This is a genomic window from Halomonas sp. HP20-15 (genome assembly GCF_033446685.1).
In the GTDB taxonomy this organism is placed as follows: domain Bacteria; phylum Pseudomonadota; class Gammaproteobacteria; order Pseudomonadales; family Halomonadaceae; genus Modicisalibacter.
In genome coordinates this window covers 57,114-113,021 of record NZ_JAWQLY010000006.1, presented here as the reverse complement: position 1 = coordinate 113,021, position 55,908 = coordinate 57,114, and the positions used below count along the sequence as shown (strand labels likewise).

The following is a 55,908-nucleotide window of genomic DNA, read 5'->3' as shown; positions in this document are numbered from 1 at the left end:
GCGCATCATTGAGCCTGCGTAGGCAGCTCAAGTCGTCGTCAAGCCGTACCATGGTTCGTGCCCGCTTCAGGGGCCGACGTCCGCCAATCTAGCCATGATGGGCGGCCGTGACTCCACTATCGGTCTGCATGCCTTTCTCGTTTCTTACTGATGTCACGTTCGGCACGGCACGGGTAAGTGAAGTGTCTTCACCTCTCGCAGCCTCGGCACCGCGAAGTCGATGAACGCGCGGACCTTCGCCGCGGCCCGGCGACCCTCGACGTGCACGAGATGAATCGGCAGTGGGGCGGGCTCGTAGTCGTCCAGCACGGTCTGCAGGTTCCCGGACTCCAGGTCGGGCCCGACCTGGTAGGAGAGCACGCGGCACAGCCCCCAACCCCGCCTGGCGATATCGATGGAAGCGGCCACGCTGCTGACCCTGAGCTGCGGATTCACCCTGACGGCCTGCGATCCATCCGAGCCGAATCGCCATTCGTTCAGTGCGGTGGTGGATCCGCTCGAGATCAGGCGATGCGCAGCGAGCTCGTCCGGCGCGTGCGGGCGGCCCCGTGTGGCGAAATAGTCCGGCGAGCCGCAGATGACGCGGCGGACCTGCCCAATGCGGACGGCCGAGAGATCGGAGGAGGGCAGGTGATCGATGCGCACGGCGATATCGAAGCCTTCCTCGACCAGATTGACGATGCGATCGAGCATCAGCACGTCGGCGCGCACCTGGGGGTACTCATCGAGGAATTCGGTGAGCAACGGCGCGACGTAGAGTCGCCCGAACTCCTGCGGGCAGGTGATGCGCAATTGCCCGACGGGTGTGTTGGCGGCCCCCGAGGCCGTGTCGTCGGCAGCCTGGAGCTGGGCGAGGATCTCCCGCACCTCCGCGAGATACGCCTGCCCCACGTCGGTGAGCCGTACTCGTCGCGTCGAGCGGGTAAACAGCCGGGCACCGAGCGTGGCCTCGAGCATATTGATGGCGCGGGTCGCGGAGGGCGAGCTGAGCCCCGTGGCGCGGGCGCCCTTGGCGAAGCTTTCCGTCTCGGCGACGGCGACGAAGACTTTCAGGGCCTGAAGGCGATCCATGGTGGCTCGCTCCGTTAGAGTTAAATAATAATTTCAAAATACAAAATAGTGACTTTCATGGTAGGCCTATTCTTCCGCGATTCGTGAGATTCTAGAGTGGCTTCTTCGATAACCCACTCATCATCGCGATGAAGGAGCATGCCATGGCGAACGCCAATGCCCTCACCGACGCCCCCGTGCAGTTGTATCGCAATCCCAAGTCTGGTCACTGCCACCGCGTCGAACTGATGCTCGCCCTGCTGGAAGTGCCCTACGAAAACGTCGATCTCGATATGGTCAACGGCGCCCACCGCGAGCCCGACTATCTGAAGTTGAGCCCGCTGGGCCAGGTGCCGGCCATCGACGACAACGGCATCACGCTGGCCGATTCGAACGCCATCATCACCTACCTGGTCGAGCGTTATGGCGAGCCTGCAACCTGGACCGGCACCGACCCGGTCGAGAAGGCCCGGGTGCAGCGCTGGCTCTCCATCGCGGCCGGCGAGATCGCCTCCGGCCCCTGCGCCGCGAGACTGGTCACCGTGTTCGGCGCAACCCTCGATCACGAGGCGGCGAAGGCCAAGGCGCACGCATTGCTCGCGATGATGAATGCCCATCTCGATAGCCGCGATTGGCTCGAGCTCGAGAGGCCGACGCTGGCCGACATCGCCGGCTACAGCTATATCGCCCATGCGCCGGAGGGCGGCGTGAGTCTCGCTACCTATCCGCACGTTCGGTCCTGGCTCGCACGCATCGAAGCGCTTCCACATTTCATTGGCATGGCGCGCTCACCGGCACTCGCCTGACACGGTGGTATCCGAGCGGAGGTCTGTTCATGTCGATCGAAACGACGCCCTTCCATGCGGGAGAACTCGAAGCGCAGCGGCGTGCCGGTGTGGAGAGCATCGCCAGTTCGGCCGGCAGCTTCATCCGTGACGCCATGCCCGAGCAGCACCGCGATTTCTTCGCCATGCTGCCGTTCGTCGTCATCGCGGCCGGCGACGAACGGGGATGCCCCTGGGTCACCCTGCTGGAGGGGGACGAAGGCTTCATCGCCGCGCCGGATCCGCGCACGCTAAGGGTCGCCGCAACGCTCGCCGCCCAGGATCCCCTGGCCTCGGCGTTTGGCTCCGGGACTGAAGTGGGCCTGCTCGGGATCGAACTGGCGACGCGTCGTCGCAACCGCGCCAATGGCGTGATTCGCTCGGCGGACGACGGCCTAGTCATCGACGTGCGACAGAGTTTCGGCAACTGCCCGCAATATATCCGCGAACGCCAGTGGCGGCGCGTCGAGCCATCGCCTGCACCTGGCGCCATCGTCTCGGAGCGACTCGATGCCCGGCAGCGCGCGCGGATTGCCGCGGCCGATACGTTTTTTATAGGTACTGGCTTTATCGGCACCGGCTTTGGATTGGGTTCTGGCACTGACTCCGCTAGGAGCGAAGAAGAGAGCCCGTCTCAGGGTTTCGACGCCTCGCATCGGGGCGGTGAGCCCGGCTTCGTTTGCGTTGCCGAGGACGGGACGCTGCAGATCCCCGATTATGCCGGCAACAATTTCTTCAATACGATCGGCAATCTGATCCGCGATCCGCGCGTGGGGCTGCTCTTCGTCGACTTCGAGACGGGCGGCATGCTGCAGATCACCGGTCGTGCCAGGATCGACTGGGCACCAACGGAGCGCCATGACCCGAACGCGAAGCGCACGATCGAAGTGACGGTGGAGCGGGTCGTGGATCGCCCGGCCGCGCTGGCGCTACGCTGGCAGCGGGAAGACGATGCGCCGCTGCGGCTCGAGGTCGTCGATAAGGTGATCGAAAGCGACTGGATCACGTCCTTTCACCTGGCCGATGCGGCAGGCGATGCGCTCCTGCCCTTCGAAGCCGGCCAGCATCTGGCGGTCGAATTGGAAATACCCAATCGACACGGCCGGGTAGGACGCAGCTATTCGCTGTCGGGATCGCCGTTCGCCGCTACTTACCGGCTCAGCATCAAGCGTGAGGAGAAGGGCGTGGCCTCGCGCTTTCTGCATGATCGGGTGGCTATCGGCGACCGGATCGAGGCACGCCCGCCCTCGGGCGACTTCGTCATGCCGTTGCAGCGAGGGCCCCTGGTTCTGGTCAGTGCAGGCGTCGGCATTACGCCGATGCTCGCGATGCTGCACGCTGCCGTAGCCGAAAGCGCCAGCCGCCCCGTCTGGTTCGTGCATGGCACGCGTAGCGGCGAGGCTCACGCCTTCAAGGCCGAGGTCGATGAGTTGATAGCCCAATCCCACGGCGTCGTACGGCGTACCTTCTACAGCGCGCCACAAGCGAACGACACGGCGGGCGTCGACTACGACGCCAAGGGGTGGATCACGGCCGGGGACCTTCTTGCCCTCGGGGCCGGTTTGGAGGCGTACTATTTACTCTGCGGGCCCACCCGGTTCCTCGCCGAACTCAGCGCCGGCCTCGAGGCGGGAGGCGTTTCCCCGGATCGGATCGTCTTCGAGACGTTCGGCCCCACGGGACGATAGCGACAGCCCCGGATCATCCCCAGACGGTATTGACACTTCATCGGCCTGGAGGATGGACTCTCGAAACTGCCGTTTCCGTTCCCCCCAAAGGTGAGCAGTTCAGTTTCTGGTCCTGGCGGCCTTGGTTATCGCCCGTGCGCACTCCATCAGCGGGGGGCCGAGTTGGTCCAATGCGTCTTCCAGCTTCCACCGACTGCTCGGCGTCGTGATATGCACCGCCGCGACCGGCTCGCCAGTGGCGTTCAGTACCGGCGCGGCGATGTTGATGTCGCCTTGGAAGAACTCCGCATTGTTCCAGGCCACGCCGCGGGCGCGGCACGCATGGATGATCTCCATCAGCGCATCGATGTCGGTCACGGTATTGGGCGTATGGGCCGACAGTTCGGAGGCTTCCAGGTAGTCCCGGACGATGGTGTCATCCAGGGCCGAGAGGAACGCCCGGCCAGACGCGGTACAGAACATCGGTACCCGGCTGCCGATCGGCATGTGGATCGGGATGTAGTGGCGGCTGGTGAAGCGCGCCACATAGACCATTTCCAGGCCGCAGGGTTCGGTGAGCGATACCGTTTCCATGCAGCGGTTACTGAGATCGGATAGGTAGGGGTTGGCACAATCGACCAGCAGGTTGGCCTCCAGATACTGCGAGGCCACGGTCATGATCTTGATCCCGATGCGGTACTTGCGCGTCTGGGGCACGCGGTTGATGTAGCCCAGTTGCTCCAGCGTATGCGTTATGCGCTGCACCGAGCCCATGCTCATCCCGCTGAGGCGCGCTATCTCCGACAGGCTGAGTTGCGTGTGCTGTGCATCGAACAGTCCCAGTACGGCGAACGCTTTCTCGATGGACTGATTGAAAAGCGACGAGCGTGAGCTCGTGGCCGTTGGGTTCTCCATGCACTTCGCCTTCTAGCGTTCCAGCCAATCACGGGCTCGATAGTAGTTAATCACTGTAGAGACGTATAGCCGCTGCAGTCCATGCAGGGGGATCGGCCGGATCGGGCCAATGGGGAAAGGCAGTGCCCTCTTTAACGCGCCGCTGCCCAAATTCTCGCCGATCAGCTTGCCCATATGGGTTCCCATGCCCACGCCGCGCCCGTTGTAGCCCAGCGCCACGGTCAGCCCGGGCGCCGGTTGGTGCACATGAGGCATGGAATCCTGCGTCAATGCCACGCGCCCACCCCAGTAATACTCGATGGCCACGTCCTTGAGCGAGGGATAGAGCCTGGTCATCCAGCTGTGAAGGTGGCTGAAGTCCACCGGGCCTCTTGGCTCATGGAAGGGGCCGCGACCCCCCATCAGGAAACGGCCGGTACGGTCGCGCCGGAAGTAGAAAAGCAGCTTGCGGGCATCCGAGGCGACTTCTCCCCGGGGAAGGATGGCCCCGCCCTCGGCCTCGGTCAGCGGCCGGGTCGCGATCTGGAAGCTGTTCGCCGCGATGAGGCTGCGTGCCAGGTTTTTCTGCAGTCGGTCGGTATAGCCATTGGTGCACAGCAGCACCTGATCGGCCACTACGGTGCCGTGATCGCCGATCTGCGCATGCCACCCGTCGGCATGGCGCTTCAATGCTGTGACGGGAGAGGACTCGAAGAGTCTTGCCCCGGCGTTTTCCGCGGCCTGGGCCAGGCCTCTCACGTAGGCGAGCGGGTTGACGCTGCCCGCGCGGGGGTCGCGCCAGGCAGCCAGGTATTCGTTCGTGCCGAGGCGCTGGGCGCACTGGGTCCCGTCCAGCCATTCGATCTCGACGCCGCGGTCCGCCCATTGCCTGGCGCGCGATTCGATACGCTCGACGCCGGCCTGGGTGGCCGCGGGTTGCAGCCATCCCTTGCGTACCGCCTCGCAATCGATCCGGTGCTGGCGAATCAGGTCGAACACCACGTCGGCATTACGGCCCGAGACATCGGCCATTCTATGGCCCTGCTTGGGGCCGTAGCGCTGGATAAGCTCTTCCGGGTCGAACTTGAGGCCGGGGATGACCTGGCCTCCGTTGCGCCCCGAAGCGCCCCAGCCGATTGCATGCGCTTCGACCAGCAGCGTGTCGATGCCGCGCTCGGCCAGGGCGAGCGCGGCGGAAGTTCCGGTGAATCCTCCGCCCACGACCAGCACGTCGGTGCGTTGATCGCCGTTCAGTGCAGGGCGCGGGGGCGCACTGGGCGCCGTATCCGCCCACAGGGAGGGCGGCATTGCAGGCGATGCACTCATGAAAGCGCTCCCGGGGCGGTCAATGGTTGAGTACGCGACGCAGGAAATCCTGGGTGCGTTCGTTCTGGGGGTTGCTCAGGACCCGCTCGGCGCTGCCTTCCTCCACGATCTGGCCGCCATACAGAAAGCACACCCGGTCGGCGACTTCCTTGGCGAAGCTCATTTCGTGAGTGACGACCACCATGGTCATGCCTTCGTCGGCAAGTGCACGCATCACGGCCAGTACGTCCCCGACCAGCTCGGGGTCCAGGGCCGAGGTGGGCTCGTCGAAGAGGATGGCTTCGGGGCGCATCGCCAGGGCGCGGGCAATGGCTACGCGCTGTTGTTGCCCGCCCGAGAGCTGTTGCGGATAAGCATCGATCTTGTCGCCCAGCCCCACCTTCTCGAGGAGCTCCACGGCATGACGATGCGCCGCGTCGCGAGGCTCGCCCTTGACGTAAACGGGGCCCTCCATGACGTTCTCCACCACGCTGCGATGCGGGAACAGGTTGAATCGCTGGAAGACCATGCCGACACGCGTGCGCAGCTCGTGAATGTCTGCGCTCTTGACGTCGACGCGGCGGCCGTTGATGGCGATCTCGCCCTCGTCGTAGCTTTCCAGGCCGTTTACGCAACGCAGCACGGTGGACTTACCCGAGCCCGAGGGGCCGATCAGACACACGACCTCGCCGGATTGCACCTCCAGACTGACGCCCTCGAGGACCTTTGTAGCGCCGAAGGACTTGTGGACATTATCGACGATGATCATTTGCCGGCTCCTTTCGACGACTTGCTGAAGTAGCGCTCCAGGCGGTTAACGCCGAAGATCAACGGCAAGCTAAGGGCCAGGTACATCAGGGCCACCATGGTGTAGACGGTGGTGTTCTGAAAGGTGGAGGCCGCGATCAGTTGCCCGGCACGGGTCATTTCCGCCACGGTGATCGTCGAGGCCAGCGAGGAGTCCTTCAGTATCATCACCGAGGTGTTGCCATAGGGGGGCAGGGCAATACGGATGGCTTGAGGAAACACGACGCGGCGCATGATCAGGCGGCCCTTCATGCCGATGGATTTGGCCGCTTCGACCTGGCCGGCATCGATGGCTTCGATACCGGCACGAAAATTTTCGGCCTGGTAGGCGCTATAGGCGATACCCAGGCCGATGATGCTTGCCTGGAAGGCGCTCAACTGGATACCCAGCTCGGGAATCACGAAATAGATGTAAAACAGCTGAACGATGATCGGCAGGCCGCGGATCACGTTGATGACGGTACTGGCGGTAGTGGAAAACAGTGTGACGGGCGAGAGCTTCATCAACGCCAGAACGAGCCCCAAGAGCGTGCTCAATATCAAGGCGCCCACCGTAATCTGCACGGTGACGATCGCCCCTTTCAAGAGTATCGGAAAGAAGTCGGCGACATCGGAAAACTCCATGGAGAGATCCTTCTTGTTGATCCACGCGCATGCCCGACGCGCGCGAAAATCGGCAACGCCAGCGACAGCGAGGATGTTTTCAGGGATTCGGTAGGGCGCCGGCGTTACCGGCGCCAGGGGAAGATATCAAAGCCCCCATTTCTCGAAGATGGCGTCGACCGTGCCATCTTCCTTGAGCTTGGCCAGGGAGGCGTTGACCTGCTCCAGCAGTTGCGTGTTTTCCTTGGTCACGGCCAACCCTATGTGGCCCACCATCTGCTGCTCGTAGTTCTCCGCCAACTTCAGGTCGGGGAAGCGGCCCTGGTTGAGTTGGTAGCCCATGATCGGGGCATCGCCGACACCGGCGACGATCCGGCCGAGTGAGACATCGCGCATCATGTCGGCCAGCGTGTCGTAATTGCGGATCTCGGGAAACAGGCCGGTCTCCTCGAGCTGCCGGACGTAGGTCGTGCCGACCTGGGCGCCGATGACTTCCCCCTCGAGATCCTGCAAGTCGTCGATCTCGCCTTCATAGTCGCTCTTCACCACGACCCCTTCGCCGTAGGGGTAGACGTCGTCGCTGAAGGCCACGACTTCGGCGCGTTGCGGCGTCTTGAGCATGGCGGCCGAAATGATGTCGATCTTGCCGGAGGTCAACGAGGGAATCAGGGTGTTGAACTGCGACTCCTGCACGGTGACCTCATAACCCATGTCCTCGCCCAGGGCACGGATTAGATCGACCATGGCGCCGGTAATTTCGTTGGTTTTGACGTCCAGGAAGGTGAAGGGGATGCCGCTGGGAGTGCCTCCGGCCACCAGGGTGTCCTGGGCCTGTGCTGCGGTAAATCCCGAGAGGCCTATCGCCACGCTGACGAGACCGGAGAGGACGTAGCGCTTTAGGTTGGGAAGGCGGAAGGAGGGCGCGGTACGAGCGGGGGAAGCGATCATGTCGTCTGCCTGCTTTGTTGGGGTTGTTATGCATGAAGCGATTTGAGCATCGATTTGAGCCTAGCCAAGGTTGTTTTTATCGGCAAGAGTTATTAATTATCGGTATTCGATAATTTCATGGACGTCACAAGAATCCCAGCTACAAGATCTCTCCGCCACGGGCTGGATTCGCCGAGCAAACCAAAAGATCCTGGCGTTCGGCCGCTGCCACCACTGCTAGAGATAGTTTGTATCCCGGGCGTTTGCCTTGATGGCATCTATGACCACGCGAACGGCTGGCGCTAGAGCCGTCCCCGCCGCATAGCAAAGGTGAAACCCCGGGTAACTTGGCGACCAATCCGCCAATACCCGGATCAATCGCCCGTCGGTGATCGCTTCCCTTGCGAGCTCCTCGACGCCATGCCACAGCCCCACACCGGCTAAAGCCGCTGACATCATCAGATCGGGATCGTCGGTCGAGAGCGGCCCGGTAACATCCATCACGACTGCCGCCGCGTCCTTCTCGAACTTCCACCGGTAAAGGCCATTGCCAGGACCGCTATGACAGCCGATACACCGGTGTTTTGCGAGATCGTGTGGGGTGACGGGCGGGGGTGTTCGGCGAAGTAACCGGGTGAGCCGACCACCGCCGTCGTGAAGCGGGGCATCAGCGGAACCGAGACCATGTCGCGCTCGATCGTCTTGCCGAGCTTGATTGCCAGATCGAAGCCGCCCCGGACGATATCGCCGGGTTGCTCGTCGGTGACGACGTCCAGCGTCACATGGGGGCTGCTCTGTATGAGGCCTTCGATGACAGGCGCCACCAATGCGCGGATAGCTAGGCGCGGAGCCACAAGGCGGACGGTTCCGGAAGGCTCGCTCTCAGGGACCAGGAAGCCTTCAATGGCATTCTCGAGTGACGAGAGGGCGGGCGATAGTCTGTTAAGCAGACGCATGCCCGCCTCGGTCGGTGCGACGGAGCGGGTCGTCCGGTGCAGCAGGCGGCTGTCGAGCCGCCTTTCCAAAGCCCTGATCGCATGGCTGAGCGTCGAGGGATCGAGCCCGAGTTCCGAGGCGGCCTGACGGAAGCTGCGGGCTTGTGCCACAGCGGCGAAAGCCTTCAGTTCTGCGAATTCTCCCGCACGCATAGCTCGCGACATTGCTGAATCCTGGCCATTAGTCTGCTGTATGTATCCCTATTAATTTTCCGAATAGGGCCGCCTAAACTGGTTCACACCGTAATGAGATCAGGGTAATTGATTTATGACCACTAATGAGGCCACCGTTCCACGCCTGGAAGGTAAGGTCGCCATCGTCACCGGTGCCGGAACCGGCATAGGCGAAGCGGCCGCGCGCACCTTTGCCAAGGAGGGCGCCAAGGTCGCTCTGGTCGGCCGGCGCGAGGGACCCTTACGGTCCAATACTGAGGCGATTGCCAAGGCAGGAGGGGATGCGGCGTTCATTTCGGCCGACGTTTCCTTGGCCGGGGACGTGGATCGGATCGTTGCAGAGACAAGCGACCGCTTCGGAAGGCTCGACATCGTCTTTAACAATGCTGGAATTCAGGGCAACGGCGGCCCAATCGTAGAGATGCAAGAAGCCGACTTCGACGAGTTAATCGCCATTAACCTCAAAGGGCCCTGGCTTCTGACAAGAGCCGCCTTGCGCGTGATGCTCAACGGTGAAGGAGGCGGCTCGATCGTCAACACCTCCTCTTTCCTGTCCTCCGCTGCCACGCCCGGTACATCGGCATACTCGGCAAGCAAGGCAGGCCTGGATGCCATGATCAGGGCAATTGCGCTTGAGGTAGGCGATCAGGGCATACGCATCAATAACGTCAACCCGGGGGTCATCGACACGCCCATGCTGCGCGCGCACGGTGAACAGGTCATTCCCCCGTTGGCGGCGCGCGCTGCCTTGAAAAGGGTGGGTACCCCGGCGGATATCGCGGACGTTGTCGTTTGGCTGTGTACGGAAGAAGCCAGGTTCATTACAGGTCAGTCAATCCTGGTCGACGGAGGTTTTACAATTCCCGGACCTCGCTGATGCCGTGGCGGGGTTGTGGCCCTTTAGCTTTCTTCGTCACTTTCTCTTTCGAGCCGTAGGCTGTTTTTTGCCCACTCGAAGAACCCGGTCGGTGCCTGCCCCACGAGCCTCGTTGCCAATTGCCGTTCCTGCGTAAAGTCGCCACCGAAATAGCCATACGCCTCGAACCAGGCGAACATCTGTGCCAGCTCATGGCCGCCGGGGACGGCCTTCGCAAAGGGCTCCGCCGGTACCTGAGAGAATGTCAGCTCTATCCCTTGTCGTTCGAACCCGCCGATGATGTCGTTAAAGCTGATCTGGCTGCCTACATGGGGCAGGTAAAGGCCCTGTCCCGTTTCTTGGGGATGACGAAACACCGCGGCCACCAGCTTTCCCAGCTCTCCAATATCCGCCATATCGATAGCCACGTCTGGACCGATGGGCAACGACCAGCCTAGCGACCCGTCCGGCTGGGGGCGTACCGCCAAATTCTGGGCGAAGTTCTGATAATAGAACGCTGGCATGACATAGCTGTAATAGCGAAAGCCGGCGGTGGCGACGTACTCGTTAACTCTGGCTTTGTTGGTGAAGTGGGGAACGTCGAAGCGGCCCCCGCTGAGCTTTTCCACGTCGGGCAAGGTCGACCACACGAAATGCTCGGCGTTCTGTGCTTTGGCGGCGGCGACCATGGCGCGACCCTGGGCGATTTCATCGGTACCCGGCTGCCAGGCGTTGGTCATGGCGAATACGCCGTAAGCGTCCCGGAAGGCTTCGTTCAGACTCTCCGGACGATCGAGGTCGGCATAAATCGCCTCGTCCGCCGGTCCACGGTAACGCTCGGGGTTGCGCGTTAAGGCACGCACCCGAAACGCACCGTCGGCTTTTAGTGCTTCGACCACGCCTTGGCCCTGCTGGCCCGAGGCGCCCACTACGGCAATTGTCTGTTTGCGATCACTCATGGTCTTGCTCCTTACCGTCAGATGAAGTGATCTGAAGCTTAGCGGGCTAGAATGTGGAACATAAGCGCTTCATTCGAGACGCAACTATTCCATTATTGAGACAATCGACTATGGATATGAATGGCATGGCGGTTTTCGTGGCGGTGGCCGAGAGCGGTTCCATGACCGCGGCCGGCAAGCGTCTGAACCTGCCGAAAGCCACCGTCAGCCGGCGCTTGAAGGCCTATGAAGATGCGCTCAATACCACCCTGTTTCGCCGTTCGACCCGGGCGCTGTCGCTTACCGATACGGGGCAACGCCATTTTCGGCGCGTCAGCGGCCTCGTTCATGAAGCGCAGGAAGCCCTGACGGAAATCCGCGAAGACCAGACCCTGCCCACAGGCCTGATCCGGATCAGCACATCGGTGATGTTTGGCGAGAACTTCCTGGCCCCGGCGATCTGGGAGCTGGCCAAATCCTACCCCGGCCTGCGTTTCGATCTGGTACTGGGCGACGAACTGGTGGACATCGTTAAGGAGGGGATCGATTTCGCGATCCGCTTGGGCGAGCCGGAGGATTCGGAGCTGATAGGCAGGACGCTGGGGAGTGCATCGCAGGTGTTGGTTGCGACGCCGCGATGCCTACAAAGGGCAACGCCGCCGAAAACCATTGCCGACCTGGATGGGTTTCCCACGATCGTTGCCGCCGCTCGCCGCAACCATTGGCACTTCGCGGACGGAACGGTTCATCGTTGCAACTGGCTGATTGCAGCGGGCAGCATCAGCGCCAGTTTGGGTGCTTGCCTGCAGAGCTTGGGCATCTGTTCGGTGCCGGAGCGGATGGCAAGGCCGTACATCGATAATGGCGAGCTGGTTCAGGTTCTCGAGCGCTCCCCCTTGCGGGAAGTGCCCATCGTTCTGCTTTATCCCCGCATCCGGCACCAATCAGCGATAACAAGGATCTTGTTGGAGGCGCTGCAGGAATCGATAACGCAAAAACTATCTGTCTCAGGGCATCCGCGGTCATCGGTTTGAAGTCGCTTTTGCTAAGAAGCACCACGGGTCGTGGCTGGCTGACCGACCTGGCAAGCTGCCAATGCCGATTACAAAGGAGGGGACGGCCTCCCGCCGATGCAGGTCGTCCCCGGGAAACCGTCACTGGATCGCGGCGCAGACAGCCCAGTTCAGGAAACGAAGTAGCGGCAAGGCGACATAGACGCCACTACACCTCCAACTTCAAGATCTCCCCGCCAGCCTGCTCGAGGCGGGCGAAATAGACAGTGGGGTCGAGTAACCGGTAGGGGAAGTAGAGCCCGGCCGGGGCTGCCGGCTTGCCATCGAGCCCGGTGAGTCGTTCGAGCACCAGAGCGACGCCGAGGCCCGTCAAAGGCATCTGCCCTTGGGGATGGACGACCGCATGACGGGTGCGAATCGGCTGGCCCACCTGGTCCTCCCCGGCGAGTTCGATGATGAGCTCGGTGGACATCGGCTCGTCGCGACGACGGCTGGAACTCACCCCTATGGCCAGATTGAACTCGACGTTCGGCGCGTCGGTCGCGGTCGCCAGGCCGACGACGTCGTGTGGCGACAGGGCGGAGGCTTCCATCGCGGTGCCGTCGGTGGCGCGGAACTCGGCCTTGGCATCGTCACCGGTGCGCCAGAACCAGGCGCCGTCGCGGCGAGCCAGCACGGCGGGAACGGCCTGCGTCTGACGCTCGAGATCGGCGAACGAAGCCGGGCCGCCTTCGTCCTGCTCATCGAGCAGGGCTCCGATGCGAATGGCCTCGACGCGACCGAACGCCTTGGCGAACTCGAGCGTGGGTAGCGTCGTGGCGCCCACCAGCCACTCGGTGCCGAGCACGACCGGGGCAACATCCGGCTTGTGCATGTACGCCGCGACCTCGGGGCCGACCTCGTGGATGGCCGGAGAAATACTGATGTACGGCACGCCGCGCGCCTGGGCGAAACGTAGCGCGGCGACCGTGATGTCCGTGAAAAAGATCGCGACGGCGCCGACGGGGCGTTCACCGAGTCCGAGGTTGGCGGCGGCCAGGTCGATCCTCGCCGCCTGCGCGTTGCCGATCTCGGATGCGGCTTCCTCGGCCTTCGCAAGATCGCGACCGCCGATCAACAGCGGTACGTCGGGATGAGCGGTGCGCAGAAAGCGTGCCGTCCAGCGGCCGACGATGCCCGAGCCGCCAATGAGTAGAATGGGATCCTGTAGCATGGCTGAAGCCCCTTGGAGTTAACCTACCGTTGGTAGGTATAAACTACTTTTGGTAGGTTTTGCAACGTCAAGCGATGAAATGACGAACGACATGAGACGAAGGGTATGAATCGAACACTATGAAAAGCGCAGCCAATGGACCGGCCTCGGGCAGGCTTTCCAAGGCGGAGCGGCGGCGTCAATTGCTCGATACGGCATTGCTGATCGTCCGCGAGGAGGGGACGGATCGCTTGACGTTAGGGCATCTGGCCGCGCGTGCCGGTGTCTCCAAGCCGGTCGCCTACGACCATTTCAGTACACGCTCGAAGCTCTTGATCGAGCTCTACAAGCTAATCGACTCGCAGCAGTCGAGTGCGCTTCGCGAAGCGCTGACCGCCGGGGAGCGGAGTCTCGAGGAAACCGCTGGACTGCTCGCTGCCGCCCACGTTCACTGTTACGCCGACACCAGCGGCGAGTGGCACGCCATCGGCGCCGCACTCACAGGGAGCGAAGAGAAGGAGGCGGTCTATCAGGAACTGCTCGACGGCTACCTCCAGCTGTTCGCCGCGGTATTGAAGCCGTACTGCGAAGTGGCCGATGCCGAGCTCGAACGACGCTGTGTCGGCCTGATCGGCGCGGGGGACGCGCTCTCTGCCGCGATGGTGCGCGGCAACTGCAGCGAGGCCGATGCTGCAAGGACGTTCGCGGCGCTGATTCAGGGTGGATTGCGCGCGCATTCGCAGTGACGCCGTTGCCTCGATGCTTCTCTCGGGGCTTGCTCCGGCGGGGCGTGGTCTATGCTTGCTCAAGCATTCCGCTTGGTTAGAGGAGGCGCAGCATGGAGCGATTCACGGGCGGTTGCCTGTGCGGCAACGTTCGAATCGTGGCGACGGGACGCCCATACCGGGTCGGCCTTTGTCACTGTCTCGACTGCCGCAAGCATCATGGAGCGCTGTTTTTCGCGGCCGCGATGTTTCCTCAGGAATCGGTGACGATCGAGGGCGAAACCCGCGACTACGCCGGGCGTTTCTTCTGCCCCAACTGCGGTTCGTCCGTCTTCGCGCGCAGCGCAGACGAGATCGAAGTGAACCTGGGGTCGCTGGACGCCCCCGACCAGCTGATGCCGACCTACGAGAGCTGGACCGTCCGGCGCGAGTCCTGGTTGCCGCCGTTTCCGCTCACCAGGCGATACGAGCGCGATCGCGACGACACGGGGCGTTTCGAGGAGTAGGCGCCACGAACGATGCGAAGTCGCCATTACACCCTGGCCGGGATGCATGAATGTTAACTATCAACGCTATTGTTATGGGCCATTAGATCTCAACCAAGCTTGAGGTTTTATAACAGGCATGTGTCTCGTTTGTTGACAGGAGAACATGCCATGAACGACATCGTCAGGCTCGCCGTGATCTATGGCAGCGTAAGAGAAGGACGTTTCTGCGATACGGTGGGTGCATGGGTCGTCGACCAGATACGGCGCCGGAAGATGTTCGAACTGGAAGTGATCGATCCCGCCGTAGAGCCCGTTTCGGCTTTCGGCGAGCGCCTCGCTGCCGCGGATGCCTTTATCGTGATCACGCCGGAATACAACCACTCCTACCCATCCGTGCTTAAAGCCCTTATCGACAGCTACAAGTCGGAATGGCTAGCCAAGCCCGTGGCCTTCGTCTCCTACGGGGGTGCCGCGGGCGGCCTGAGAGCGGTCGAGCATCTGCGTCACGTCTTTGCCGAACTGCACGCGGTGGGCATCCGTGACGGCGTGAGCTTTCCCAACGTCTGGGAGCAGTTCGATGACCAGGGGCAGCCGCTATCGGTACGGCGTGCCGAGCGGGGCTTGGTGACGATGCTGGCTCGCCTGGCCTGGTGGGCCCGCTCCTTGAGTGAGGCGCGTGCCGTGCGGGATTTCGCCGATGCAGTGTCATTGGATTGATAGAGCAGAGGGCAGGTTATGCATAATCGACATGCATCGGTCGATCTTGAAGCCTATTGCGCGCGTATCGGCTACACAGGTGATCTCGGTCCTACGCTGGAGACGCTGCGTGAGCTGCAGGCTCACCACGTGGCCGCCATCCCCTTCGAAAACCTCGATGTCCTGCTGGGCAGGGAAATCGGCCTCGCCCCGCAGGCCATCGATACCAAACTGATCGTGGAGCGGCGCGGCGGATACTGCTTCGAGCAGAGCGGCCTCTTCAAGCGGGTGCTGGAGGCGATCGGCTTCGAGGTAGTGGGACTGCTGGCCCGGGTGCAGTGGATGTCCATGCCCGAGTCGCCTCCTTCGCCACGTACCCATATGGCGCTGCGGGTGATCGTCGACGGAAGGCCCTGGCTGGCCGATGTCGGCTTTGGCGGCAACGTGCCCGCCGCACCGCTGGCGATGGATACCGACCTTCCTCAGCCGACACCGCACGGCACCTATCGGCTGGTGCCCATCGGGCAGGAATTGCAGCTACAGCTTCGCCTGGAGCAGGCTTGGGTTGCGCTTTACCAGCTCTCGCCGCAACCGCAGCTGGCGGTGGATTATGAATTGCCCAACTGGTACACCGCGACGCATCCCTCGTCCCACTTCCGCCATCAGTTGAGTGTCGCGCTAACCACGACCGAAGCGCGCTATATGCTGAAGAATGCCCGCCTCACGGTACGACTGACCAACGGCGAAGAGACGCAGCGTTGGCTCGGGCTGGACGAATTGGGAGCGACGCTGGGCAAGACCTTCGGTCTGCCGGTTTCAGCCGACTGGTCTGCCGTGCTCGAGCGTGCCGTGGCTGCCAGGCAGAGTGCCGACCCGTAAGCTTGCGTGTTGCAGGTAACCCCGCTGGTCAGGCCTGACGTGAATCGGCCAGGATGCGACGCCCGCGTAGACAATCCTGCTCGTGGGCTTCCTCACGCCACGGCTCCTGAACGCCTTGCTCGATCCATGCGTGAACCGCCGGATGCGCGAGCAAACGCTCCGCGTAGTCGCTGGCCTGGACCGGCAGGGGAAGCCCGTAGGTGCGGTAGCGAACCGCCACGGGCGCGTAGAACGCATCGACCGCACCGAACGCCTCGCCTGCGAGCCAGGGGCCTCCGAAACGGTCGAGGCCTTCCGTCCACAAGTCCGCCAGCCGAGCCAGGTCCTTCTCCAGCGCTGGGCTCGGCGTACCCAGTTCGATCCGCAGGCCGCAATTCATTGAGCATTCGTCGCGCAGGGCCATGAAGCCCGAATGCATCTCCGCGCAGGCTGAGCGTGCCCAGGCGCGTGCTCGGCTATCCGCAGGCCAGACTCCCGGGTGCGCTTCCGCCAGGTACTCGACGATCGCCAGGGAATCCCAGACCAGCACATCGTTGTCCTTGAGGCAGGGCACCTTGCCGGTGGGCGAGAACTCCCTGAAAGCGTGCTGGACCGCGGTGCCTGCGAAGGGCGTCAGTATCTCCTCGAAGGCGATGTCGCAGGCTGTCATCAGCACCCAGGGGCGCATGGACCAGGAGGAGTAGTTCTTGTTGGCGATATAGAGCTGATAATCCAAGGCTGTTCTCCTGAATCAGGACAAGGCATGTACGATCGGACGGGTACGAGAAGTACCGGTATCCAGTCAATCTCAAGCTTACTGGAAGTAATCGAGAGTTTAAGCAATCTACACCAGAATTCGCGCTCACGGTTGGCATGCCCGGCGTTCGCCTCCAAAGCGCCGGACGGTCCATTGCACGACGTCGTCCACGTAGCTGTACACCACCGGAATGACGAGCAGGCTCAGCAGCGTTGAAGTGAGCAGGCCGCCGATCACGACGATCGCCATCGGCGCGCGGAAGCTGGGATCGGCGCCCCAGCCGAGCGCGATCGGCAGCATGCCGGCACCCATGGCGATGGTCGTCATCACGATTGGGCGGGCGCGCTTGCGGCAGGCGTCGATGATCGCGTCCCGGCGCTCCAGGCCATGATCGCGGCGGGCGATGATGATGTAGTCGATCAACAGGATCGAGTTCTTGGTCGCGATGCCCATCAACATGATCAGCCCAATCATCGAGGGCATCGACAGCGCGGAGCCGGTGACGAACAGCGCCAGGAATGCGCCTGGAACCGATAGCACCAGTGCGGCCAGAATGGTCGCCGGCTGCACGAAGTCCTTCAGCAGCAGCACCAGTACCATGTAGATGCACAGTACGCCGGTCAGCATTGCCAGGCCGAAGCCGGAAGCGAGCTCGCCCATCTCTTCGGCATCACCGCTCGATGCCCGCGTTACCCCCGGCGGCAGCTTCTGCAGGCTGGGCAGCGCGAGTACCGCCTGTTCCACCTCACCCAGCTCCCGGCCGTTCAATTCGACCTCGAAGTTGATGTTGCGCATGCGGTCGTAGCGGGTGATCTGCGAAGGGCCGCTGCCGATCTCTAGGGTGGCGACGTTTTCCAGCGGTACCGCTCCACGCGCACCGGGTACCGGCAGACGCTTGAGCGTCTGCAGGTCCTCGCGGGCGGCATCGGCGAGCCTGACGACGATGGGTACCTGGCGCTCGCTCAGGTTGAGCTTGGCGAGTTCCTGATCGTAGTCGCCCAGCGTGGCGACGCGCAGCGTTTCGGCGATCGCCGCCGAGCTGACGCCCAGGTCGGCCGCGCGCGCGAAATCGGGCCGCACGAGAAGTTCGGGCTGTGCCAGGCCCGCGCTCGAGATGACCGCGCCGATGCCGGGGATCGTGCGCAATTCGCGCTCCACCCGCTGCGCATGATGCTCGAGTATTCGGCTGTCTTCGCCGGCGAGTACCAGCACATAATTCTCGCTCGAGTCGCCCTCGCCTACGCTCACGCGCACGCCGGGCAGCGTTGCAAGGCCATCGCGAAACTGCGCCTCGATCGCCTGTCTTTTCAAGCCCGGACGGTCGTCACGGTGGGTTAGGTTTATCGTCAGCACGGCGGTGCGGACATCAGCGCCGGTAGCGCCCGTCGACTCGGACGGATCGTCGCCTGAATTGCCCGCACCGATCGCCGTGTAAACCCTTTTCACGTGCTCGTGGTGCTGGAGAATGCCCCGCGCCCGCTCGGCGAGCGAGAGCATGTCGCGCAGCTTGCTGCCGGGCGGCAGCGTGAGGGTCACCTGGGTTTGAGAGTTGTCATCCGCTGGAATGAAGGCATCGGGAAGCGTCGTAGCGAGCGCCAATCCGCCGACGAAGAAAGCCGAGGAGCCGACAATCACCAGCAGGCGATGGCGCAGGCACCAGCGTGCGCCCGCCAGGTAGACACTCATCCAGCGCGGCTCGCGCTCGGCATGCGGCTTCGGCGCACGCAGCAGGTAGGCCGCCATCATCGGCGTCAGCAGGCGGGCGACGACCAGCGAGAAGAACACCGCGGTCGCCGCCGTCCAGCCGAACTGCACGAAGAACTTGCCGACGATGCCACTCATGAACGCCGTCGGCAGGAACACCGCGATCAACGCGAAGGTGGTCGCGACGACCGCCAGGCCTATCTCGGCGGCGGCTTCCATCGCCGCCTGGTAGGGCTTCTTGCCCATCAGCAGGTGGCGCTCGATGTTCTCGACCTCGACGATGGCGTCGTCGACCAGGATGCCGATCACCAGTGACAGCGACAGCAGCGTCACGATATTGATCGTGAAGCCCATCAGGTACATCGCCGCGAAGGTGGGGATCGCCGACAGCGGCAGCGCGACCGCCGCCACGAAGGTCGCCCGCCAGTCGCGCAGGAACAGGAACACCACCAGCACCGCCAGCGCCGCCCCCTCGTAGAGCAGCCACATCGAGCCCTGGTAGTTCTCGACGACGGGATCGACGAGATTGAGCGCCTCGATGACGGTGATGTCGGGATGCTCTGCCTTCAACGCATCGAGCGCGGTGCGCACCCCTTCGGCGACGTCGATCTCACCGAATCCCCGCGCACGCGCGATCTCGAAGCCGACCACCGGGTTGCCATTCAAGAGTGCGGCCGAACGTGGTTCGGCGACCGTGTCGGAGACGGCGGCTACCCGGCCGAGCTCGATGCTTCGGCCGTCGCCCAGGGTGATTTCGAGATCGGCCAGCTGTTCGGCGGTCTGCACGGTGGCGATCGTGCGCACGGCGTGTTCGGCATTGCCGAGATCGACACGCCCGCCCGACGCCTCCTGCTGCACCTGGCTTAGCTGTTGCGAGATGTCCGTCGCCGTCGTGTCCAGCGCGAACAGCCGCGCCGGATCGAGATCGACATGCACTTCGCGGGTGACGCCGCCGACCCGCGAGACGGCGCCGACGCCGGGGACCGCGAGCAGGGTCCGGCTGAGCGTGTCGTCGACGAACCACGAAAGCGCTTCGTCGTCCATGCGCGACGAGGCGACCGTATAGGTCAGGATCGGCCTGCCGGAGAATTCCACCTTCTCGATCACCGGGTCGCGCAGGTCGGCCGGAAGGTCGGCGCGTACGCGAGCGACGGCGTCGCGCACGTCGTCGAGAGCCTCCTGCAGCGGCTTCTCGAGGCGAAACTCGACCGTGACGATCGCGTTGCCGTCGCTCAGGGTGCTCGTGATGTGATCGACCCCCTGCATCGTCGCGAGCGAATCCTCGATCCTGCGCACCACATCGGTTTCGAGCTGCGCGGGCGAGGCGCCGGGTAGCGAAACCGTTACGCTGACTGCGGGTATCTCGACGTCGGGGAATTCCTGGATCTTCATCGTCCTGAAGGCCATCAAGCCCGCGAGCGTGATCACGATGAACATCAGTACGACCGGGGTGGGGTTGCGGATCGACCAGGCGGAAACGTTGAGGTTCATGGCGTTTCCTCTGCTCGGTTCATGGCATCCAACGATGATGGATCCTCGACCACACGAACCAGATCGCCATCGCCGAGGAAGGCGCCTCCGGAGGCAACCACCGGAGCCGACGCCCCGATGCCGCCGGCGATCTCGATGCGCTCTCCCACCCGCCGGCCCATCGTCACCTTGGTCTGTACGACCCGGGAGTCCGGGCCGAGACGCATCACGTAGCTGAAGCCGTCGCGCAGCAGCACCGCGCTTTGCGGCAGGGTCAGAGCCTGCCGCGTTCCTAGCTCGAATTCGCCACGCGCGAACATTCCCGCCCGAGCGACGTCGCTTGCCGGTAGGTCGACATAGACCATGCCATTGCCGGTGGAGACGTCCACAAGCGGAGCGATCGTGCGCACACGGCCCTCCAACTCGCCGCCTCCCGGCAGGGTGAGCCTGGCGACCTGATCGGGTTGCAGCTTCGCGAGATCGGACGCGGCGACCTCGGCGCGCCATTCGAGCCGGCCATCACGGATCAGCCGAAACAGTTCCTGGCCCGCGGGAAGCACCGCGCCGACCGTGGCGCTGCGGGCCGAAATTACGCCATCGTCGGGGGGGATTACCTGGGTCTGGGCCAAGCGCAGCCGCTGCGTTCTTTCGTCCGCTTGCGCCGCTTCCAGGCGTGCTTGCGCGGTACGTTCCGCCGTGAGGTATTGTTGGATCTGCTGCGCCGTCATCGCGCCGGTCACCTGCAACTTGCGGGCGCGCCGTGCGTTGCCCTTGGCTTCGGCGAGAACCGCCTCGGCCTCGGCGACGGCGGCGCGGCTGCGCGCGAGTTCGGCGCTCAGCGTGTCGGATGCGAAAGTGGCGAGCACCTGGCCGCGCCGGACGATATCGCCGACGTTGACCTCGACGCTGGCCAGACGCAGGCCGTCCGTCTCGTTGCCGATGCTGGCCTCCTGCCAGGCCATGACGTTCCCGTTGGCGGGGAGCCGGATCGGCAGCGTGGCGGGGCGTAGCGTCGTGACCGCCACGCTCAGCGCGGGCTGCGCGACCGCAATGGCCTGCTCTTCACCTGCGGCGTTGCGGGTGGCATGCAGGGTCCATGCGACAGCGACGAACAGGATCGCAGCGATCACCAAGGCGGCCGCGAATGCGCGTAGTCTTCTCATCGTTGCGCTCCCTGCTTGCCACGCAGCACTGCCGAGCATCGGCGGGACAAAAAGGCAACGGGAATGAAACCGGGGTATGAAATCATGCGGTGTCCTCGTCTCTCATGGGACGGGACTATCCGGTAACGCGTCTTTCAGAATACTTACCGGCGGCTCGCAGCGATCGAGGGACTTTCGGTAAGTTTCCAGTAAGAGGACGGCTGCGAAAGTGAGCTCTGTCCTTCAATGTCATGCGAGAAAACCCCATGTCTCTATCGTACCCGCCCGCCTCGATCTTCCATGGTTCCGCCTCGCGCAAGGCGGCCGTATCAATGCTTGTCATCGGGCTCTGCGCACCGATGACGACCTTCGCCGGGGAACCGGCCGACGACGGGTCGACATCCTGGGCGCTGGGCCTCGGCGTGATGAGCGAGCAGGAGCCTTACACCGATATCGATCGGGAAAACACCCCGCTACCATTGCTCGAGGTCGAGAATCGCTACATCCATGTGTTCGGCCCGCAGATCGAATTCAAGCTGCCGAGTGTCGATATCAATGACTCACAAGCGCTCAACTTCGGCATCGTCGCCGAGTACGATGAAAGCGGCTACGAGGAAGGCGACGCCGATATCCTCGACGGCATGAGCGATCGCGATGGTGGCTTCTGGGCGGGCGCCAAGATGGAATGGGAAAGCGAGCTGTTCGAGGTCAGCGCCGAATGGCTCGCCGACGCCTCGGGCGACAGCAACGGTCAGCGCTTCAATCTCGGCCTGGAGAGAACCTGGCAATTCGGCGAACACGTGATGCTCACCCCGCGCGTGGGCGCGACCTGGCAGGACGATAAGTACATTGACTATTATTTCGGCGTCCGCGACAGCGAGGCCCGCATTGGCCGTCCCGTCTACTCGGGAGAGTCCGGCGTCAGCACCGAGCTGGGCGTGCGTGGCGCCTATCAGTTCAATAGTCGCCATTCCGTGCTCATGGATGTCGAGGTGACGAGCCTGGCTGACGAAATCAAGGACAGCCCGCTGGTGGATCGCTCGACAGCCAACGCCGTGTTCGTGGGCTATATCTACAGTTTCTGATGAGCCGAGTACTCCTGATCGAGGACCATGACCGGCTGGCCCGGCTGGTGTGCAAGGGACTGGCGTCCGCCGGCATTGCCGTCGATGTGACCGATCGCATCGATTCTGCGTGGGCGGCCATCCAGCAGATGCCCTATCAGGGCTTGATCCTCGATCGGGGGTTGCCGGACGGTGACGGCCTCATCCTGCTGCAGAAGATGCGCCACGCCGGTCTGGGCGTGCCGTGCCTGGTGCTGACGGCACGCGATGCGCTGCATGACCGCGTGGCGGGCCTCGAAGCCGGCGCCGACGACTATCTGCCCAAGCCGTTCGCCATGGACGAGATGGTGGCGCGCGTGCGGGCCTTGCTGCGCCGCCCCGTGGCACTCCATGCGCTCGATCCCAGTCACGACGACCTGACGCTGCGTTCCGAGACCGGCGTGCTGTGCAGCGGCGAAGAGAGCGTCACCCTGGCCCCGGCGGAACTGCACATCATGCAACTGCTTTTGCACAAACACGATGAGGTCGTGCGGCGGGGCGCGCTGGAAGCGGCAGCCTGGGGGCTGAGCGAGGCGGTCACGCCCAACGCCCTGGACGTGGCCCTGCATCGACTACGTCGCAAGCTGCTCGCCATCGGCTCGCGCCAGCGGATCGTCAACGTCAGGGGGCTGGGGTATGCGCTTCGCGAAGGTGATGCCACTGAATAGTCTGCGATTCAAGGTCCTGCTGGCCTATGTGGCGGGCATGGTGCTCAGCATCACGCTGCTGGTGATCGCGGCGACGGCGTTGCTGCAGAGCAACGTGCTGGCGCGGATGGACCTGGCCGATGCGGCCGAGGGGCTGGTGGACAATGTCCAGTTCGATAGTCGTGGTCGGCCCGTCGGCTTCGACGCGAGCATGAACGACCGCGCCTGGCTGTACGAAGGCCCGCAGCGTGAAACGGCCTATCGGATTCTGGATGACGCCGGGAACGTGGCGGTGGTTTCGAGTGCCGGAGAAGCCTTCTGGCCGGCCGACGGCGATCCTCGACGATTGGCGCGTGGCAACTTCACCTTCGAGCATGAGGGAAAGACCTACTACGGCGCCACACAGCCCCTCGAGCATCAGGGGCGAAGGTGGTATCTGCAATTCGCGGTCAGTGCGAGGTTCCTGGATGTCGTCTATATCGTGGCCTTGCCGCAGGTGGTCGCTGGCGTGGCGGTGTTTGGACTCGTGCTGTTCGTCGCCTTCGGGTTGTGCGCCTATATCACCCTGCGCTATACCCTCAAGCCGTTGCGAGACGTATCGGAGTCCGCGGCGGCCATCTCGCCGCGCTCCATCAACGCCCGACTGAATACGGACGCGGTGCCCGCGGAGATCACGCCGCTCGTCGACAGCTTCAATCGCGCCCTGGAGCATCTCGAACGGGGCTATCGCGTGCAGCAGGAATTTCTTGCCAACGCGGCACACGAATTGAAGACGCCACTTGCGTTGATCCGTGCCCAGATCGAGTTGAGAGAGGATGGCGGGAACGACCGCGACTCGCTGTTGAGCGACGTCGAATACATGACGCGGCAGGTGCAGCAGCTTCTGCTCCTGGCCGAAGCGAGCGAGGCGCACAACTATAGCTTTGCCGTCGTTTCGGTGCAGGAGATCGCCCACGAGGCCGCCGCTTACCTGCAGCGCATGGCCGAAACCGCCGACGTGCACCTGACGGTGCGCGCTGTCGAGGACGTGCAGTGGAGGGCCGATCGCGCGGCCTGCTTCACACTGCTGAAGAACCTGCTGGAAAACGCCATTCAGCATGCGCCCGCGCGGACCTCGGTCAGTGTGGAGATCCAAGGCGAGACGGTAACGGTGCGGGACAGGGGACCGGGCGTCGATTTAGCACAGCTTCCCTTGTTGTTCGAGCGATTCTGGCGTGCCGCGCACCGGCGCGATCACGGGGCCGGGCTCGGCCTGGCAATCTGCCAGGAGATCGCCATGACGCATGGCTGGCGCCTCACGGCCGAGCGGGCTGAACCAGGGCTGCGGTTTCGGCTGTCGAATGGAGAGCGCTCAAACGAGACTGAAAGAGACATTTAGTTCCATTGTATCAAACGCTTAATACGAAAGCCTGCCTTTACCGACAGGCTTTTTTGTTGCAAAACGTTACCAAGCCAAGGCTGGCTTCGGTCAAGCCACTAGGACAGTGGCCGATAGGGACACAAGCAAAGCTAAGTACGTAGGGAGCCGCAGGGTAATGGCATCCCCGGACGGTAGTGTGCTGGGTGCGCAAACCCTCGGTTAGACGAGAGAGTATCACCATCCTGCGGCTATCTGGCAGTACCTCACCAGCAGCACCTCACGCGATACGTCAAATCCCACTGGGGCTGTGTAAAATATGAATTTTTAGTTATCTAACGTTAGGTGGTTCATGGACCAATCTGATCAGCTCGACGCGGGTCCGACCGAAGAAGGGCGCTACCGCTTGCTCGTTGACGCGGTAACGGACTACGCCATCTTCATGCTCGATCCCTCGGGCCGGGTCATTAGCTGGAACCCCGGTGCCCAACGCTTCAAGGGGTATCAAGAAGCCGAGATCCTCGGACAGCACTTTTCGGTTTTCTATACCGAATCCGACCGGCGGGCGGAGCTGCCGAAACATGCGCTTGCCACCGCGGAAACTGAAGGTCGGTTCGAGAACGAAGGCTGGCGGGTCCGCCAAGACGGTAGCCACTTCTGGGCCAATGTCGTCATCGACCCTATCTGGGCGTCCTCGGGGGAGTTGATAGGATTCGCCAAGGTGACCCGGGACCTTACCGAGCGCAAGCAGGCTGAAGCTGCGCTGGCCAGGAGCGAGCACCAGTTCAGGCTATTGGTGCAGAGCGTCACCGACTATGCAATCTGTATGCTCGACCCGGAAGGCCGGGTAAGCAATTGGAATCAGGGTGCCCAGCGTATCAAGGGTTACGCGCCGGAGGAGATCATCGGGCAGCACTTTTCCCGTTTCTATACCGAGGAGGATCGGGCAAGGGGCGAGCCTGAAAGGGGGCTAGCCATCGCCCGCACCACGGGGCGCTTCGAGAAGGAGGGTTGTCGCCAGCGCAAGGACGGGAGCCTTTTCATAGCGCATGTGGTCATCGATGCCATACGCAGTGAGGATGGCACGCTGCTCGGGTACGCCAAGGTCACACGGGACATTACCGAGTCGAGAGAGACGCAAAAAGCTCTGGCACGGGCACGCGAAGCCCTGTTCCAGTCGCAGAAGATGGAATCGCTCGGACAGCTTACCGGGGGAATCGCCCACGATTTCAATAACCTGTTGATGGTGATATTGGGTAGCCTGAATGTCGCCGCGGGGCATCTCCAGAACGACCCAAAGGCGACGCGCCTGCTGAACAATGCCATCAAGGGGGCCCAGCGCGGCGTCTCGCTGACCCAGCGCATGTTGACCTTCGCGCGGAGCCAGGACCTGCGTCCCGAGGCGCTTGAGGTGCCGGCGCTGGTCCATGGCATGGCGGATATGCTGCAACGGTCACTGGGTCCGCAGATTCATATCGAGACCCGCTTCTCCATGAAGCTGGACGCCGTTATGGCGGACCCCAATCAACTGGAACTCGCCCTGCTCAATCTGATGGTGAATGCGCGTGACGCCATGCCCGAGGGGGGGAATATTATCCTCTCGGCGAATAATGAGATCGTTACGCCGGGCCACGCCATGGCCTTGGAACCGGGACCGTATGTGCGCCTTGCCGTGACGGATACGGGGCAAGGCATGGATGAGACGACGAAAGCCAAGGCCATGGATCCGTTTTTTACCACTAAGGACCTGGGCGAGGGGACTGGGCTGGGCTTGTCCATGGTGCACGGTATGGCCGAGCAATTGGCGGGGCGCCTACACATCGATAGCCACAAGGGTCAGGGCACTACGGTTGAACTCTGGTTGCCGGCCAAGAAGCACGAAAGCAGCGAAGGCCAGGCCGATCTCCAATCACAGCAGCAGCCCGAACCGAGAGAACGGGTTGAACAATCGCTCAAGATACTGGCCGTCGATGATGACAGCCTGGTTCTGTTCAGCATGACTGCAATGCTGGAAGACCTGGGGCATCAGGTCATCGAGGCAAGCGACGCGAGCGAGGCGATCGAGATCCTCAAGCAGGACGACTCCGTCGATCTGGTCATCACTGACCATGCCATGCCCAAGATGACCGGGTCCGAGCTGGCGGAAGCCATCCAGCAACGCTGGCCGCATCTCCCGCTTATCCTGACATCGGGCTATACCGAGCGGCTGCAGTTACCTGCCTACCTGCCGAAGCTGACCAAGCCGTTTAGCCAGGATGCGCTTAAGCAGGCCCTCCAGAATCTACTGACCACCTAATGGGGATGGCACTATTGCGGTAGCCTTGGCCGTTAGCTGAACCACCCGCTCGCTGAGCCACTTGCCTCACAAGCTGCTGAAGCCCTCTCAACTGAACCTCCGTATGTTACCGCCTCGTGAAAAGGGCCGGCATTGTGTAAGTGCCGGCCCTTTTTTGTTAGGCGAGTAATGCTCGACGCCCTGCCGCTGGCCACCAAAAGCTGGACGAGGCAATATCCGGTGCGCTGTACTGCGATCAGCCACTGACCCGGGTAGCTAGGCGCCAGGCGCAGGCCCGGCCGGATCGGGACCGATCCGGTGCCAGGTGGACTACACGGATGACCCACTGAATCGGTAAGGGACGTATGAAGAAGAATGGCCCATGGCTACTGTGGCTAGTCGCTACGGTAGCGCTCACTTTTGCCAGTCTGTGCGTGGCGCAAACGCAGGGCGAGGGGAGCGAGGAGACGCGCTGGTTCTCCGTAGAGTCGCTGAACACGGGGCTGGGCGAAGCCCCCGGGGGAGTCAAGCGAATAACGCCGCGCGACGCGATACGGAGCTTTCTGGCCCTGACCAAGAACGGTAAGTTCGAGGCGGCGGCGCACATCCTAAATCTTTCCGAATTGTCCCCGGCGGATCAGCGCGAGCGAGGGGGTGAGTTAGCCAGAAAGCTGTCCGAGGTGCTCAAGCGTGGCGAGTGGCTCGATGTTTCCAATCTTCCCGGGCGCCAGGATGCCGCCATCGAGGACCCGTCGGGCCAGCATCCCCAGGCGGGGGAACCGCGCCGCAATCTCAAGCTGGCATCGCTCAAGGCCAAGGGCGAAATCTACGACATCCGCCTGGGCCGATACCGGGTGGGCAACGAGGAGCCGATCTGGCTGATCATGCCGGATAGCGTTTCGTCGGTCCCTTTGCTGTATGAGGACTACGGGCCCTCCTTATTGGAGCAATATATCCCCGAGCGCTTCAAGGCCTCGTTCGGGGTGCTCAAGATCTGGGAATGGATAGCCATCCCGGTCTTCCTGCTGGTGGTTGGCCTGGTGGGGTGGGCGACCTACCACCTGCTCGGGTTGATGGCACGCTGGCTGCCTTCCGGCGCACCCAGCATCTTCGCCGGCCGGGTCAAGGTGCCCGCGGCGCTCATCGTCATGTCGTTGGTTAGCCAGATGCTGCTCGACTATGTGGTGTCTTTCTCGGCCGTGGTAACCACGTCCTTTCGAGTGCTGTTGATAGCCATTCTGGCCTGGGGGGCCGGCACGGTAGCGCTTCGCCTCGTCGATACCCTCATGCTGAGAATGACGCGGCGCCTCATGGGTCAGATCGACGACACCAAGCCCAGGGACGAGCGTAAGCTGCTGACGACGCTTTACGCATTGCGCCGGATCATCATCCTGATCACGGTGACCGCCGTTTCGATTTACGTGCTGAGTCAGATCCAGCTCTTCGAGTCGCTGGGGATATCCCTTTTGGCCTCGGCCAGTGTCCTGACGGTACTGGTGGGTATTGCCGGCCAGGCCGTCCTTGGCAACATTCTCTCTTCGTTTCAGTTGTCGTTGGCGAAGCCCATACGCATCGGCGATCTGGTGATGTTCGAAGACCAGTGGTGCTACGTGGAGGGCATCTTCTATACCTTCATCCGTCTGAGGTGCTGGAACGAGCGGCGCGTGATCGTGCCGGTCACGTACTTCGTTTCCAAGCCCTTCGAGAATCTTTCGGTCAAGAGCACCAAGGAGTGCAGAAGCCTGGAGTTGATCCTGCACTTGAGCGCCGATATCGAGTGCCTCAGGGAAAAATTCCTGGAGTACGCGCAGGAGGAGGACAGCGTCATCGAGCACCATAAGCTTTGTTGTTACGTGACGGGGCAGACCGAGCGGGCCCAGACGGTGGTCTGCTATCTGATGACGTCGGACCCCTTCGCCGGCTGGATCGCCGAAATGAACGTCCGTGAGCGGTTGATGACCTTCATCCGCGACAACCACCCCGAGTGGTGGCCGAGAGAGGTGACGGTCATCAGCGAACACGATGTCGCTCGCGTCGAGAGTCCCGAAGGTTCGTCCCGCCACGGCGCGGGCTAGCCTTCGGATAGCCAACGAAGGCCACCCGCGATGGCCGAATGGAACGCAGCGTTTGTCGCGAGGTAAAGTAGAGGGAAATCGGAGCCCGCCAACCGGCGGGTTCTGCGTATCTGACAGGCGAGGATTCCAGCGACGATCATGAGCATTACCCCTTTTCAGGCGCTGGCCTGCCCGCTGGACGGCGAGCCCCTGCAGCAAAGCGTCAACGCGTGGCGCTGTGCCAGTGGCCACAGTTTCGATATCGCGCGCCAGGGCTACGTGCACCTGCTGCCGGTGCAGAACAAGCGCTCGCGCGACCCGGGCGACAGCAAGGAGATGGTGGCAGCGCGTCAGCGCTTCCTCGCCGCCGGCCATTACCGGCCGATCGCCGAGGCGCTCGGCCGGGCCGCGCTGGCGGGGCTGTCGGCCGACGCCGCGGCCAGCTGCCTGGATGCCGGCTGCGGGGAGGGTTACTACCTGCGCGAGCTGGCCGATGCCGCCGCCGATGACGGGCAACCCTTGGCGCTGCTGGGGCTGGATATCTCCAAGTGGGCGGTACTTACTGCTGCTAAGCAGGACAGGCGCGCCAACTGGGTGGTGGGCAGCAACGCCAGGCTGCCCGTGCAGCCGGGCACGTTGGACCGGCTGTTATGCCTGTTCGGTTTCCCCGTGTATGGCGAGTTCGCCCGGGCGCTGAAGCCGGGCGGCGAGCTGTTGCAGGTCGATGCCGGGCCGGATCACCTGCTCGAGCTGCGCGAGATCATCTACCCGACCCTGAAGCCGGAACGCTCGGGCGATGCCACAGTGCCGGAGGGCTTCACGCCGCTTGGTATCGAGACGATTCGCTACCCGCTGACGCTCGCCGGTGCGGAGCAAATCGCCGATCTGCTGGCGATGACGCCGCACCTGTATCGCGCCAATGCCGAGGGCCGGGCGAGGGCGGCCGCGCTCGAGTCACTAACGGTGACCGTGGACGTGCGCTTGAAGCGCTTTGCGCGTGACGAGATGGGTTGAGCGACGGCGTCATGCCCCACGAATTCCGGCGGGCTCAATCGAGGTCACTGTTGCCGCGATGTCGGCATGCTAATCTGCCCCTTCAGTTTCCAAAGGCACGTCCCCTTGAGAACCGATAGCCGCCTTTCCCGCATGCTTCATGTGCTGCTGCACATGGCCCGCCAGGACCGCCCCATCAGCTCCGAGCAGATCGGGACGATGCTGGGCACCAACGCCGCCGTGGTGCGGCGGACCATGGCGGGGCTGCGCAAGGCCGGCTACGTACGCGCCGAGAAGGGCCGTAACGGCGGCTGGCTGATCGGCTGCGACCTGAACCGCGTCACGCTACTGGACGTGCATAACGCCGTTGGCGGGCCGCGAATCTTCGCCATCGGCACCGACCGCGAAAACCCCGATTGCGCGGTCGAGAAGGTGGTCAACGCGGCGATCTTCGACGCCATGCGCGAAGCGGAAGCGCTGCTGATCGCGCGCCTGGGCTCGGTCACGCTGGCCGAACTGGCGACTCAGTTCGACGAGATCGCCACTCGGAATGGCTATCGGTTTCCCGCTCACTGATTCCTCCGCCTTACTCAGACCGTCCCTCCTGCACCGCCCTGAAACGGCGCATTGACGTTTGCGCCTTTTAATGTATCAATAAAAGATACATATTGTGATTTGAACGGATCGAGGGCAAGGCCATGACCATGACGTTCGATGCAGTGATTATCGGTGGCAGCTATGCGGGGATGACGGCGGGGTTGCAGCTGGCGCGGGCGCGGCGGCGGGTGCTTGTCGTCGATGCAGGCGAGCCGCGCAATCGCTTCGCCACCCACTCGCACGGTTTTCTGACCCAGGACGGCACGCCGCCGGCGGAAATTGCCGCCGAGGGTCGCAGTCAGTTGATGGAGTACGCGACGGTCGAGTGGCGCTCGGGGCGGGTGGAGTCCGTCACCGGCGCGGCGGACGACTTCTCGCTGGCGCTGGCCGATGGCCGCACGGTCAAGGCGCGGCGCGTCATCCTGGCGACGGGGGTGAGCGATGAGTTGCCGGACGTTCCCGGCCTGGCCGAGCAGTGGGGCAGGAACGTCTTCCACTGCCCGTACTGCCACGGCTACGAGCTCGGTGGGACCGGCATCGGCGTGCTGGCCTCCTCAGAGCTTTCGCTGCATCACGGCCTGATGCTGCCGGATTGGGGCGAGACCACGCTGTTTCTCAACGACGTCTTCGAGCCCGACGCCGATCAACTGGCCCAGCTCGAGGCACGCGCCACGCGGGTCGAGCGGGGCGCGGTGGAATGCCTCGCCGGGCGGGAAGGTTCGAGCGCGGGGGTCGAGATCGTGATGCGCGACGGTCGGGTCTTTGCGCTTTCCGGCCTGTTCGTGGCGCCGCGCATCCGGCTCGGCCCGCTGGCAACCCGGATCGGCTGCGCGCTGGAGGAGACGCCGATGGGCGAAGTGGTCAAGACCGATGCGATGCAGGCGAGCTCGATTCCCGGCATCTTCGCCTGCGGCGACGTAGCCCGCGCGGCGGGCTCGGTCACCTTCGCCGTGGCGGATGGCGCGATGGCCGGAGTGGCGGCGCATCGCTCGCTGATGTTCGGGCTGTGAGCATGTGAAGACGCGCGAGTGTCGTGTCGTCCCCCTGCACCGAGATGCCCCGGCGCAGGAGGGTGACGTACCCAAGCGAGCCTGGCCGGTTGCCCCGCCCATGAAGAGTCACTACCGTTACTAGCTTCGTTGGTTGGGGTAGCTCTCGTGACCGTTCGCGCCATTTTGTATCTATGTATCGTCGTCCTGCTGTTCGCCGGCAACCTGCTGGTGGGTAAGCTGGCCACGGCGAGCCTGCCGCCGCTGACGCTCAGCCTGGCGCGAATGCTGGTGGCCTTCATCGCCGTGCTGGCGCTTTTCGGCCGCGCGGCCTGGCGGCAGCGCGACGTTCTGCGGCGGCAGGCCAAGGCGTTGACGGCGATGGCTATCACCGGGATGGCGCTGTTCAACGCCACCCTCTATTCCGCGCTGCAAACGAGCGAGTCCACCAACGTGGCGGTGCTGGAGAGCATGATCCCGGCCGTGACGGCGCTGGTCATGGCGCTGTTTTTCCGCGAGCGGCTCGGCGGTGTGAAATGGGCGGGCATCGTCATGTCCGCGTTCGGCGCCGCCTGGGTGGTCACGGACGGCGAGCCGCTGGGCATCTTGCACCACCTGCGGGTGGGCGATGCCTTCGTGGGCGGCGCCGTCGCTTCCTGGGTGCTCTACATGCTGGCGGTTCGTCAATGGCTGGGGCGGATTCCGTTCTACGCCTCGCTGGTGCCCATGACCGGCATCGCGGTGGCGTTTCTCGTCCCGCTGGCGCTGCTGGAGAACTGGCTCTTGGATACCGTCTGGCACCTCGACGGCGCGTCGTTGGCGACGGTGCTGTATCTGGGGATCGGCCCCTCGCTGGTTGCGCTGGTCTGCTACAACCGCGCCTTGCTGCTGGTCGGCCCGAGCCGCACGGCTACCTCGCTCAACCTGCTGCCGGTGGCGACCATGCTGCTGGGTTACTGGCTGCTGGGCACGCCCATCACGCTCAGCCAGATGGTCGGCGCCGCGGTGGTGATCGTGGGGGTCTCGCTGGTCACGCTCAACCTGCCTCGCGGTCGCTAAGGCACTCGCCAGCCACGTTCGCCAACCGGTGCGCCAGGACACGCTTTACGCATTGCCCCGCGGGCGACTGTCGCCGAAGCGTTCTGCATAGACCGCGACCAGCCAGTCGAGAAAGACCCGGACCCGCGGCGAGAGCTGCCTGCGGTGGGGATAGACCAGATGAATCGGCAGCCTGGGTTTCTCCCATTCGGCGAGCACTTCAACCAGGTCCCCTCTGTCCAACGCTTGCTCGAGATGGAAGCGGGGCACCTGAATCAGCCCGCAGCCCTTGAGCGCGCTGACGACGTAGTTCTCGGCGTCGTTGACGGTCAGCCAGCCACCGGCGGCGAAGGCACGGACCTGCCCTCCGATCATCAGCTCCAGCTCGGCGTCCGGCGCCCTGTCTCCCGATACGAAGCGGACGGCGTGATGATCGCGTAGCGCTTCCGGCGTCTGTGGCGTGCCCATCCTTGCGAGGTAAGCGGGGCTGGCGCAGATCACCTGGGGAAAGTCGGCCAGGCGTCGCGTGACCAGCGTGGAGTCGCGGGGGGTACCACCACGTATGGCGCAGTCGACGCCTTCGCCGACCAGATCGACGAGCCGGTCGCCGCTGGTGATCACCAGTTCGAGCCGGGGATAGCGGGCATGGAACTCATCGATGCGAGGCAGCACGATCTGGCTGGCGTGGGTGCCGTGCATCTCGACGCGCAGGACGCCGGCCGGATTGCTGGCTACCGGCTGGAGGGTGGCTTCGGCGTCCTCGAGTTCCGCCAACAGCTGTATGCAGCGTGCGTAGAAGGTCTGGCCCTCGGGCGTGGGGCGTACCTGCCGGGTGGTGCGCTCCAGCAGGCGTACGCCCAGTCGGCGCTCCAGTTGCTGGATGGCCAGGGTGGCGGTCGCGCGCGGGATGTCCAGCGCATTGGCCGCTCGGGTGAAATTGCCGCTTTCGACGATGCGCACGAAGAGCGTCATCGCAGCGAATCGGTCCATTGGAATTGTTTAACTCGGCTGAATAGTGTTCGCAGATTAGCTGATTTATCTGCCTGATTGGAACGCCAATACTGAGCGCGTCCACTTGCAGAGGTATCGACTCATGACGAACACGACACACAAGGTCGCCCTGGTGACCGGCGCTTCCCGCGGGATCGGCCGCGACATCGCTTTCAAGCTGGCCGCCGACGGCTTCGCGGTGGTGGTCAACTACGCCGGCAATACCGCGCTCGCCGAACAGGTGGTCGCCGATATCGAAGCCCAGGGCGGCCGCGGGCTGGCGGTGCAGGCCGACATCGCCGATTCGGACGCCGTCACCCGGCTGTTCGAACAGACATTGGCGACGTTCGGCCGGCTCGACGCGGTGATCAACAATGCCGGGATCATGCAGATGGCCCGGATCACCACCGACAATGTCGGGATCCTCGACAAGACGCTGGCGACCAACCTGCGCGGCAGCTGGCTGGTGATGGCCAAGGCCGCCGAAACCGTGAGCGAAGACGGTCGTATCATCGCGTTCTCCTCGTCGGTGCTGGGCAAGTCATTCCCCGGTTACGGCGCCTATATCGCCAGCAAGGCCGGGGTCGAGGGGCTGGTCAAGGTGCTAGCCAACGAGCTGCGCGGCCGCAAAATCACGGTCAATGCCGTGGCGCCGGGCCCGGTAGCCACCGAGCTGTTCTTCGAGGGCAAGAGCGAGGAGCAGGTCCAGGCGATCGCCAATCTGGCGCCGTTCGAACGCCTGGGACAGCCCCACGAGATCGCCGACGTCGTCGCGTTTCTGGCCGGACCGCAGGGCGGCTGGATCAATGGCCAGGTCCTGCGCGTCAACGGCGGCATGGTGTAAGCGCGCCCGCCATTCAGCCGCTTCGCCCGAGCATTTCGTTCCAAGGAGATAGCCATGCCATTCGCCAACTACAAGTTTCCCGAGGGCATCCTCGATCATGCCCGCAAGGAGGAGATCATCCATCGCACCACCGCACTGTTCGTCGAGTATTTCGGTGAAGAGGTGCGCCCCTACACCATGGTGCTGGTGGAGGAGGTCGCCGATGGCGGCTGGGGACGCGCCGATGAAACGCTGACGCTGGAAAAGATGGGATTGCCGCCCGGCCGGGCGTGACCCGACCGCGAGTGAGTCCACGCCGCCGGTCGCGACCGGCGGCGTTTTCCTGGGCTCGCACGACCTCGCTGCATCTCCAGCCGCTCGAGATCGGTGCGCCGCAACACCCGACGGATCTCGGCATGATCGTCTATGACCCGGTCACGGCAGCGGATGCCGAAAGGATTCGCTCCCTCATGCGGGAGCGCGAACGCCAGGCGCGCTAGAATCTCGAATATCACGATCTCCGCTTCCTCGACCACGGGTGATGGCATGACCGAACAAGAGCTTCCCGGCCTCTACCGAGGCTATATCGCGTGTCTCAACGAACAGGATTGGCCGAATCTAGGTGCATTCGTCGATGACGACGTGCGCCACAATGGCCGGCGAATCGGGCTCTCGGGTTACCGCGAGATGCTGGAGACGGACTTTTCGGAGATCCCCGACCTGCGTTTCGAGATCCAGTTGCTGATCGCTGACGCGCAAGGCGTCGCGAGCCGGCTGGGCTTTCACTGTACGCCCAAGGGGCGCTTCCTCGGCCTGCCGGTGAACGGCAAGAAAGTGCGCTTCAGCGAGAATGTCTTCTACGCCTTCAAGAACGGCAAGATCACAGAGGTCTGGTCGATAATCGACAAACTGGCGATCGAGGCCCAGCTTTGAGAGTGGGCGAACATCCCAGCGCTACGCCCAGGTTGGGCTATCTCGAACTCCCATAGGCAAATGAGGGGGCGCAGTGGAACACGCTTTCTGGCAGTCCCGGTGGCAGAACGATCAATTGGGCTTTCATCTGCCCTTCGTGCATCCGGTTCTCAAGCGCAACCTGCCCGGCTTCGGCCTGGCCGCGGATGCGCGAGTCTTCCTGCCGCTGTGCGGCAAGACACTGGATATCGGCTGGCTGCTGGGGCAGGGCTACCGGGTCGTCGGCGCCGAACTGAGCGAGATTGCCGTGGCGCAGCTATTCGCGGAGCTCGGCGCCGACCCGCAACCGAGCGAGTGGGCCGGCGGCCGGTGCTGGCGTCACGGCGGGCTGACGGTGTTTCAGGGCGATATTTTCGCCCTGACGGCGGCGGAGCTCGGCTCGGTGGATCTGGTTTACGACCGGGCGGCGCTGGTGGCGCTGCCGCCGGCGATGCGGCCCCGCTATACCGAACATGTCCTGGCGCTGAGCGCTGGCGCGCCGCAGCTATTGATCACCTTCGAGTACGATCCGGCCGAGAAAGACGGCCCGCCGTTTCCGGTGCCGCAGGGGGAACTGAGGCGCCATTACGGTCAGCGCTATGCAATCACCGAGCTGTCGCGCAAGGACGTGCTCCAGGATTCACTCAACTTCCGCGAGGCCGGTGTGACGCGGTTCGTCGAAGTGGCCTGGCGATTGGATGAGCGCCGCTCCTAGCCATCCCTCGTCTTAGCCACCTGCCGACAGCCGCCCGCGTTGCGATCGGTCGCTATGCACGACGGCGCTGATTTCCAACCGCTGGCGATGTCTCAAAACGGCGGCTCTTCATGCTCCCGCTGGCGCTTGGCGGCTTGCGTCCACCAGGCGAGGTCGTCGGCGAAGCGCGCGAAGGATCTTTCCAGCGACTTGCCGGCATCGCCGGTGGGGTTGCCGTCGGCGTCCAGGGTCTGAGCGATCGGGCCGACGGTGACCTGGCTGGAGATGACCACCATGCCCATCTCGGCGAGCGTGCCGTGCCATAGCAGGCCGGCGCGCGCCCCCCCGAGGCGCCCGGCGGAATAGCTGAAGATGCCGGCCGGGCGCCAGAACCATTCCTCGAGGAAGTGATCGGTCAGGTTCTTGAGACCGGGCTGCATGCCCCAGTTGTATTCGCCGGTGACGAAGACGAAGCCGTCCGCCTGGCGAATCTTGCCCGCCAGGGTTTCCATTGTCGCCGGCGCTTCGCCCGGCGGATACTCCTTGTACATGCGGTCGAGCATCGGCAAGTCGAGCTTTCTGGCGTCGATCAGCTCGGCATCGCAACCGCGGGCCTGCAGGGTGCGCACGGCGTAGTCGGCCAGGCGAATGCCGGCGCGATCGGAGCGGTAAGAACCGTAGAACACGAGGATGCGATCGGGCATGAAGGGCTCCTTGCGCGGCGAGCGGGTGGTCCGGCGATTGGGCAAAAGCATCAGCATATAGTAGCTCCAAAATCCGCCGATGAGCGCCTATTCCCGCAGGACCGTGCAGCCACTTTTCTTACTATTCAGGGGGTGACGATATGGAACAGCGCATGAGTCTGGTTACGTTGGGTGTGGCGGATCTGACGCGGGCACGAGGTTTCTACGAGCGCGGGCTGGGCTGGCGGGTCGGGCAGGCGGTGGAAGACGAAGTGGTCTTCTTTCAACTCAACGGGATGATCCTGTCACTCTATCACCGCGAAGCGATGGCCAGGGATGCCGGCATCAGCGACTCGGGAGCCGAGTTCGGCGGCATCACCCTGGCCTACAACGCCCGCAGCCCGCAAGATGTGGACGCGGTGCTGGCCGAGTCGGAGCGCGCAGGCGCTACCTTGATCAAGCCTGGCCAGGCGACGAGTTGGGGCGGCTACTCCGGCTATTTCGCCGATCCCGACGGCCACCTTTGGGAAGTGGCCCACAACCCCTACTTTCCCATCGATGCCGAGGGCGGGATAACGTTGGGTGCCTGACCCGCGCACCGTTCATGCAGTAGCATCTGTCGCCATACACACTTCAACCGCTATGACGGCGGCTATTTCGAACCCGCTGCGAACCCGGCCCCCGCCGGCGGGTTCGTAGCGTTTTGCATAGGCGGAGGCCTGAAATGACATCCTTTGTGACGCCCCTGTGGCGCGGCTATCGCGACAGCTCGCTGATCCTGCGGGTGACCGTTGCCCTGGTACTCGGGGTGGTGGTCGGCCTGATCGGCGGGCCGGGGGTCGCCGAGCTGCTGTCGCCGCTCGGCGATCTGCTGATGCGGCTGTTGAAGTTCATCATCCTGCCCATCGTGCTGTTCACCCTGATGGTGGGCGTCAACCAGGGCCAGGCCGGCAGCCTCGGGCGGCTCGGCCGCAAGGTGTTCCTCTATTACCTGGCGACATCGGCGCTGGCCATCGTCGTGGGACTGCTGGTCGCCACGCTCCTGTCGCCGGGAGAGGGCATGACGCTGGATAGCGAGGCCTCGGTGTCGGTGCCCGACAATCCCGGCATCCTCAAGGTGGTGCTGGGTATCGTGCCGGACAACATCGTCGCCGCCTTCGCCGGGCAGGATCTGCTGGGCATCCTCTTCACCGCGCTGGTGTTCGGCCTCGCCCTGGCGCGGCTGCGCCGGTCCGCGTCGCAGGGCGAACTGGGCGAGCGCCTCTATGGCGTGCTCGCGGCGCTCAATGCGGTGACCCTCAAGGTGATGGGCGGCATCCTGCACTACGTGCCGATCGGGGTGTTCGCCATCGTCGCCGGTACCGTGGCCAATCAGGGCGTCGATACCCTGTTGTCACTCGGCGATATGGTCGTGGTGCTCTACGTGGCCCTGGGGGTGCAGCTGCTGGTGTATGTCGGCTTGATGCGGGCCTTCGGCGTGCCGCTGGCGGCTTTCTTTCGTGAGGCGCGCACGCCCATGGCCACCGCCTTCGCCACCCAGAGCAGCTCGGGCACGCTGCCGCTGACACTCGATGCCGCGCAACGCCTGGGACTGCCGCGCAACCTCTACGGCTTCAGTCTGCCGCTGGGCGCGACGCTGAACATGGATGGCGCGGCGATCCGCATCGCCATCTCGGCGGTGTTCGCCGCCAACGTGGCGGGCATGCCGCTGGACTGGACGAGCATGCTGCAGATCGTCGCTGTGGGCACCCTGATCTCGGTGGGTACCGCCGGCGTGCCCGGCGCGGGTATCGTGATGATCGCCACGGTGTTTTCTCAGGTCGGATTGCCGATCGAGGCGGTGGCGCTGCTGACCGCCATCGATGCGCTGGTCGGCATGGGCTGCACGGCGCTCAACGTCACCGGCGATCTGGTCGGCACGGCGATCATCGGCCGTAGCGAGGGCGAGCGGATCGATACGACGGCCGCACAGGCGTCGTCGGCATCGAGTACCGGTGACTGAGGCGGGGTCAGTGGATGACCTGACGAGCGACCGACTCAGGCAGCAGCGCCAGTAGATGCCGGAGCTTGTCGGGATTGCGGACCATGAAGATTGCCTGGATACGTCCGGCCTCGAGCTGGAAGGCCGTGGTCTGCAAGGTGCCGTCGTGTTCGACCGAAATCAGGCCGGGCAGGCCGTCGATTCTGACCTGGCGGGTCCACAGCGGCTCGACGGTCGCTCCCTTGCGGGCCAGGCCGGCATAGAAGCGGCCGATCTTGTCGGCGCCCCGGATCGTGCGCAGCGCCGCCCGGCGGCGCCCACCGCCGTCGGAATGAAACGTTGCGGTAGCGGCCAGCAGACTTTGCAAGCCGGTGGCGTCGCCACTGCGGGCCGCGACGAAGAAGGCCTCGGTCAGGCGCGTGCCCTCCTGGTGATCGACGGTGAAGCGGGGTTTGGCGGCAACGACCCGGTTCCGCGCCCGGCTGGCCAACTGTCTGCAGGACGCTTCAGTGCGACCCAGGGTCGTGGCGACTTCGTCGAATGCCATGTCGAAGACATCGTGGAGAATGAAGGCGGCGCGCTCCAGCGGCGACAGGCGCTCGAGGGCCATCATCAACGCGGTCGAGACCTCCTGCTCGGTCAGTGCGGCCGGCTGTGCGTTCACCGACCACTCCTCGACCAGCGGTTCGGGCAACCAGACGCCGACATAGCGTTCCCGCTGGGTGCGGGACTGCCTGAGTCGGTCGAGGCAAAGACGGGTCACCACTCGGCACAGAAAGGCGCGGGGATTGTCGATGTCGGCCCGTTCCAGGCCGTGCCAGCGCAGGTAGCCGTCCTGGACCGCATCCTCGGCCTCGGCGATCGAGCCGAGCATGCGGTAGGCAAGCCGGGTCAGGTGCGCGCGGTGACTCTCGAAATCGTTTGAAAGCCCCGGCGCCCCGGGCTCTGGCGCATCGATCACGAAGCAACCGCTCGCGTGGGCGTAGCCGCCACGGGGTGAACGCTGCGAAAACCGACGGCGAGCCGGTTCCAGACATTGATGACACCGATCAATAGCGTGAGATCGACCATTTCTTCCTCGCTGAAGTGACGGCGGACGTACTCATAGACGTCGTCAGGCGCATGGGTTTCGGCCACTAGCGTCAACGTCTCGGTCCAGGCCAGCGCGGCACGCTCGCGGTCGCTGTAGAGCGGCGACTCCCGCCATGCCGAAAGCAGGTAGAGGCGCTCCTCGCTCTCCTCGGCGGCGCGTGCGTCGCGGCTGTGCATGTGCAGACAGAATGCACAGCCGTTGATCTGCGATGCGCGAATCTTGATCAGTTCGCAGAGCCTGGGCTCCAGGCCGGCCTTTTTGACGGCGTTCTCGAAGGCCAGCATGGCCTTCATGGCCTCGGGGGCGGCGCTAAAGGCGTTCATTCTCGGTTTCATCGTTTGGCTCCGTGTCTATATACATGGGGATTACATAGACAAGACGAACCTGAGGAGCCGGTTGTGACATGCGTCATGAAATATTTTGTCGCGTGCGATCGTTTACAGCCGGGGGCCGGCAGGTAAGCGCGCCTTCAGCGAGCATAGCGCTTGCAGCGCAAGGGAGGCGAGACGACTGGCGAGCCGCTGGGCGAAGGCGAGACAGCTGTGCCAAATTGATGTCAGGGCCTGGCGCGCATCGCCCGGGCGCGATCGGAGATGAGCCGATGAGCCGTCTTACCGCGAAGGACTTTCCTCCCAAACTGCTCGAACTCTACGACTACTACGTCCATGGGCGGATCAGCCGGCGTGACTTTCTCGACCGCGCCGGCCAATTCGTGGGTAGCGTGGCCGCGGTGTCCATGCTGGCTGCGTTGAGTCCCAATTATGCACTGGCCGAGCAGGTGGCGTTCACCGACCCCGATATCCTGCCGGAATACATCGTCTACCCGTCGCCGAACGGCCATGGCGAGGTGCGCGGCTATCTGGTTCGTCCGACGCGGGTGGAAGGACCGGTGCCCGGGGTGGTGGTGGTGCACGAGAATCGCGGGCTCAATCCCTACATCGAGGACGTCGCACGGCGTGTCGCCAAGGCGGGATTCGTCGCTTTGGCGCCCGATGGCCTGAGCCCCGTCGGCGGCTACCCGGGCAACGACGACGAGGGCCGTGCGCTGCAGCAGCAGGTCGATCCCGAGAAGCTGATGAACGATTTCTTCGCCGCGGTCGAGTTCCTGATGGCGTACGAGGCGACCACCGGCAAGGTCGGCATCACCGGGTTCTGCTATGGCGGCGGCGTCGCCAATGCCGCCGCGGTGGCCTACCCCGAACTCGGCGCGGCGGTGCCGTTCTATGGCCGCCAGCCCGCCGCCGAGGACGTGGCGCGCATCCAGGCGCCGCTACTCATCCACTACGCCGAGCTGGATACCCGGATCAACGAAGGCTGGCCCGCCTACGAGGCCGCCCTGAAGGCGCACGACAAGGTCTACGAGGCGTATATCTACGCAGGGGCCAACCACGGCTTCCACAACGACTCGACGCCGCGCTACGACGAACGGGCGGCCGAGCTCGCCTGGTCGCGGACGATCGACTGGTTTCGCCGCTATCTCGCCTGAAGAGCGTGGCGTCTTGAACTAGGCCAGCAGGTCCGCCACCGAGTCGAGGATTTCCCGCGGACGGAAGGGGTAGTTCTGGATATCCGCCTTTGTGGAAATGCCGCTCAGCACCAGCACCGTGTGCAGGCCGGCCTCGATGCCGGCGATCACGTCGGTATCCATGCGGTCGCCGATCATCCCGGTGCGCTCCGAATGCGTGCCCAGCTTGTTCATCGCCGAGCGGAACATCATCGGATTGGGCTTGCCGACGTAGTAGGGCTCGCGCTTGGTGGCGGCGGTGATCAGCGCCGCCACCGAGCCGGTGGCGGGCAGCGGCCCTTCGGGGCTGGGCCCGGTGACGTCGGGATTGGTGGCGATGAAGCGCGCGCCATCGTTGATTAGCCGGATCGCCCGGGTGATCGCCTCGAAGGAATAAGTGCGGGTCTCGCCGAGCACCACGAAGTCGGGGGCGACATCGGTCATCACGAAGCCGGCCTCGTGAATCGCCGTGGTCAGCCCCGCTTCGCCGATCACGAACGCCGAGCCGCCGGGGGCCTGGTCACGCAGGAAGGCAGCGGTGGCCAGCGCCGAGGTCCACAGGCGGTCCTCGGGCACATCGAGGCCGACGCGCGCCAGGCGGGCGCTCAGATCGCGCGGCGTGTAGATGGAATTGTTGGTGAGCACCAGAAACGGCGTGCCCGCCGTGCGCCACTGCTCGATCAGCTCGGCCGCGCCGGGCAGGGCGTGGTCCTCGCGGATCAGTACGCCATCCATGTCGGTGAGCCAGCAATCGATCGTGCGTTCCGTCATCGCCTGTGTCCCTGTCATCCAGTGAATAGGCTTCAGAATACGGATATGCAGGCCGATCTGCAGCCATCGTGATAGCTCATTTGTCGGAAGGAGCCGATGCTGACTGGCGGGGAGCAGGACGCGACGTACCTGCAGGCATCGACACCACCCCCGATTGCCGGAGGTGGTGGCCTCGGTGCAGGAGCGGGTCAGCGAATCACGAACCCGCGTCCCACCGGATCCCGCTCGTCGATCAGCCACTTGGCGTAACCGACCAGCTCGGCGGTGCCTTGCACGCTGGGACGAATCGCCCGGTAGCCGCCGATTTCCGTTTCGCCAAGGATCTCGCCGGTAAAGCGACCGCTACCGAGCAGGCCTTCGGAATAGATGGGCCGACCGACCTCCAGTTCGTCGCGGGCATGGAACATGGCCATCATCGCGCTGGTGCCGGTGCCGCCGGGGGAGCGGTCGAGCTTGCCGCCGGAGAACACGTGCACGTTGCGGTAGAGCGAGTCGGGCTGAGAACCTTCGTGCCAGAAGGTGACGAAGTTAAGGCCGTGGATGTGCGGGCGGGTCGGGTGACTAATCTCCATGCGCTTGTTGAGCGCTGCCTTCACGGCTTCGCCGGCATGGGAGAAGAAGCTGCCGTTCTCGGCGCAGATGGGCTGCTTGTCCGAAGGCACGCGGATGATCGCGAAGAAGTTGCCGCCGAATACCAGGTCGGCCTTGAGCGTGCCGAGGCCGGGCACCTCGACCGGAATATCCTGCTCCATGACGAACGCGGGCACGTTCTCGAAGCGGGTCCAGTGCACCTTGTCGGAATCGGCTTTGACTTCCGAAACCACGGTGCCGGCGGTGGTCTCGAAGCGGATGCGGCTGATGCCGTCCTCCCGTGGTGGTGGGGCCAGCCGGTGGGCGACCATGGCCATGGAAAGGGCGATGGTGCCGTGGCCGCACATGTCGACGAACTGCTCGCCGTCGATCCACAGCATGCCGGCATCGTGCTCGGCGTCGGAAGGGGGCGTGAGAAACACCCCGAACATGTGCTGATGGCCGCGCGGCTCGCGCATCAGGCTCGTGCGCACGTGGTCGTGGTGTTGCTGCAGATAGCGGCGCTTGTCCAGTATGTCGCCCCCGAAAGGGTAGGGGATGCCGCCATGGATGATGCAGGTGGGCTCGCCTTCGGTGTGGGTGTAGATGACATCGAGGAACTGTTGGTTGTTCATGAAGCGTTTCCTGTGTGGGCTACTGCGGTTGTGAGCGAGTTTTCATACGTGCTTCGAATGGCTGGCCGCTAAAGACCGAACAAGCGGGGCACACTCATGACCAGGCCCTCGGGCCAGACGATGACGGCGAGCAGCACGAACAGCATCACGGCGATGAAGGGCAGATTGGCGTAGGTGATGCGGATCACGTCCACCTTGGCGATCACGCTGGTTATGAACAGCGCCGCACCCACCGGGGGCGTCTGCTGGCCGATGCCCCAGCACAGGATCACCACCATGGCGAACTGCAGCGGTTCGATGCCCAGCAGTTGCACGCTGGGCAGGAACAGCGGCACGACGATGAACATCATGGCGATGCCGTCGAGGAAGGTGCCGGCGATGATCAGCACCAGGCTGAGCATCAACAGGAAGCCGATCGGTCCCAGATCGAGCGCGGCAACAGGCCCCAGGACGAGTTCGCCAAGCCCTTGGTAGGTGAAGGTATAGCCAAGGGTATGCGCAGCGGCGGTGACGAACATGACCGCGCCGGTCAGCACGGCGCTCTCCACCAGCGCCCGGTAGATGGCACGCAGCGACAACGACCGGTACAGCAGTGAGCCGGCGAGGATGCCGTAGGCCACGGCGATGGCCGAGGCCTCGGTGGGCGTGAAGATGCCTCCCAGGATGCCGCCGAGAATGATGAACGGCATCATCAGGGCCGGCAGGGCGCGGATGAAGGTCTTGCCGAGCGCCGCGAGCGAAAAGGCCGATTCCACCGGATACTGGCGTTTCACCGATATCCACCAGGCCATCAGCATCAAGCCGACAGCGGTGAGGATACCCGCGATCAACCCGGCGGCGAACAACGCCCCCGTCGACAGGCCCATGTAGGCGCTCAGCAGCACCATGGGCACGCTGGGCGGGATGATGATGCCGATGGTCGACGACGAGGCGGTGACGGCCGCAGTGAAAGGCGCCGAATAGCCGCGCTTGACCATCTGCGGGATCATCACCCCGCCGACGGCGGCGGTATCCGACATCGAGGTGCCGCTCATGCCGGCGAAGAACATCGAAGTCAGGATGTTGACCGCGGCCAGTCCGCCGCGAATGGCGCCGACCATGGCGCGGGCCAGATCGATCAAGCGTGCCGAGATGCCGCTGTGGTTCATGATCTGGCCGGCCAGGATGAACAGCGGTACCGCCAGCAGCGGGAAGGATTCGGTACCGCGATACATGCGCTGAACCAGCATCAGCATGTCGATGCCCGAGTAGGCCAGTACGCAGATCGACACGAGTGTAAGGGCGAAGGCGATGGGCATCGCCAGGCCGATCAGCATCAGCAGGGCCAGCAGGATGAACAGCAGGATCATGGCGAGGACTCCTCCAGCGCGGCCTGGTGAACGGCGTCATAGGGAGGCACCTTGGCCCTGACGGCGGCGATGCATTGACGAATGAGCTCGAGCAGCATGCCGGCCCCGGCTATCGGCACGGCGCAGTAGAACAGCCACTGGGGAGCGCCCAGCATCAGCGTGCTACGGTTCGCGAAGGTCAGTGTCTGCTCGATTCCCCAGATCAGCATGACCATGCACACCACGCCGATCAGCGCCTGGTTGACGAAGAACAACCACCATTGACCGCGGCTTGGCAGGAGGGCGGCGATTACATCGATGCGCAGATGAGCGCCCTGGCGCAGGGCAAGGTAGCCGCAGAAGAAGGTGACGTAGACCAGCAGGCCCACCAGCACTTCGGCGCTCCACGACAGCGAGGCATTCAGTACGTAGCGTGCGACCACGGCGGCCAGGGCCAACAGGGTGATGGCAGACAACAGAAGTGCCGCGACCGCTTCGAAAAGACGATCAAGCATTGTGAGGCTCCCGATGGGATGGCGGGCCGGGCGGGCCCGCCAGAAGAGGGACGGCGTCGATCAGGGATGGCTGGCGATGCGCTCGACCAACTCGCGGGCATCGTCCGACATGTCTTCGGTGAATGAGTCCCAGAGCGGCTTGGAGGCTTCGATGAACGCGTCGGTGTCGACCTCGTTGACCTGCATGCCGTTTTTCTCGACCAGCTCGATGACACGCTGGTCGGCACTTTCGCCGAAGGCGACGGTCGCGTCGAAAGCCTTGGCTCCGCCTTCCAGCAGCGCCTTCCGCGCCGATTCGGGAAGATCCTGGAAGCGTTCCTCGTTCATCAGCAGAAAGCCGACGGTGTAGACATGCCCCGAGAGCGAGAGATAGTCCTGGACCTCGTAGAAGCGACTGGCTTCGACCTCGACCAGGGGATTTTCCTGGCCGTCGAAGACACCGGTTTGCAGGGCGGAGTAAAGCTCCGGGTAGGGCAGGGGCGAAGCGTTGGCACCATAGGCGTTGAACATCTCGACGCGCTGGCGGCTCCCCGGGGTGCGGATGCGCAAGCCGCTCAGGTCATCGGGCGTTTCGATGGCATGACTGTTGTTGGTGATATGACGAAAGCCGCCCTCGTAGAAGCCGATGACGCGGTAGCCCTGCTCGTTGAGGCGGCTCTTGAGCGTGTCGCCGAGCTCTCCATTCAGCACGTTCGCGACATGTTCGCGGTCGCGAAACAGGTAGGGCAGCGACAGCAAGCCCATGTCCTCGTCGATCGTGGTGATCGGGGTTTCGATGGTGGCGATATCCAGCGTCCGGGTATCCAGGGACTCGATATTGCTGATCTGATCGCCTAGAGAGCCGGAGTGGAACAGGTCGATCTCCACGTTGCCCCCGGTGGCTTCGGCCACATGTTCCGAGAGTGCGGTGAGCCCCGACATCTGGATCCCTTGCTGGCTACCGATAGTGGCGGCCTTGAGGCTGAGTTCGGCGGCTGCGGCGGGGACGACGAAGCCGATACCCAGGGTTACCGCAGTGAATAATCGCATGGGCAGGAGGTGCTTCATGGTGACGCTCCAGGATTGTTGTTGAGGGAGTAGGGTCACAAACGTGATCGGTCACGTGGCCCTAGCGTAAGGCGGTCCCGGCACGCGATATAGAACGTTCAAGACGCGAAGTTGAATATTCAGGACGCTAGGCGCTCGAAAAGCACCCGCTGGCTCAGGAGAGGACGACCGACTCGTCGCGGGGCAGGCTGATCCGGCGAGCTTGTCTGGGGCTATGGCCGTAATGCGTCGAGAAATCACGCGCAAGGTGGGCGGCGTCGGAAAAGCCGCAATCGGCGGCGATCTCGGCGATCGAACTGTCGGTGTGGTGCAGCAGCCATTCGGCATAGCGCAGCCGCATGGTCTTGAAGTAGCGCATGGGCGTGGTACCCATCTCACGCTGAAACAGGCGATCCAGCTGGCGTGGGCTCAAGTTGATGCGCTCGGCCAGTTCTTGGCTGTCCATTCGCGTATTGAGCGATTGTTCCATGGTCAGCACGGCGACTCGCACGCGTTCGTCGCGAATCTCGCTGATGGCCTCGAAGAAGTGAGTTTGTGGGGAGTTGGAGGTACGCATGCCGTTCAGCATCATGTGACGAATGGCCTGCTGAGCCTTGTCGGGCCCGCATTCCCGCCGGATCAGGTGCAGCGCCATGTCGGTGGCGCCCGACGAACCGGCACAGGTGATGACGCGGGCCGATTGCAGGAACAGCCTGTCGGGGGTGGCGTCGATTTGCGGGAATTGCTGACGGAAATCGTTGATCACGTTCCAGTGTACGCAGACACGCTGTCCACCGAGCAGTCCCGCCCGGGCGATGGCGAAGGTGCCGGTGCATACGCCGACCAGTTTGACGCCCTGCCTGGACGCGTCCCGGAGATAATGGCTGAGGGCCTTGTCCTCATGCGGGTCGAGATAGTTATTGCCGCCGCATATCGCAATGTGGGTGAAGAGCGCCGGCTCACGGTACGGAGACTGCGGGTGCGCTTCGAGGCCACAGCTAGAAGTGACCGGCCCCGGCCCCATGATCTGCCAACTGCAGTGGATCTGGCGGCTGCGCCCTCCCGTGTCGGCGGCGAGTCGCAATGAGTCGATGAAACCGGCAAAGGCGTTCATGGTAAACAGCGGCAATAGGATGAAACCGACACGCAGCGGTGGATTTGGCGGATAGGACATGCGCATGGTTCTCGTCACGACACTCAAATAGCGTGGGTTTCTGGCCTTTTCGGTGGGCGCGACGGCTCCAGGCTTGAGAATGCGTTGCATGAACCGCAATCTTTAAGTGCCTCCCGACGTGTTCCAGCTCACGGCTGAAGCAGGCATAGGAGCGGCGCCGATCGAAGTTCATGGATATCACGTTTTCATTGCGGGATGCACGACATGTCACACGACTGGATCACCTTCGCTAAACAGCTACGCTCGATCGCTCAGACGGGCCAGACCTACACCACCAACAAGTATGAACTCGAGCGCTACCGGCAGCTCGAGACGCTGACCAACCGGATGTTTGCCGTGCTCGCCGAGGTGCCCGTCGAGCGGGTCGAGAACTTCATCATTCCCGATGCCGGTTACGCCACGCCCAAGGTGGACGTGCGCGGTGCGGTGTTCGAGCACGGCCGGGTGCTGCTGGTACGCGAGATCAAGGATGGCCGCTGGGCATTGCCGGGCGGCTGGGCGGACGTCAACGAGGGGCCGTCGTCCTGCGTGCTGCGCGAGATCGTCGAGGAGTCGGGGCATCGCGCCGACAACCCACGCCTCGCCATGCTCAAGGACCGTAGCCTGCATCCCTACACGCCGGTGTCGCCGGATCATATCTACAAGCTGTTCTACCTGTGCGATCACCGGGGCGGGGAGTTCGTCGCCAACAACGAGACCGACGCCGCCGACTTCTTCGCCCTCGACGATCTGCCGCCGCTGTCCGAGGGGCGCACGCTGGCCGCGGACATCCATGAGTGCTGGGCCTTCGCCCAGTCCGGCGCGGCGGGGGTCTACAGCGATTGAGTCGGTCGCTTATGGTCGAATGTTAATAATTACTAGGCTATCTTGGTGGGCAGGCCGGTCGCCGGCCTCGGGCAATCGCCTGGGTCGGCCTGCCGGGACGTCATCAGCAAGGAGTTTCCATGAATCAGGAAAACGCGTATACCCCGCCGAAGATCTGGACCTGGGAAAAGGAAAACGGCGGCAAGTTCGCCAGCGTCAACCGGCCGATCGCCGGGGCGACCCACGACAAGGAGCTGCCGGTCGGCAAGCACCCGTTCCAGCTCTATTCGCTGGCCACGCCCAACGGGGTCAAGGCCGGGGTGATGTTCGAGGAGTTGCTGGCGCTCGGCCATGAAGGCGCCGAGTACGATGCCTGGCCGATCCAGATCGGCGACGGCGATCAGTTCGGCAGCGGCTTCGTGGCCGTCAATCCCAATTCCAAGATCCCGGCGCTGATGGATCACAGCACGCCGGAGCCGACCCGGGTGTTCGAGTCCGGTTCGATTCTGCTGTATCTCGCCGAGAAGTTCGACGCCTTCCTGCCCAAGGCGCATGCCGCGCGCACCGAGACCCTCAACTGGCTGTTCTGGCAGATGGGCAGCGCGCCGTTCCTGGGCGGCGGCTTCGGCCACTTCTATGCCTATGCACCGGAGAAGCTCGAGTACCCCATCGACCGCTACGCCATGGAGGCCAAGCGCCAGCTCGACGTGCTCGACCGTCGGCTGGCCGAGAGTCGCTATCTGGCCGGTGACGAATACACCATCGCCGATATCGCCAACTGGGCATGGTACGGCCAGTTGGTGCTGGGGCGGCTCTACGATGCGGCGGAGTTCCTGCAGGTGCAGGAGTACACGAACGTGCTGCGCTGGGCCGAGGAGATCGACGCCCGCCCGGCGGTTCAGCGTGGACGCATGGTCAACCGCACCTTCGGCGAGCCGGAGACCCAGCTCCATGAGCGTCACGACGCCAGCGATTTCGAGCTGAAAACGCAGGACAAGCTCGAGGCGCAGGGCTGAACCCGGCGTAGTGACACGCGATCGGCGAAAACCACGACGCCCGGCACCATTTCTGGTGCCGGGCGCTGTGTTTCGTAGCCACGAAAGCTTTCATCGGCCACGAGCACTGGAGCGGCTGCAGGCCAGGGCCTGTGCGGCGCTCCGCTGGTCGCGCTAGGACTACCGAACTATCGCGGCGTCAGTTTATCTGGGTGATCAATACCGGCGCCGTACCGCGCTTGAGCATGCCGAGTTTCTTGGCGGCTCGCTTGGAGAGATCGATGATTCGGCCCTCGACGAAGGGGCCGCGGTCGTTGATCAGTACTTCGACGGTCTGGCCGGTATCGGCTCGCGAAACCAGGACCTTGGTGCCGAAGGGCAGGTCCGGGTGCGCCGCCGTCAGCGCCTGCTGGTCGAACGTATCGCCGCTGGCGGTACTGGCGCCCTGCAGGCTGTCGCTGTAGTAGGAGGCGATGCCTCGTTGGGTCTTGCCGGCGGCGTCGCTGGCCTGGGCGATTCCGACCGAGCCGGTCAGGATCAGGGCTGCCAGGCAGCAGCGGAGAAACGGGCGGGATTGGCTTCCCATGGTTTTGCCTCATTGTGCTCGGCTAGCGAGTCTTGCGTCCATCGATGCGATGAGGGGCCGGTTGGCGTTGGGATAGTAACCAGCTTTGCCGGTGCCGGCAACTTATTGCTAGATCGGCGACATTGGCGGCCTGAATGAGACGATCGTGCCATCATGGCTGCGCTGCCCTTGAATCGGTTATCACGCCATGCCTTTACGAGGATGCGTAGGCCGGCCCGTGACGGTGAAAGAACGGCGCGTGAGGGCGGGCCAGGGCAGAAAAATCGGTGAAAGAAGGGAGAGTGCTTCATGACCACGAGCTTGCGACACGCGGTCCTGCTGGGCGTGGGACTGGCCCTGTACGGATGCCAGGCCCCGGGTACCGCAGGTAATGGCGACAGGGGCATCGCTTACGAGCCGGTCGAGGCGAGCTTCACCGAGTCGGACTGTCTGCCGGCGCGCTGCGCCACGGTGACGATCAGCGCGTTACGCTTTCCCGCATCGCCGGCGTTGAGCGACCGGCTGCGTCGCCATCTGCTCACCATGGCGTTGGGCATCGACAATGGCGAGCAGCGTCCGGCCGAATCCTGGGAGGGTTTTGCCCAGGCCTTCATGGCTCAGGCCGAGGCCAGCCGCCGGCTGGTGCCCGAACTGAACGCCGCCAGCCAGGCGCGGCTCGAGGCGAGCGTCTACGCGCGGCACGACGACCTGCTGATCGTCGAACTCGATAGTTATGTCTATCAGACCGGCCAGGCCCACGGCCTGCCGTTGACCTCGTTCATGGTCATCGACGAACGCCTGGGGCGCGTCGTGAACGCCGAGGACATGCTCATGGACGGCCGCGAGGCGGCGTTTCGCGAGGCACTGAGTCGGGCCCACCGGCGCTGGCTGCAGCAAACGGGCGCCGACGAATCCTTCGCCGACGACTGGCCGTTGAGCGACACGCTGAACGTCGCCCCGCTCGAGGAAGCCTGGGTCATCCACTACAACGTCTACGAGATCGCGCCCTATGCCGCGGGGCAACCGGAGCTTCGCATCCCCGCCGACGAACTGACGGGCATCGTCGAGGCGCGCTATCTGGGAGACTAGCCGGGGAGGCTAGGCGCATTCGGGGATTGCCGGCGTCACGCCGAGCGGTGTCTCGCTTCAGGCGCCGTGGGGCGTTGCGTGTAGCCCGCGGGCGACGAGTTCGTCGGCCAGCGCTCGCGAGGCCAGGGCGAATTCGACCCGCGCCGCCGCCAGTGCGCTGTGATCCTTCGAGGCGACGTCGCGCTCCAGCCGGTCGAGATTGGCCTTGGCGCGTGCCAGCCGGCCGGCGAGGGCCGTTTCGGCGGCGGAAGCGCCGTTCGCGGCGTCGCCGAGCGCCGAGGGCGACATGGCGGTGTCGTTGGGCAGTTCAATCGACATAGGGGCTCTATCCAGAGTGGCTCTATCCAGAATGGCGCTATCCATCTCTTGTTCTTCTCCGCCTTCGCGCCGACTTTGCGAAAGCCGGTCCGGTCTGTCTATCGCCCGTTTGGGCCGAGGTGCAACCGAGCAAGGGCACGGGCGTTGGCGCTTGCTCAGTCAATAGTATTAACGACTCCATGAGCAGGATCTTGAATTCGCACCGCCAATGCAAAGGCGCCATGTGGCCGTGGACGATGATCCAAGGAAACCGACGACCCGAAGCCAGGCTTTTGGGCTGCATGACGGCGAGGGTGGAATTCATTCGCGGCGCTGCTTGATCTGGTCCCGCAACTGGCCGGGCACCTTCTTGATGATCAGCCGGTCCTGCTGGGCGTCGTATTCGATGCTGTCGCCCAGCAGGTGGGAGTCGAAGCTGATCGAGACGCCGCTGGCGCGGCCGGTGAAGCGCCGGAACTGCTGCAGGGTGCGCTTGTCCGGCGGGATCTCCGGCGACAGACCGTAGTCCTGATTGCGGATGTAGTCGTAGAAGGCCTTGGGCTGCTGCTCGTCGACCAGCTCCGAGAGCTGGTCTAGGGTGATCGGCTCGCCGCTGCGGGCCTGGCCGTTGGCGTAGTCGATCAGCGCGTCGGTCTTCTCGCGGCTCTGCGCCTCGGGCAGGTCCTCGCTCTCGACGTAATCGCTGAAGGCCTTGAGCAGGGTGCGCGTCTCGCTGCTGGCGTCCACGCCCTCTTCGCAGCCCAGCCAGTCGCGAAAACCCTCGGCGAGCTTCTTGCCGCCGCGATCCTTGTTGTACGACACGTACTGGCGCGAGGTGCCGGCCTGCATCTGGGTGAGATCGACCCGCGCCGCCAGGGTCAACTGACCGAGGTTGAGCTGGCGCACCGGGACGACGCCGAGCGAGGCGTCGATAGCGTAGCCCTCGCGATGGTGCAGCAGGGCCAGGGTCAAATGTTCGGCGTCGCCCTGGCGGGTATGGGCGAACAGCAGATGGCCGCCCACGGGTAGGTGATCGTCGACCAGCGTCTTGAGGCTCTCCGCCGCCTGTCGGGTAAAGGCGACGAACGTCTGTTCGTCCGCCGTGTCGCCTTCCAGGTGGCGGGCGAGCGCGGCACCGAGCGTGTGCGCCGTGGCGGCATCGGCGAAATACCCCCAGGCCTTGGTCTTGGCATGGTAGCTGTCTTTCAGACTCGCCAGCATCTCGTCCAGTGCCGGCGACGCGGACAGGGCTTCATCGGCAGCCGCGAGCGTAGCGGGCTGATCGCTCGAGGACTTGTCGATACGGTGAACGATGCTGTTGATAATCGGCATGGCAATCGCTTGGGCTGGACATGAATCGGCGATGGTAACGCGGCGAAGGCGCGATCAGTAGCCGATCGTGGTGGCGCCCCGCTGGCGGGCCGTCAGAAAAACACCCCATCCGGCCAGGGCCGAGTGGGGTGCGATGCCTGCGCTACGTGCGCTCAAGACCGATATGCCGCTGGCGCGGCGATCTACCGCTGGCGCTGACAACCTTCCTCGAACAGGTCCGCCTTGGCATGACGCATGACGTCTTCGCAGGCGGCCTGATGTGCGAGTTGGGTGAGCAACCCCTGGGCGACTTCGAAGCCCTTGCCCAGGCAGCTGTCGATATCCTGTCGGCTCACCTGCGGGGAGATGGTGCAATCGATCTTGAGCGTTCTACCGCCACCGTCCAGCTTGTCGGCAAGCGCGCGAATGAACCAGGCGACGCGCTCTTTTAGGTTGGCCGATTCTTCCGCGCCTTCGTTTACGTTAAACGTGCACTGCCATTCAGGTCTGTATACCTTCATGAGAACCTCCGGTGCTGGCTTGGTAAGAATGATTGCTCGTGGTGTCCGCTCCGCATGAAAAATAATGGTGCACTCCGATCATACCGGGTTTCAGCGCAGAGGCCAGGTCTCACGTTGCCTCGGCCATGTCGGGCTGGCGAGCATGGCGTACCGGCTAGTTTGCCGCATGGCCGGGGTTTCGGTTCGATGAATAGCGTACGAGGATGCCGCTATGTACTGGTTTAGACTGCTCGCTGGCGGATGCCTGGCGTTGACGTTGGTCGCCTGTGGCGATGTCGCCCAATTGCCGGTCTCGGCCGGCACGGGGCCTGACCCGGCGCTGCCGGCACCCGACGAATCGCTGATCCCCACGGTCAATATCGCCCCGGCCAAGGGCTGGCCGCGGGGTGTCACGCCGCGGGCTGCGGCGGGGACCGAGGTGACGGCGTTCGCCGAGGGGCTGGATCATCCACGCTGGATCTACGTGCTGCCCAATGGCGACGTGCTGGTCGCCGAAACCGATAGTCCACCCAAGGAGTCCGGTGGCCTCGTCGCCTGGATCACCCAGTGGGTGATGAAGCAGGCGGGCTCGGGCGGCAAGAGCGCCAATCGCATCACGCTGTTGCGCGATAGCGACGACGACGGCGTGGCGGATTCGCGTTCGACCTTCCTCGAGGGCCTGAATTCGCCCTTCGGCATGGCGCTGGTAGGCGATCACTTCTACGTCGCCAATACCGATGCCGTGCTGCGCTTTCCCTATAGCCCGGGGCAGACCCGTATCGATGCACCGGGCGAGACGCTCGTCGAACTGCCCGCGGGACCGATCAACTACCATTGGACCAAGAGCCTGATCGCCGGCCCGGACGGCCGCCACCTGTACGTCGGCGTGGGCTCGAACAGCAACGTCGGCGAGAAGGGCATGCACAACGAGCAAGGCCGTGCGGCGGTCTGGCAGATCGATACGGCTACCGGCGAACATCGCCTCTTCGCCACGGGCCTGCGCAATCCGGTGGGTATGGCCTGGCAGGCGCGCAGCGGCGAGTTGTGGGTGGCGGTCAACGAGCGCGACGAATTGGGTAGCGACCTGGTGCCGGATTACATGACCGCGCTCCAGGAGGGCGGCTTCTATGGCTGGCCCTATAGCTATTACGGCCAGCACGTCGATGAGCGCGTCGAACCGCAGCGACCCGAGCTGGTCGAGCGGGCCATCGTTCCCGATTACGCGCTGGGTCCGCATACGGCGTCGCTGGGGCTTGCTTCGGCGGCCGGCAATCGTCTACCCGGCCGCTTCGCCGAGGGCATGTTCGTCGGCCAGCACGGCTCGTGGAATCGCAAGCCGCGTAGCGGCTACAAGGTGATTTTCGTGCCGTTCGCCCACGGCCAGCCGGCCGGCGAGCCGCTGGACGTGCTGAGCGGTTTCGTCAGCGCCGAGGGCGAGGCGTTGGGCCGTCCGGTCGGCGTGGCCGTCGACGACCGGGGCGGGCTGCTGGTTGCCGACGACGTGGGTAACACGCTGTGGCGGGTCAGTGCGGCCTCGTCCGCCGCCCAATAGTCCTGTGCGCTCGCGCGCTACGGGTTGCAGCGATAGAAGTGCGCGGGCAGGAAGTTCATTGGCTCGAATTCCCGCGTCACCTTGGTGAAGGTCTTGCGCAGCGAGGGCAGGAGGTTGGGCGAGAACTGGTAGAGCAGGAAGGTGCCATCCGGCGAGATGACCTGGCGCGTCGCATCGAGGATGCTTTGCCGTGCATCGTGGGGCAGCGTGCTGAAGGGAATGCCGGCGATCACGTAATCGACCGCCCCGAGCCCTCGCTCGCTCAGCACCTGCTGGATGTCGGCCGCGGAGCCATGCACGACCTGCATTCGTGGATCCGAGTAGGCGCTGTTGATGTAGTCGACGAAATCCTTGTTGGTCTCGAGCACCAGCAACACCGCATCGGGATGCATCTGCCGCAGGATCTCCTTGGTGAAGGTGCCGATGCCCGGGCCGTATTCGACCAGCACCCGGGTACGTTCCCAGTCGACGTGGCTCAGCATGCGCCGGACCAGAAAGGGTGAGCTGGGGATGATCGAGCCCAGCATCTTGGGGTGCTTGAAGAAATTCCGGGCAAACAGGGCGAATTGGCGGCGCCGGGATTGTTGGGGGTTGCTCGCTGTCTGCAGATGCTCGTCCATGGCTTATTCTTCTCACTCAGTGGTAACTAGGCTCTCATCACTACCTCACGGTATAGCACCGCTTCGGTGAGTAAAAGAATAGCAAGGCTGCAGCATGCCAGGAGTGTTATGCGGGCGCGTTGGGAACGCGCTGAGACAGGCGCCAAAAAAGGCAGGCGCAAAAAAATGGGCCGCAGGGCGGCCCAAGGTACGCAGGGAACTGAAGGGTCATGCTGGCTGGTCGCCGAGACTCATGGCGGCCAGCGGTAAGAGGAGGCGTCCTTGCCGGGGTCCATCCCTGTCTCATCACTCCCTGACGAGAACAAGGACCTCCTGATACTGGAAAAGCGCCGTTGAAGGGCGGCCTTTTCAGTCTTGTCTTGACAGTGCGAAATGGGTGCCAATAAATCGTATCGTTCTTTAAATACAAATACTTATATTTTTTAGAACTCAGCAGACCCGAGAGCCGGAGAAATTAATGGCGCAAAAGTCCGGCCAAGTGTATCCAATAACAGACGCATATGAGGTTATTTTTTTAAAATATATGAAATTCAATCACTTGAAGTGTTGCTACTTGGAGACAGGTGCGAAGACGCCATCGCCCAGCTCAGTTCGAGCCGGGCGGCGGTGGCGTCGTTCAGCGCTGGCCCGACTGCTCGATCTGCTGACGCCGGTACTCGCCCTGGCGTTCGAACATCCAGCCCGGATACTCGGCTGGCAGCGCGCTGACGCTATGCAGTTCGGCGAGTTCCTCATCGCTCAGCCCGACCTCGGACGCGGCAATATTGTCGTCGAGCTGGTCGATGCGCTTGGCGCCGACGATCACGCTGGTCACCGCGCGCTGATGGAGCAGCCAGGCCAGCGCGATCTGGGCGACGGAAACGCCCTTGGACTCGGCGATGCGCTGCATCACTTCGATGCAGTCGTAGGCCCGCTCGACGTCGACCGGCGGAAAATCGAAGGTGGTACGGCGGCTGCCGGCTTCGGCCTGCTTGTTGCGGCCATACTTGCCGCTCAGTAACCCGCCGGCGAGTGGGCTCCAGACCATCAGGCCGAGGTTCTCGCTTTGCAGCAGCGGCACGATTTCGCGTTCCAGGTCGCGCCCGGCCAGCGTGTAGTACGCCTGCAGCGATTCGAAGCGCGCCAGTCCATGACGTTCGGCGATGCCCAGCGCCTTCATGATCTGCCAGGCTGCCCAGTTCGAGACGCCGACGTAACGCACGTGGCCATGCTCGACCAGCGTATTGAGCGCCCGTACGGTTTCCTCGATCGGCGTGGCCGGATCGAAGCCATGGACCTGGTAGAGGTCGATGTGGTCGA

General features: G+C 63.7%; 55 protein-coding genes and 1 pseudogene (1 of these 56 cut by a window edge). 28 read left to right on the top strand and 28 right to left on the bottom strand.

The features are described from left to right. Positions 1-153: 153 nt before the first annotated feature. Positions 154-1,071 (bottom strand): LysR family transcriptional regulator, encoded by a 918-nt coding sequence (locus tag R6258_RS09860; RefSeq protein ID WP_318449682.1) that lies wholly within the window; start codon positions 1,069-1,071, stop codon positions 154-156. 143 nt (positions 1,072-1,214) lie between these two features. Between R6258_RS09860 and R6258_RS09855 the strand changes: the two genes are divergently transcribed. Both R6258_RS09855 and R6258_RS09850 read left to right on the top strand, forming a co-directional pair. Continuing rightward, on the top strand, positions 1,215-1,856 hold the full coding sequence (locus R6258_RS09855) for a glutathione S-transferase (protein ID WP_318449680.1): 642 nt from the start codon (positions 1,215-1,217) through the stop codon (positions 1,854-1,856). A 29-nt stretch (positions 1,857-1,885) separates the two neighbouring features. Beyond that, on the top strand, positions 1,886-3,562 hold the full coding sequence (locus R6258_RS09850) for a pyridoxamine 5'-phosphate oxidase family protein (protein WP_318449677.1): 1,677 nt from the start codon (positions 1,886-1,888) through the stop codon (positions 3,560-3,562). A gap of 99 nt (positions 3,563-3,661) precedes the next feature. On the opposite strand, the gene R6258_RS09845 is transcribed toward R6258_RS09850, so the two are convergent. The 6 genes and pseudogenes from R6258_RS09845 to R6258_RS09820 all read right to left on the bottom strand — a co-directional run bounded on the left by R6258_RS09845 (position 3,662) and on the right by R6258_RS09820 (position 9,225). Further along, positions 3,662-4,456, bottom strand: a complete 795-nt coding sequence (locus R6258_RS09845) for an IclR family transcriptional regulator (protein WP_318449674.1) — start codon at positions 4,454-4,456, stop codon at positions 3,662-3,664. A 12-nt stretch (positions 4,457-4,468) separates the two neighbouring features. Beyond that, positions 4,469-5,761, bottom strand: a complete 1,293-nt coding sequence (locus R6258_RS09840; protein ID WP_318449672.1) for an FAD-dependent oxidoreductase — start codon at positions 5,759-5,761, stop codon at positions 4,469-4,471. Between the two features lie 19 nt (positions 5,762-5,780). After that, entirely contained in the window at positions 5,781-6,509 is a 729-nt protein-coding gene (locus R6258_RS09835) for an amino acid ABC transporter ATP-binding protein (protein ID WP_318449670.1), read from the bottom strand. Next, positions 6,506-7,171, bottom strand: coding sequence for an amino acid ABC transporter permease (locus R6258_RS09830; RefSeq protein ID WP_318449667.1), 666 nt, complete (start codon positions 7,169-7,171; stop codon positions 6,506-6,508). The genes R6258_RS09835 and R6258_RS09830 overlap by 4 nt, the downstream gene beginning before the upstream one ends. 126 nt (positions 7,172-7,297) lie before the next feature. Continuing rightward, positions 7,298-8,098: an ABC transporter substrate-binding protein gene (locus R6258_RS09825; protein WP_318449664.1), complete on the bottom strand. Its 801-nt coding sequence runs from the start codon at positions 8,096-8,098 to the stop codon at positions 7,298-7,300. A 216-nt stretch (positions 8,099-8,314) separates the two neighbouring features. Further along, a pseudogene (locus R6258_RS09820) lies at positions 8,315-9,225 on the bottom strand (LysR family transcriptional regulator). 115 nt (positions 9,226-9,340) lie between these two features. Here R6258_RS09820 and R6258_RS09815 point away from each other — a divergent pair. Further along, entirely contained in the window at positions 9,341-10,123 is a 783-nt protein-coding gene (locus tag R6258_RS09815) for an SDR family oxidoreductase (RefSeq protein WP_318449660.1), read from the top strand. Between the two features lie 23 nt (positions 10,124-10,146). On the opposite strand, the gene R6258_RS09810 is transcribed toward R6258_RS09815, so the two are convergent. Next, complete coding sequence (locus tag R6258_RS09810) at positions 10,147-11,061, bottom strand: NmrA/HSCARG family protein (RefSeq protein WP_318449658.1); 915 nt, start codon at positions 11,059-11,061, stop codon at positions 10,147-10,149. Positions 11,062-11,186: 125 nt separating this feature from the next. Between R6258_RS09810 and R6258_RS09805 the strand changes: the two genes are divergently transcribed. After that, complete coding sequence (locus R6258_RS09805; protein WP_318449656.1) at positions 11,187-12,074, top strand: LysR family transcriptional regulator; 888 nt, start codon at positions 11,187-11,189, stop codon at positions 12,072-12,074. A 187-nt stretch (positions 12,075-12,261) separates the two neighbouring features. On the opposite strand, the gene R6258_RS09800 is transcribed toward R6258_RS09805, so the two are convergent. Continuing rightward, positions 12,262-13,266 carry an NAD(P)-dependent oxidoreductase gene (locus R6258_RS09800; protein WP_318449654.1) on the bottom strand — a complete coding sequence of 335 codons (1,005 nt, stop codon included), beginning with the start codon at positions 13,264-13,266 and terminating at the stop codon, positions 12,262-12,264. 119 nt (positions 13,267-13,385) lie between these two features. Here R6258_RS09800 and R6258_RS09795 point away from each other — a divergent pair, with 119 nt between their 5' ends. From R6258_RS09795 to R6258_RS09780, 4 genes are all read left to right on the top strand, one after another. After that, positions 13,386-13,991: a TetR/AcrR family transcriptional regulator gene (locus R6258_RS09795; RefSeq protein ID WP_318449653.1), complete on the top strand. Its 606-nt coding sequence runs from the start codon at positions 13,386-13,388 to the stop codon at positions 13,989-13,991. 92 nt (positions 13,992-14,083) lie between these two features. After that, positions 14,084-14,476, top strand: a complete 393-nt coding sequence (locus tag R6258_RS09790; RefSeq protein ID WP_318449650.1) for a GFA family protein — start codon at positions 14,084-14,086, stop codon at positions 14,474-14,476. A gap of 150 nt (positions 14,477-14,626) precedes the next feature. Continuing rightward, the gene (locus R6258_RS09785) at positions 14,627-15,175 is read left to right on the top strand and encodes an NAD(P)H-dependent oxidoreductase (RefSeq protein WP_318449647.1); all 549 of its coding nucleotides are present in this window, start codon (positions 14,627-14,629) and stop codon (positions 15,173-15,175) included. An 18-nt stretch (positions 15,176-15,193) separates the two neighbouring features. Beyond that, positions 15,194-16,033 carry an arylamine N-acetyltransferase gene (locus R6258_RS09780; RefSeq protein ID WP_318449645.1) on the top strand — a complete coding sequence of 280 codons (840 nt, stop codon included), beginning with the start codon at positions 15,194-15,196 and terminating at the stop codon, positions 16,031-16,033. Positions 16,034-16,061: 28 nt separating this feature from the next. On the opposite strand, the gene R6258_RS09775 is transcribed toward R6258_RS09780, so the two are convergent. The 3 genes from R6258_RS09775 to R6258_RS09765 all read right to left on the bottom strand — a co-directional run bounded on the left by R6258_RS09775 (position 16,062) and on the right by R6258_RS09765 (position 21,106). Next, positions 16,062-16,748: a glutathione S-transferase family protein gene (locus R6258_RS09775; RefSeq protein ID WP_318449643.1), complete on the bottom strand. Its 687-nt coding sequence runs from the start codon at positions 16,746-16,748 to the stop codon at positions 16,062-16,064. A 126-nt stretch (positions 16,749-16,874) separates the two neighbouring features. Beyond that, positions 16,875-19,964, bottom strand: a complete 3,090-nt coding sequence (locus R6258_RS09770; protein ID WP_318449641.1) for an efflux RND transporter permease subunit — start codon at positions 19,962-19,964, stop codon at positions 16,875-16,877. After that, the gene (locus R6258_RS09765; protein WP_318449638.1) at positions 19,961-21,106 is read right to left on the bottom strand and encodes an efflux RND transporter periplasmic adaptor subunit; all 1,146 of its coding nucleotides are present in this window, start codon (positions 21,104-21,106) and stop codon (positions 19,961-19,963) included. Before R6258_RS09765 ends, R6258_RS09770 begins: the two co-directional genes overlap by 4 nt. A gap of 245 nt (positions 21,107-21,351) precedes the next feature. Between R6258_RS09765 and R6258_RS09760 the strand changes: the two genes are divergently transcribed. The 9 genes from R6258_RS09760 to R6258_RS09720 all read left to right on the top strand — a co-directional run bounded on the left by R6258_RS09760 (position 21,352) and on the right by R6258_RS09720 (position 32,159). Beyond that, positions 21,352-22,170, top strand: a complete 819-nt coding sequence (locus tag R6258_RS09760) for a MipA/OmpV family protein (protein WP_318449636.1) — start codon at positions 21,352-21,354, stop codon at positions 22,168-22,170. Then, entirely contained in the window at positions 22,170-22,856 is a 687-nt protein-coding gene (locus R6258_RS09755) for a response regulator transcription factor (RefSeq protein ID WP_318449634.1), read from the top strand. The genes R6258_RS09760 and R6258_RS09755 overlap by 1 nt, the downstream gene beginning before the upstream one ends. Next, positions 22,825-24,213, top strand: coding sequence for a sensor histidine kinase (locus R6258_RS09750; RefSeq protein WP_318449632.1), 1,389 nt, complete (start codon positions 22,825-22,827; stop codon positions 24,211-24,213). The genes R6258_RS09755 and R6258_RS09750 overlap by 32 nt, the downstream gene beginning before the upstream one ends. A gap of 331 nt (positions 24,214-24,544) precedes the next feature. After that, positions 24,545-26,488: a PAS domain S-box protein gene (locus R6258_RS09745; RefSeq protein ID WP_318449630.1), complete on the top strand. Its 1,944-nt coding sequence runs from the start codon at positions 24,545-24,547 to the stop codon at positions 26,486-26,488. Between the two features lie 344 nt (positions 26,489-26,832). Further along, positions 26,833-28,542 carry a mechanosensitive ion channel family protein gene (locus R6258_RS09740; RefSeq protein ID WP_318449627.1) on the top strand — a complete coding sequence of 570 codons (1,710 nt, stop codon included), beginning with the start codon at positions 26,833-26,835 and terminating at the stop codon, positions 28,540-28,542. Positions 28,543-28,680: 138 nt separating this feature from the next. Beyond that, positions 28,681-29,535: a putative RNA methyltransferase gene (locus R6258_RS09735; protein WP_318449625.1), complete on the top strand. Its 855-nt coding sequence runs from the start codon at positions 28,681-28,683 to the stop codon at positions 29,533-29,535. Between the two features lie 105 nt (positions 29,536-29,640). Then, on the top strand, positions 29,641-30,090 hold the full coding sequence (locus R6258_RS09730; protein ID WP_318449623.1) for an Rrf2 family transcriptional regulator: 450 nt from the start codon (positions 29,641-29,643) through the stop codon (positions 30,088-30,090). Between the two features lie 128 nt (positions 30,091-30,218). Then, positions 30,219-31,121, top strand: a complete 903-nt coding sequence (locus R6258_RS09725) for an NAD(P)/FAD-dependent oxidoreductase (RefSeq protein ID WP_318449947.1) — start codon at positions 30,219-30,221, stop codon at positions 31,119-31,121. Between the two features lie 147 nt (positions 31,122-31,268). Then, on the top strand, positions 31,269-32,159 hold the full coding sequence (locus R6258_RS09720) for a DMT family transporter (RefSeq protein WP_318449622.1): 891 nt from the start codon (positions 31,269-31,271) through the stop codon (positions 32,157-32,159). A 45-nt stretch (positions 32,160-32,204) separates the two neighbouring features. On the opposite strand, the gene R6258_RS09715 is transcribed toward R6258_RS09720, so the two are convergent. Continuing rightward, entirely contained in the window at positions 32,205-33,128 is a 924-nt protein-coding gene (locus R6258_RS09715) for a LysR family transcriptional regulator (RefSeq protein WP_318449619.1), read from the bottom strand. Between the two features lie 103 nt (positions 33,129-33,231). On the opposite strand from R6258_RS09715, the gene R6258_RS09710 reads away from it, so the two are divergent. The 4 genes from R6258_RS09710 to tmpT all read left to right on the top strand — a co-directional run bounded on the left by R6258_RS09710 (position 33,232) and on the right by tmpT (position 35,617). Beyond that, a complete protein-coding gene (locus R6258_RS09710; protein ID WP_318449617.1) occupies positions 33,232-33,972 on the top strand; it encodes an SDR family oxidoreductase in 741 nt (246 codons plus the stop codon). Positions 33,973-34,026: 54 nt separating this feature from the next. Beyond that, entirely contained in the window at positions 34,027-34,245 is a 219-nt protein-coding gene (locus tag R6258_RS09705) for a 4-oxalocrotonate tautomerase family protein (protein WP_318449615.1), read from the top strand. Positions 34,246-34,497: 252 nt separating this feature from the next. Beyond that, complete coding sequence (locus R6258_RS09700) at positions 34,498-34,884, top strand: ester cyclase (RefSeq protein WP_318449613.1); 387 nt, start codon at positions 34,498-34,500, stop codon at positions 34,882-34,884. Between the two features lie 73 nt (positions 34,885-34,957). Next, the gene (tmpT, locus tag R6258_RS09695) at positions 34,958-35,617 is read left to right on the top strand and encodes a thiopurine S-methyltransferase (protein WP_318449611.1); all 660 of its coding nucleotides are present in this window, start codon (positions 34,958-34,960) and stop codon (positions 35,615-35,617) included. 92 nt (positions 35,618-35,709) lie between these two features. Here the strand turns inward: tmpT and R6258_RS09690 are convergent, their stop codons facing one another. After that, positions 35,710-36,300 (bottom strand): NAD(P)H-dependent oxidoreductase, encoded by a 591-nt coding sequence (locus R6258_RS09690; RefSeq protein ID WP_318449609.1) that lies wholly within the window; start codon positions 36,298-36,300, stop codon positions 35,710-35,712. A 152-nt stretch (positions 36,301-36,452) separates the two neighbouring features. Between R6258_RS09690 and R6258_RS09685 the strand changes: the two genes are divergently transcribed. Both R6258_RS09685 and R6258_RS09680 read left to right on the top strand, forming a co-directional pair. Further along, a complete protein-coding gene (locus tag R6258_RS09685) occupies positions 36,453-36,869 on the top strand; it encodes a VOC family protein (RefSeq protein WP_318449607.1) in 417 nt (138 codons plus the stop codon). A gap of 134 nt (positions 36,870-37,003) precedes the next feature. Then, positions 37,004-38,281, top strand: coding sequence for a dicarboxylate/amino acid:cation symporter (locus R6258_RS09680; protein WP_318449605.1), 1,278 nt, complete (start codon positions 37,004-37,006; stop codon positions 38,279-38,281). A gap of 7 nt (positions 38,282-38,288) precedes the next feature. Here the strand turns inward: R6258_RS09680 and R6258_RS09675 are convergent, their stop codons facing one another. Beyond that, positions 38,289-39,221 carry a sigma-70 family RNA polymerase sigma factor gene (locus tag R6258_RS09675; protein ID WP_318449603.1) on the bottom strand — a complete coding sequence of 311 codons (933 nt, stop codon included), beginning with the start codon at positions 39,219-39,221 and terminating at the stop codon, positions 38,289-38,291. After that, complete coding sequence (locus R6258_RS09670; RefSeq protein WP_318449601.1) at positions 39,218-39,688, bottom strand: carboxymuconolactone decarboxylase family protein; 471 nt, start codon at positions 39,686-39,688, stop codon at positions 39,218-39,220. The genes R6258_RS09675 and R6258_RS09670 overlap by 4 nt, the downstream gene beginning before the upstream one ends. Before the next feature lie 266 nt (positions 39,689-39,954). Between R6258_RS09670 and yghX the strand changes: the two genes are divergently transcribed. Then, positions 39,955-40,839, top strand: coding sequence for a YghX family hydrolase (gene yghX, locus R6258_RS09665; protein WP_318449598.1), 885 nt, complete (start codon positions 39,955-39,957; stop codon positions 40,837-40,839). A gap of 18 nt (positions 40,840-40,857) precedes the next feature. Here yghX and R6258_RS09660 read toward each other — a convergent pair whose 3' ends face one another. From R6258_RS09660 to R6258_RS09635, 6 genes are all read right to left on the bottom strand, one after another. Further along, positions 40,858-41,628, bottom strand: coding sequence for an HAD-IIA family hydrolase (locus R6258_RS09660; protein ID WP_318449596.1), 771 nt, complete (start codon positions 41,626-41,628; stop codon positions 40,858-40,860). Positions 41,629-41,816: 188 nt separating this feature from the next. Next, positions 41,817-42,833, bottom strand: a complete 1,017-nt coding sequence (locus tag R6258_RS09655) for a proline racemase family protein (protein WP_318449593.1) — start codon at positions 42,831-42,833, stop codon at positions 41,817-41,819. Positions 42,834-42,901: 68 nt separating this feature from the next. Then, positions 42,902-44,182, bottom strand: coding sequence for a TRAP transporter large permease (locus R6258_RS09650; RefSeq protein WP_318449591.1), 1,281 nt, complete (start codon positions 44,180-44,182; stop codon positions 42,902-42,904). Then, positions 44,179-44,676 (bottom strand): TRAP transporter small permease, encoded by a 498-nt coding sequence (locus tag R6258_RS09645; RefSeq protein WP_318449589.1) that lies wholly within the window; start codon positions 44,674-44,676, stop codon positions 44,179-44,181. The genes R6258_RS09650 and R6258_RS09645 overlap by 4 nt, the downstream gene beginning before the upstream one ends. 60 nt (positions 44,677-44,736) lie before the next feature. Then, the gene (locus R6258_RS09640) at positions 44,737-45,723 is read right to left on the bottom strand and encodes a TRAP transporter substrate-binding protein (protein WP_318449587.1); all 987 of its coding nucleotides are present in this window, start codon (positions 45,721-45,723) and stop codon (positions 44,737-44,739) included. Between the two features lie 154 nt (positions 45,724-45,877). After that, positions 45,878-46,876: a GlxA family transcriptional regulator gene (locus R6258_RS09635; protein WP_318449586.1), complete on the bottom strand. Its 999-nt coding sequence runs from the start codon at positions 46,874-46,876 to the stop codon at positions 45,878-45,880. A gap of 204 nt (positions 46,877-47,080) precedes the next feature. On the opposite strand from R6258_RS09635, the gene R6258_RS09630 reads away from it, so the two are divergent. Further along, entirely contained in the window at positions 47,081-47,701 is a 621-nt protein-coding gene (locus R6258_RS09630; protein WP_318449583.1) for an NUDIX hydrolase, read from the top strand. A gap of 119 nt (positions 47,702-47,820) precedes the next feature. Further along, entirely contained in the window at positions 47,821-48,696 is an 876-nt protein-coding gene (gene yghU / locus R6258_RS09625; RefSeq protein WP_318449580.1) for a glutathione-dependent disulfide-bond oxidoreductase, read from the top strand. Between the two features lie 178 nt (positions 48,697-48,874). Here the strand turns inward: yghU and R6258_RS09620 are convergent, their stop codons facing one another. Further along, a complete protein-coding gene (locus tag R6258_RS09620) occupies positions 48,875-49,261 on the bottom strand; it encodes a septal ring lytic transglycosylase RlpA family protein (RefSeq protein ID WP_318449578.1) in 387 nt (128 codons plus the stop codon). 288 nt (positions 49,262-49,549) lie between these two features. Between R6258_RS09620 and R6258_RS09615 the strand changes: the two genes are divergently transcribed. Then, positions 49,550-50,329, top strand: coding sequence for an RsiV family protein (locus R6258_RS09615; RefSeq protein WP_318449576.1), 780 nt, complete (start codon positions 49,550-49,552; stop codon positions 50,327-50,329). A gap of 57 nt (positions 50,330-50,386) precedes the next feature. Here the strand turns inward: R6258_RS09615 and R6258_RS09610 are convergent, their stop codons facing one another. The 3 genes from R6258_RS09610 to R6258_RS09600 all read right to left on the bottom strand — a co-directional run bounded on the left by R6258_RS09610 (position 50,387) and on the right by R6258_RS09600 (position 52,458). Continuing rightward, the gene (locus R6258_RS09610; protein ID WP_318449574.1) at positions 50,387-50,647 is read right to left on the bottom strand and encodes a hypothetical protein; all 261 of its coding nucleotides are present in this window, start codon (positions 50,645-50,647) and stop codon (positions 50,387-50,389) included. A gap of 300 nt (positions 50,648-50,947) precedes the next feature. Then, complete coding sequence (gene yejK, locus R6258_RS09605) at positions 50,948-51,958, bottom strand: nucleoid-associated protein YejK (protein WP_318449572.1); 1,011 nt, start codon at positions 51,956-51,958, stop codon at positions 50,948-50,950. 182 nt (positions 51,959-52,140) lie between these two features. Beyond that, on the bottom strand, positions 52,141-52,458 hold the full coding sequence (locus tag R6258_RS09600) for a hypothetical protein (RefSeq protein ID WP_318449570.1): 318 nt from the start codon (positions 52,456-52,458) through the stop codon (positions 52,141-52,143). A 211-nt stretch (positions 52,459-52,669) separates the two neighbouring features. Here R6258_RS09600 and R6258_RS09595 point away from each other — a divergent pair, with 211 nt between their 5' ends. Then, complete coding sequence (locus tag R6258_RS09595; protein ID WP_318449568.1) at positions 52,670-53,989, top strand: sorbosone dehydrogenase family protein; 1,320 nt, start codon at positions 52,670-52,672, stop codon at positions 53,987-53,989. Positions 53,990-54,006: 17 nt separating this feature from the next. On the opposite strand, the gene R6258_RS09590 is transcribed toward R6258_RS09595, so the two are convergent. Together R6258_RS09590 and R6258_RS09585 are read right to left on the bottom strand one after the other, a co-directional pair. Further along, the gene (locus R6258_RS09590) at positions 54,007-54,609 is read right to left on the bottom strand and encodes a methyltransferase (RefSeq protein WP_318449567.1); all 603 of its coding nucleotides are present in this window, start codon (positions 54,607-54,609) and stop codon (positions 54,007-54,009) included. A 616-nt stretch (positions 54,610-55,225) separates the two neighbouring features. Next, a protein-coding gene (locus R6258_RS09585) for an aldo/keto reductase (RefSeq protein ID WP_318449565.1) crosses the window boundary here: on the bottom strand, positions 55,226-55,908 show its 3' portion. It continues 364 nt past the right edge of the window; 683 of the gene's 1,047 nt are visible here — the last part of the coding sequence; its start codon lies off the right edge, out of view — the gene reads right to left on this strand; its stop codon occupies positions 55,226-55,228.

Bases quoted from the DNA above. Each gene is read 5' to 3' on its own strand.
- R6258_RS09860 (WP_318449682.1), bottom strand. From the start codon at position 1,071: ATGGATCGCCTTCAGGCCCTGAAAGTCTTCGTCGCCGTCGCCGAGACG.
- R6258_RS09855 (WP_318449680.1), top strand. From the start codon at position 1,215: ATGGCGAACGCCAATGCCCTCACCGACGCCCCCGTGCAGTTGTATCGC.
- R6258_RS09850 (WP_318449677.1), top strand. From the start codon at position 1,886: ATGTCGATCGAAACGACGCCCTTCCATGCGGGAGAACTCGAAGCGCAG.
- R6258_RS09845 (WP_318449674.1), bottom strand. From the start codon at position 4,456: ATGGAGAACCCAACGGCCACGAGCTCACGCTCGTCGCTTTTCAATCAG.
- R6258_RS09840 (WP_318449672.1), bottom strand. From the start codon at position 5,761: ATGAGTGCATCGCCTGCAATGCCGCCCTCCCTGTGGGCGGATACGGCG.
- R6258_RS09835 (WP_318449670.1), bottom strand. From the start codon at position 6,509: ATGATCATCGTCGATAATGTCCACAAGTCCTTCGGCGCTACAAAGGTC.
- R6258_RS09830 (WP_318449667.1), bottom strand. From the start codon at position 7,171: ATGGAGTTTTCCGATGTCGCCGACTTCTTTCCGATACTCTTGAAAGGG.
- R6258_RS09825 (WP_318449664.1), bottom strand. From the start codon at position 8,098: ATGATCGCTTCCCCCGCTCGTACCGCGCCCTCCTTCCGCCTTCCCAAC.
- R6258_RS09815 (WP_318449660.1), top strand. From the start codon at position 9,341: ATGACCACTAATGAGGCCACCGTTCCACGCCTGGAAGGTAAGGTCGCC.
- R6258_RS09810 (WP_318449658.1), bottom strand. From the start codon at position 11,061: ATGAGTGATCGCAAACAGACAATTGCCGTAGTGGGCGCCTCGGGCCAG.
- R6258_RS09805 (WP_318449656.1), top strand. From the start codon at position 11,187: ATGGCGGTTTTCGTGGCGGTGGCCGAGAGCGGTTCCATGACCGCGGCC.
- R6258_RS09800 (WP_318449654.1), bottom strand. From the start codon at position 13,266: ATGCTACAGGATCCCATTCTACTCATTGGCGGCTCGGGCATCGTCGGC.
- R6258_RS09795 (WP_318449653.1), top strand. From the start codon at position 13,386: ATGAAAAGCGCAGCCAATGGACCGGCCTCGGGCAGGCTTTCCAAGGCG.
- R6258_RS09790 (WP_318449650.1), top strand. From the start codon at position 14,084: ATGGAGCGATTCACGGGCGGTTGCCTGTGCGGCAACGTTCGAATCGTG.
- R6258_RS09785 (WP_318449647.1), top strand. From the start codon at position 14,627: ATGAACGACATCGTCAGGCTCGCCGTGATCTATGGCAGCGTAAGAGAA.
- R6258_RS09780 (WP_318449645.1), top strand. From the start codon at position 15,194: ATGCATAATCGACATGCATCGGTCGATCTTGAAGCCTATTGCGCGCGT.
- R6258_RS09770 (WP_318449641.1), bottom strand. From the start codon at position 19,964: ATGAACCTCAACGTTTCCGCCTGGTCGATCCGCAACCCCACCCCGGTC.
- R6258_RS09765 (WP_318449638.1), bottom strand. From the start codon at position 21,106: ATGAGAAGACTACGCGCATTCGCGGCCGCCTTGGTGATCGCTGCGATC.
- R6258_RS09760 (WP_318449636.1), top strand. From the start codon at position 21,352: ATGTCTCTATCGTACCCGCCCGCCTCGATCTTCCATGGTTCCGCCTCG.
- R6258_RS09755 (WP_318449634.1), top strand. From the start codon at position 22,170: ATGAGCCGAGTACTCCTGATCGAGGACCATGACCGGCTGGCCCGGCTG.
- R6258_RS09750 (WP_318449632.1), top strand. From the start codon at position 22,825: ATGCGCTTCGCGAAGGTGATGCCACTGAATAGTCTGCGATTCAAGGTC.
- R6258_RS09745 (WP_318449630.1), top strand. From the start codon at position 24,545: ATGGACCAATCTGATCAGCTCGACGCGGGTCCGACCGAAGAAGGGCGC.
- R6258_RS09740 (WP_318449627.1), top strand. From the start codon at position 26,833: ATGAAGAAGAATGGCCCATGGCTACTGTGGCTAGTCGCTACGGTAGCG.
- R6258_RS09735 (WP_318449625.1), top strand. From the start codon at position 28,681: ATGAGCATTACCCCTTTTCAGGCGCTGGCCTGCCCGCTGGACGGCGAG.
- R6258_RS09725 (WP_318449947.1), top strand. From the start codon at position 30,219: ATGACGTTCGATGCAGTGATTATCGGTGGCAGCTATGCGGGGATGACG.
- R6258_RS09715 (WP_318449619.1), bottom strand. From the start codon at position 33,128: ATGGACCGATTCGCTGCGATGACGCTCTTCGTGCGCATCGTCGAAAGC.
- R6258_RS09710 (WP_318449617.1), top strand. From the start codon at position 33,232: ATGACGAACACGACACACAAGGTCGCCCTGGTGACCGGCGCTTCCCGC.
- R6258_RS09705 (WP_318449615.1), top strand. From the start codon at position 34,027: ATGCCATTCGCCAACTACAAGTTTCCCGAGGGCATCCTCGATCATGCC.
- R6258_RS09700 (WP_318449613.1), top strand. From the start codon at position 34,498: ATGACCGAACAAGAGCTTCCCGGCCTCTACCGAGGCTATATCGCGTGT.
- R6258_RS09690 (WP_318449609.1), bottom strand. From the start codon at position 36,300: ATGCCCGATCGCATCCTCGTGTTCTACGGTTCTTACCGCTCCGATCGC.
- R6258_RS09685 (WP_318449607.1), top strand. From the start codon at position 36,453: ATGAGTCTGGTTACGTTGGGTGTGGCGGATCTGACGCGGGCACGAGGT.
- R6258_RS09680 (WP_318449605.1), top strand. From the start codon at position 37,004: ATGACATCCTTTGTGACGCCCCTGTGGCGCGGCTATCGCGACAGCTCG.
- R6258_RS09670 (WP_318449601.1), bottom strand. From the start codon at position 39,688: ATGAAACCGAGAATGAACGCCTTTAGCGCCGCCCCCGAGGCCATGAAG.
- yghX (WP_318449598.1), top strand. From the start codon at position 39,955: ATGAGCCGTCTTACCGCGAAGGACTTTCCTCCCAAACTGCTCGAACTC.
- R6258_RS09660 (WP_318449596.1), bottom strand. From the start codon at position 41,628: ATGACGGAACGCACGATCGATTGCTGGCTCACCGACATGGATGGCGTA.
- R6258_RS09655 (WP_318449593.1), bottom strand. From the start codon at position 42,833: ATGAACAACCAACAGTTCCTCGATGTCATCTACACCCACACCGAAGGC.
- R6258_RS09650 (WP_318449591.1), bottom strand. From the start codon at position 44,182: ATGATCCTGCTGTTCATCCTGCTGGCCCTGCTGATGCTGATCGGCCTG.
- R6258_RS09645 (WP_318449589.1), bottom strand. From the start codon at position 44,676: ATGCTTGATCGTCTTTTCGAAGCGGTCGCGGCACTTCTGTTGTCTGCC.
- R6258_RS09640 (WP_318449587.1), bottom strand. From the start codon at position 45,723: ATGAAGCACCTCCTGCCCATGCGATTATTCACTGCGGTAACCCTGGGT.
- R6258_RS09635 (WP_318449586.1), bottom strand. From the start codon at position 46,876: ATGTCCTATCCGCCAAATCCACCGCTGCGTGTCGGTTTCATCCTATTG.
- R6258_RS09630 (WP_318449583.1), top strand. From the start codon at position 47,081: ATGTCACACGACTGGATCACCTTCGCTAAACAGCTACGCTCGATCGCT.
- yghU (WP_318449580.1), top strand. From the start codon at position 47,821: ATGAATCAGGAAAACGCGTATACCCCGCCGAAGATCTGGACCTGGGAA.
- R6258_RS09620 (WP_318449578.1), bottom strand. From the start codon at position 49,261: ATGGGAAGCCAATCCCGCCCGTTTCTCCGCTGCTGCCTGGCAGCCCTG.
- R6258_RS09615 (WP_318449576.1), top strand. From the start codon at position 49,550: ATGACCACGAGCTTGCGACACGCGGTCCTGCTGGGCGTGGGACTGGCC.
- R6258_RS09610 (WP_318449574.1), bottom strand. From the start codon at position 50,647: ATGTCGATTGAACTGCCCAACGACACCGCCATGTCGCCCTCGGCGCTC.
- yejK (WP_318449572.1), bottom strand. From the start codon at position 51,958: ATGCCGATTATCAACAGCATCGTTCACCGTATCGACAAGTCCTCGAGC.
- R6258_RS09600 (WP_318449570.1), bottom strand. From the start codon at position 52,458: ATGAAGGTATACAGACCTGAATGGCAGTGCACGTTTAACGTAAACGAA.
- R6258_RS09595 (WP_318449568.1), top strand. From the start codon at position 52,670: ATGTACTGGTTTAGACTGCTCGCTGGCGGATGCCTGGCGTTGACGTTG.
- R6258_RS09590 (WP_318449567.1), bottom strand. From the start codon at position 54,609: ATGGACGAGCATCTGCAGACAGCGAGCAACCCCCAACAATCCCGGCGC.